At 31.3% G+C, this 57,671-nt stretch carries 61 protein-coding genes (2 of these 61 cut by a window edge); 18 read left to right on the forward strand and 43 right to left on the reverse strand.

All coding sequences use genetic code 11. The features are described from left to right. The 3 genes from TD29_RS14610 to TD29_RS14620 all read left to right on the forward strand — a co-directional run. Positions 1 to 1,623 carry the 3' portion of a transcriptional regulator gene (locus tag TD29_RS14610; protein ID WP_040281646.1) on the forward strand. It extends 141 nt beyond the left edge of the window, so the window shows 1,623 of its 1,764 coding nt (coding positions 142–1,764); its start codon lies beyond the left edge, outside the window; it ends in the stop codon at positions 1,621 to 1,623. 195 nt (positions 1,624 to 1,818) lie between these two features. Then, positions 1,819 to 2,349, forward strand: a complete 531-nt coding sequence (locus TD29_RS14615) for a hypothetical protein (protein ID WP_040281648.1) — start codon at positions 1,819 to 1,821, stop codon at positions 2,347 to 2,349. A gap of 125 nt (positions 2,350 to 2,474) precedes the next feature. Then, positions 2,475 to 3,122 (forward strand): hypothetical protein, encoded by a 648-nt coding sequence (locus tag TD29_RS14620; protein WP_152611532.1) that lies wholly within the window; start codon positions 2,475 to 2,477, stop codon positions 3,120 to 3,122. Positions 3,123 to 4,197: 1,075 nt separating this feature from the next. Here the strand turns inward: TD29_RS14620 and TD29_RS14625 are convergent. The 10 genes from TD29_RS14625 to TD29_RS14670 form a co-directional block, all read right to left on the reverse strand. Continuing rightward, complete coding sequence (locus TD29_RS14625) at positions 4,198 to 5,052, reverse strand: alpha/beta fold hydrolase (RefSeq protein ID WP_040281652.1); 855 nt, start codon at positions 5,050 to 5,052, stop codon at positions 4,198 to 4,200. A gap of 29 nt (positions 5,053 to 5,081) precedes the next feature. Continuing rightward, positions 5,082 to 5,807, reverse strand: a complete 726-nt coding sequence (locus TD29_RS14630) for an NAD(P)-dependent oxidoreductase (RefSeq protein ID WP_040281654.1) — start codon at positions 5,805 to 5,807, stop codon at positions 5,082 to 5,084. Positions 5,808 to 5,894: 87 nt separating this feature from the next. Then, complete coding sequence (locus TD29_RS18040; RefSeq protein ID WP_152611533.1) at positions 5,895 to 6,686, reverse strand: CPBP family intramembrane glutamic endopeptidase; 792 nt, start codon at positions 6,684 to 6,686, stop codon at positions 5,895 to 5,897. A gap of 19 nt (positions 6,687 to 6,705) precedes the next feature. After that, a complete protein-coding gene (locus tag TD29_RS14640) occupies positions 6,706 to 7,440 on the reverse strand; it encodes a CPBP family intramembrane glutamic endopeptidase (RefSeq protein WP_040281656.1) in 735 nt (244 codons plus the stop codon). A 117-nt stretch (positions 7,441 to 7,557) separates the two neighbouring features. Continuing rightward, entirely contained in the window at positions 7,558 to 8,115 is a 558-nt protein-coding gene (locus TD29_RS14645; RefSeq protein ID WP_052467135.1) for a GrpB family protein, read from the reverse strand. Positions 8,116 to 8,167: 52 nt separating this feature from the next. Further along, entirely contained in the window at positions 8,168 to 10,390 is a 2,223-nt protein-coding gene (locus TD29_RS14650; protein WP_084203498.1) for a CocE/NonD family hydrolase, read from the reverse strand. Positions 10,391 to 10,392: 2 nt separating this feature from the next. Continuing rightward, positions 10,393 to 11,013 (reverse strand): hypothetical protein, encoded by a 621-nt coding sequence (locus TD29_RS14655; protein ID WP_040281658.1) that lies wholly within the window; start codon positions 11,011 to 11,013, stop codon positions 10,393 to 10,395. Between the two features lie 119 nt (positions 11,014 to 11,132). Next, positions 11,133 to 11,855, reverse strand: coding sequence for a LytR/AlgR family response regulator transcription factor (locus tag TD29_RS14660; RefSeq protein ID WP_040281659.1), 723 nt, complete (start codon positions 11,853 to 11,855; stop codon positions 11,133 to 11,135). Beyond that, positions 11,842 to 12,933 (reverse strand): sensor histidine kinase, encoded by a 1,092-nt coding sequence (locus TD29_RS14665; protein WP_040281660.1) that lies wholly within the window; start codon positions 12,931 to 12,933, stop codon positions 11,842 to 11,844. Before TD29_RS14665 ends, TD29_RS14660 begins: the two co-directional genes overlap by 14 nt. A gap of 596 nt (positions 12,934 to 13,529) precedes the next feature. Beyond that, the gene (locus TD29_RS14670) at positions 13,530 to 14,090 is read right to left on the reverse strand and encodes a DUF6642 family protein (RefSeq protein ID WP_040282190.1); all 561 of its coding nucleotides are present in this window, start codon (positions 14,088 to 14,090) and stop codon (positions 13,530 to 13,532) included. A gap of 194 nt (positions 14,091 to 14,284) precedes the next feature. Here TD29_RS14670 and TD29_RS14675 point away from each other — a divergent pair, with 194 nt between their 5' ends. Next, positions 14,285 to 14,845 (forward strand): Crp/Fnr family transcriptional regulator, encoded by a 561-nt coding sequence (locus tag TD29_RS14675; RefSeq protein ID WP_040281661.1) that lies wholly within the window; start codon positions 14,285 to 14,287, stop codon positions 14,843 to 14,845. 57 nt (positions 14,846 to 14,902) lie between these two features. Here TD29_RS14675 and TD29_RS14680 read toward each other — a convergent pair whose 3' ends face one another. The 6 genes from TD29_RS14680 to TD29_RS14705 are packed head-to-tail and all read right to left on the reverse strand — an operon-like array spanning position 14,903 to position 18,619. Further along, the gene (locus tag TD29_RS14680) at positions 14,903 to 15,754 is read right to left on the reverse strand and encodes a DUF5777 family beta-barrel protein (RefSeq protein ID WP_040281662.1); all 852 of its coding nucleotides are present in this window, start codon (positions 15,752 to 15,754) and stop codon (positions 14,903 to 14,905) included. 4 nt (positions 15,755 to 15,758) lie between these two features. After that, positions 15,759 to 16,109, reverse strand: coding sequence for a hypothetical protein (locus TD29_RS14685; RefSeq protein WP_152611534.1), 351 nt, complete (start codon positions 16,107 to 16,109; stop codon positions 15,759 to 15,761). A gap of 16 nt (positions 16,110 to 16,125) precedes the next feature. Then, positions 16,126 to 16,671 (reverse strand): YceI family protein, encoded by a 546-nt coding sequence (locus tag TD29_RS14690; protein WP_040282192.1) that lies wholly within the window; start codon positions 16,669 to 16,671, stop codon positions 16,126 to 16,128. A 13-nt stretch (positions 16,672 to 16,684) separates the two neighbouring features. Continuing rightward, complete coding sequence (locus tag TD29_RS14695; RefSeq protein ID WP_152611535.1) at positions 16,685 to 17,044, reverse strand: hypothetical protein; 360 nt, start codon at positions 17,042 to 17,044, stop codon at positions 16,685 to 16,687. Between the two features lie 4 nt (positions 17,045 to 17,048). After that, entirely contained in the window at positions 17,049 to 18,215 is a 1,167-nt protein-coding gene (locus tag TD29_RS14700) for a hypothetical protein (protein WP_040281665.1), read from the reverse strand. Positions 18,216 to 18,232: 17 nt separating this feature from the next. After that, positions 18,233 to 18,619 (reverse strand): hypothetical protein, encoded by a 387-nt coding sequence (locus tag TD29_RS14705; protein ID WP_040281667.1) that lies wholly within the window; start codon positions 18,617 to 18,619, stop codon positions 18,233 to 18,235. Positions 18,620 to 18,779: 160 nt separating this feature from the next. On the opposite strand from TD29_RS14705, the gene TD29_RS14710 reads away from it, so the two are divergent. From TD29_RS14710 to TD29_RS14740, 7 genes are read left to right on the forward strand one after another with little or no spacing between them, the layout of a single operon-like run. Beyond that, complete coding sequence (locus tag TD29_RS14710) at positions 18,780 to 19,088, forward strand: DUF6787 family protein (RefSeq protein WP_040281668.1); 309 nt, start codon at positions 18,780 to 18,782, stop codon at positions 19,086 to 19,088. A 3-nt stretch (positions 19,089 to 19,091) separates the two neighbouring features. After that, on the forward strand, positions 19,092 to 19,355 hold the full coding sequence (locus TD29_RS14715; RefSeq protein WP_040281670.1) for a hypothetical protein: 264 nt from the start codon (positions 19,092 to 19,094) through the stop codon (positions 19,353 to 19,355). Further along, entirely contained in the window at positions 19,336 to 19,614 is a 279-nt protein-coding gene (locus TD29_RS14720; protein ID WP_040281672.1) for a hypothetical protein, read from the forward strand. Before TD29_RS14715 ends, TD29_RS14720 begins: the two co-directional genes overlap by 20 nt. A gap of 47 nt (positions 19,615 to 19,661) precedes the next feature. Continuing rightward, the gene (locus TD29_RS14725; protein WP_040281674.1) at positions 19,662 to 20,057 is read left to right on the forward strand and encodes a DUF2147 domain-containing protein; all 396 of its coding nucleotides are present in this window, start codon (positions 19,662 to 19,664) and stop codon (positions 20,055 to 20,057) included. Between the two features lie 2 nt (positions 20,058 to 20,059). Further along, positions 20,060 to 20,386 carry a DMT family transporter gene (locus TD29_RS14730; RefSeq protein ID WP_040281676.1) on the forward strand — a complete coding sequence of 109 codons (327 nt, stop codon included), beginning with the start codon at positions 20,060 to 20,062 and terminating at the stop codon, positions 20,384 to 20,386. A 12-nt stretch (positions 20,387 to 20,398) separates the two neighbouring features. Continuing rightward, positions 20,399 to 21,601, forward strand: coding sequence for an aromatic ring-hydroxylating oxygenase subunit alpha (locus tag TD29_RS14735; protein WP_206539800.1), 1,203 nt, complete (start codon positions 20,399 to 20,401; stop codon positions 21,599 to 21,601). Then, entirely contained in the window at positions 21,594 to 22,670 is a 1,077-nt protein-coding gene (locus TD29_RS14740; protein WP_040281678.1) for a ferredoxin--NADP reductase, read from the forward strand. The genes TD29_RS14735 and TD29_RS14740 overlap by 8 nt, the downstream gene beginning before the upstream one ends. 136 nt (positions 22,671 to 22,806) lie before the next feature. On the opposite strand, the gene TD29_RS14745 is transcribed toward TD29_RS14740, so the two are convergent. From TD29_RS14745 to TD29_RS14755, 3 genes are all read right to left on the reverse strand, one after another. After that, positions 22,807 to 23,439 (reverse strand): CPBP family intramembrane glutamic endopeptidase, encoded by a 633-nt coding sequence (locus TD29_RS14745; protein ID WP_040281680.1) that lies wholly within the window; start codon positions 23,437 to 23,439, stop codon positions 22,807 to 22,809. An 86-nt stretch (positions 23,440 to 23,525) separates the two neighbouring features. After that, positions 23,526 to 26,813: an ABC transporter permease/M1 family aminopeptidase gene (locus TD29_RS14750; RefSeq protein ID WP_040281682.1), complete on the reverse strand. Its 3,288-nt coding sequence runs from the start codon at positions 26,811 to 26,813 to the stop codon at positions 23,526 to 23,528. Positions 26,814 to 26,815: 2 nt separating this feature from the next. After that, on the reverse strand, positions 26,816 to 27,703 hold the full coding sequence (locus tag TD29_RS14755; protein WP_040281684.1) for an ABC transporter ATP-binding protein: 888 nt from the start codon (positions 27,701 to 27,703) through the stop codon (positions 26,816 to 26,818). A gap of 272 nt (positions 27,704 to 27,975) precedes the next feature. Here TD29_RS14755 and TD29_RS14760 point away from each other — a divergent pair, with 272 nt between their 5' ends. Further along, positions 27,976 to 28,710 carry a sensor histidine kinase gene (locus TD29_RS14760; protein ID WP_241485287.1) on the forward strand — a complete coding sequence of 245 codons (735 nt, stop codon included), beginning with the start codon at positions 27,976 to 27,978 and terminating at the stop codon, positions 28,708 to 28,710. After that, positions 28,707 to 29,411, forward strand: a complete 705-nt coding sequence (locus tag TD29_RS14765) for a LytR/AlgR family response regulator transcription factor (RefSeq protein WP_040281688.1) — start codon at positions 28,707 to 28,709, stop codon at positions 29,409 to 29,411. The genes TD29_RS14760 and TD29_RS14765 overlap by 4 nt, the downstream gene beginning before the upstream one ends. 76 nt (positions 29,412 to 29,487) lie before the next feature. Here the strand turns inward: TD29_RS14765 and TD29_RS14770 are convergent, their stop codons facing one another. The 17 genes from TD29_RS14770 to TD29_RS14850 form a co-directional block, all read right to left on the reverse strand. Further along, positions 29,488 to 30,600 carry a serine hydrolase domain-containing protein gene (locus TD29_RS14770; RefSeq protein WP_040281690.1) on the reverse strand — a complete coding sequence of 371 codons (1,113 nt, stop codon included), beginning with the start codon at positions 30,598 to 30,600 and terminating at the stop codon, positions 29,488 to 29,490. Beyond that, positions 30,597 to 31,697, reverse strand: coding sequence for a type 1 glutamine amidotransferase domain-containing protein (locus TD29_RS14775; protein ID WP_040281692.1), 1,101 nt, complete (start codon positions 31,695 to 31,697; stop codon positions 30,597 to 30,599). Before TD29_RS14775 ends, TD29_RS14770 begins: the two co-directional genes overlap by 4 nt. 56 nt (positions 31,698 to 31,753) lie before the next feature. After that, complete coding sequence (locus TD29_RS14780) at positions 31,754 to 32,614, reverse strand: SDR family oxidoreductase (protein ID WP_040281694.1); 861 nt, start codon at positions 32,612 to 32,614, stop codon at positions 31,754 to 31,756. Positions 32,615 to 32,624: 10 nt separating this feature from the next. Further along, positions 32,625 to 33,227 (reverse strand): hypothetical protein, encoded by a 603-nt coding sequence (locus TD29_RS14785; RefSeq protein ID WP_040281696.1) that lies wholly within the window; start codon positions 33,225 to 33,227, stop codon positions 32,625 to 32,627. Positions 33,228 to 33,248: 21 nt separating this feature from the next. Next, the gene (locus tag TD29_RS14790; RefSeq protein ID WP_052467137.1) at positions 33,249 to 34,382 is read right to left on the reverse strand and encodes a serine hydrolase domain-containing protein; all 1,134 of its coding nucleotides are present in this window, start codon (positions 34,380 to 34,382) and stop codon (positions 33,249 to 33,251) included. 191 nt (positions 34,383 to 34,573) lie between these two features. Further along, complete coding sequence (locus TD29_RS14795; protein ID WP_206539801.1) at positions 34,574 to 36,361, reverse strand: tetratricopeptide repeat protein; 1,788 nt, start codon at positions 36,359 to 36,361, stop codon at positions 34,574 to 34,576. 93 nt (positions 36,362 to 36,454) lie between these two features. Further along, the gene (locus tag TD29_RS14800; RefSeq protein WP_040281699.1) at positions 36,455 to 37,318 is read right to left on the reverse strand and encodes an alpha/beta fold hydrolase; all 864 of its coding nucleotides are present in this window, start codon (positions 37,316 to 37,318) and stop codon (positions 36,455 to 36,457) included. 136 nt (positions 37,319 to 37,454) lie between these two features. Further along, complete coding sequence (locus TD29_RS14805) at positions 37,455 to 38,057, reverse strand: hypothetical protein (protein WP_040281701.1); 603 nt, start codon at positions 38,055 to 38,057, stop codon at positions 37,455 to 37,457. A 238-nt stretch (positions 38,058 to 38,295) separates the two neighbouring features. Then, complete coding sequence (locus tag TD29_RS14810; RefSeq protein ID WP_040281703.1) at positions 38,296 to 38,748, reverse strand: hypothetical protein; 453 nt, start codon at positions 38,746 to 38,748, stop codon at positions 38,296 to 38,298. A 101-nt stretch (positions 38,749 to 38,849) separates the two neighbouring features. Continuing rightward, on the reverse strand, positions 38,850 to 39,506 hold the full coding sequence (locus TD29_RS14815; protein WP_040281705.1) for a hypothetical protein: 657 nt from the start codon (positions 39,504 to 39,506) through the stop codon (positions 38,850 to 38,852). Beyond that, positions 39,490 to 39,981: an RNA polymerase sigma factor gene (locus tag TD29_RS14820; protein WP_040281707.1), complete on the reverse strand. Its 492-nt coding sequence runs from the start codon at positions 39,979 to 39,981 to the stop codon at positions 39,490 to 39,492. Before TD29_RS14820 ends, TD29_RS14815 begins: the two co-directional genes overlap by 17 nt. A gap of 121 nt (positions 39,982 to 40,102) precedes the next feature. Beyond that, on the reverse strand, positions 40,103 to 40,660 hold the full coding sequence (locus TD29_RS14825) for a DinB family protein (RefSeq protein ID WP_040281709.1): 558 nt from the start codon (positions 40,658 to 40,660) through the stop codon (positions 40,103 to 40,105). A 130-nt stretch (positions 40,661 to 40,790) separates the two neighbouring features. Next, complete coding sequence (locus TD29_RS14830; protein ID WP_040281710.1) at positions 40,791 to 41,519, reverse strand: NAD(P)-dependent oxidoreductase; 729 nt, start codon at positions 41,517 to 41,519, stop codon at positions 40,791 to 40,793. A 51-nt stretch (positions 41,520 to 41,570) separates the two neighbouring features. Then, positions 41,571 to 42,425, reverse strand: coding sequence for a CPBP family intramembrane glutamic endopeptidase (locus TD29_RS14835; RefSeq protein WP_040281712.1), 855 nt, complete (start codon positions 42,423 to 42,425; stop codon positions 41,571 to 41,573). A 77-nt stretch (positions 42,426 to 42,502) separates the two neighbouring features. Further along, a complete protein-coding gene (locus TD29_RS14840) occupies positions 42,503 to 43,408 on the reverse strand; it encodes a TolB-like translocation protein (protein ID WP_052467138.1) in 906 nt (301 codons plus the stop codon). 34 nt (positions 43,409 to 43,442) lie between these two features. Beyond that, entirely contained in the window at positions 43,443 to 44,498 is a 1,056-nt protein-coding gene (locus TD29_RS14845; protein WP_040281714.1) for a serine hydrolase domain-containing protein, read from the reverse strand. Between the two features lie 242 nt (positions 44,499 to 44,740). Continuing rightward, positions 44,741 to 45,751 (reverse strand): LLM class flavin-dependent oxidoreductase, encoded by a 1,011-nt coding sequence (locus tag TD29_RS14850; RefSeq protein ID WP_040281716.1) that lies wholly within the window; start codon positions 45,749 to 45,751, stop codon positions 44,741 to 44,743. 207 nt (positions 45,752 to 45,958) lie between these two features. On the opposite strand from TD29_RS14850, the gene TD29_RS14855 reads away from it, so the two are divergent. Continuing rightward, positions 45,959 to 46,480 carry a 5' nucleotidase, NT5C type gene (locus TD29_RS14855; RefSeq protein ID WP_040281718.1) on the forward strand — a complete coding sequence of 174 codons (522 nt, stop codon included), beginning with the start codon at positions 45,959 to 45,961 and terminating at the stop codon, positions 46,478 to 46,480. A 107-nt stretch (positions 46,481 to 46,587) separates the two neighbouring features. Here the strand turns inward: TD29_RS14855 and TD29_RS14860 are convergent, their stop codons facing one another. After that, positions 46,588 to 47,094 (reverse strand): peroxiredoxin-like family protein, encoded by a 507-nt coding sequence (locus TD29_RS14860; protein WP_040281720.1) that lies wholly within the window; start codon positions 47,092 to 47,094, stop codon positions 46,588 to 46,590. 228 nt (positions 47,095 to 47,322) lie between these two features. Between TD29_RS14860 and TD29_RS14865 the strand changes: the two genes are divergently transcribed. The 4 genes from TD29_RS14865 to TD29_RS14880 all read left to right on the forward strand — a co-directional run bounded on the left by TD29_RS14865 (position 47,323) and on the right by TD29_RS14880 (position 51,990). Next, on the forward strand, positions 47,323 to 48,063 hold the full coding sequence (locus TD29_RS14865; protein WP_040281722.1) for an SDR family oxidoreductase: 741 nt from the start codon (positions 47,323 to 47,325) through the stop codon (positions 48,061 to 48,063). Between the two features lie 53 nt (positions 48,064 to 48,116). Next, positions 48,117 to 49,514 (forward strand): NAD-dependent succinate-semialdehyde dehydrogenase, encoded by a 1,398-nt coding sequence (locus TD29_RS14870; protein WP_040281724.1) that lies wholly within the window; start codon positions 48,117 to 48,119, stop codon positions 49,512 to 49,514. A gap of 143 nt (positions 49,515 to 49,657) precedes the next feature. Then, positions 49,658 to 50,560 (forward strand): EamA family transporter, encoded by a 903-nt coding sequence (locus TD29_RS14875; RefSeq protein WP_040282201.1) that lies wholly within the window; start codon positions 49,658 to 49,660, stop codon positions 50,558 to 50,560. A 461-nt stretch (positions 50,561 to 51,021) separates the two neighbouring features. Then, positions 51,022 to 51,990, forward strand: coding sequence for a sugar phosphate isomerase/epimerase family protein (locus TD29_RS14880; RefSeq protein ID WP_040281726.1), 969 nt, complete (start codon positions 51,022 to 51,024; stop codon positions 51,988 to 51,990). Between the two features lie 287 nt (positions 51,991 to 52,277). On the opposite strand, the gene TD29_RS14885 is transcribed toward TD29_RS14880, so the two are convergent. The 6 genes from TD29_RS14885 to TD29_RS14910 all read right to left on the reverse strand — a co-directional run. Continuing rightward, the gene (locus tag TD29_RS14885; protein ID WP_040281728.1) at positions 52,278 to 52,898 is read right to left on the reverse strand and encodes a DUF6515 family protein; all 621 of its coding nucleotides are present in this window, start codon (positions 52,896 to 52,898) and stop codon (positions 52,278 to 52,280) included. 179 nt (positions 52,899 to 53,077) lie between these two features. Continuing rightward, positions 53,078 to 53,809: a LytR/AlgR family response regulator transcription factor gene (locus TD29_RS14890; protein ID WP_040281730.1), complete on the reverse strand. Its 732-nt coding sequence runs from the start codon at positions 53,807 to 53,809 to the stop codon at positions 53,078 to 53,080. A gap of 3 nt (positions 53,810 to 53,812) precedes the next feature. Further along, a complete protein-coding gene (locus TD29_RS14895) occupies positions 53,813 to 54,850 on the reverse strand; it encodes a sensor histidine kinase (RefSeq protein ID WP_052467139.1) in 1,038 nt (345 codons plus the stop codon). 7 nt (positions 54,851 to 54,857) lie between these two features. Beyond that, positions 54,858 to 56,078, reverse strand: coding sequence for an ABC transporter permease (locus tag TD29_RS14900; protein WP_040281732.1), 1,221 nt, complete (start codon positions 56,076 to 56,078; stop codon positions 54,858 to 54,860). An 89-nt stretch (positions 56,079 to 56,167) separates the two neighbouring features. After that, a complete protein-coding gene (locus TD29_RS14905; RefSeq protein ID WP_040281734.1) occupies positions 56,168 to 56,911 on the reverse strand; it encodes an ABC transporter ATP-binding protein in 744 nt (247 codons plus the stop codon). A 6-nt stretch (positions 56,912 to 56,917) separates the two neighbouring features. Next, on the reverse strand, positions 56,918 to 57,671 hold the 3' portion of the coding sequence (locus tag TD29_RS14910; protein ID WP_040281736.1) for an efflux RND transporter periplasmic adaptor subunit. 458 nt of this gene lie beyond the right edge of the window; 754 of the gene's 1,212 nt are visible here — the last part of the coding sequence; the start codon falls outside the window, past its right edge; its stop codon occupies positions 56,918 to 56,920.

Raw genomic sequence — 57,671 nt, forward strand, 5'->3', positions numbered from 1 at the left:
TTTCCTGAGGATAATATTAGAACGTTTAGACGTGAATCCTTTTCTGATGCTCAATTGCAAACCTACGTATCGCTTCATTTTAAACGTTTAGATGCTTTACAATATATAGATGGTCATCATACCTTTGTATTAGACAGTTATTTGCATTCTGGTAATTGGTTTAAAGAAATTGGTTTTCCTAAAGAGTGTATCAAATCCTATTTTAAATTTTTTAACTATTACCAAAATAATGAAGCGTCTCTCACAGCTTTAGAGCGTGAAAAATATATAGAAATGCGTAGCTATGCTAGAAGTTTAATGGCTGATAGTTATGCCAAACTTGGTGTGTTGGATAGTGCTGCTATACAGCATAAAAAAAATATGAATTTCACTAAAAATTATGACTATATACATAAACCTTCATCTATTAATAATTATGGTCTCTTTTTATATTGGCATAAAAAGGAACTAGATTCTGCGTTGTATTATTTTAATTTAGCGCATACTATTACTAAAGCAAAATTTCCTTCACATACGCTTATAGGAAGTATACGGGATAATATTGCAGATGTTAATATAGATCAACACAATTATGAAAAAGCCTTACCCTTGTATGAGGCCAATTTCGACTTTTATAAAAATGCTATAAATGAACGTTCTTTAACTAAGGATATTCCTAGATTAATAAGTGCAGGTGCACAATTGGTGACTACAAATTCAGTTTTAAATAGAGTAGAGGAAGCACAACAAAACTTTAATGAACTAGAAGCAATTGTTATCAAACAAGAACGTAATAATACATTGTTGGCTAGTTCAAAATTAGAATATCTAAAATCTAAACAAGTACTTTTAGAGCAGCAACATAAATTAGCTGCAGCTTATGTTACAGCAAAACAAATAAAACAGTACTCAGATAGTTTACATCAAATTACTAAAGCTGCCGATAATAAATGGCAAGAAGAGCTTAATGATGTTACTATGGATCGTATTGCGCTTAATTTTAAATTGGATAGTATACAAAAGGAGAATAAAATTAAAAGTCAGAAAACAAAACTGTGGATTATTGGTTTATTGTCATCCATTTTTATCATCCTATTAATGGGACTTATTTTGAGTAGACGTCAGCATCTTATCAATGCCAATAACAAGCAATTATTAGCAGAGCAGAAATTAAAAATGACCTCTTTAGAAGTAGCTCAACTTAATTCAGATATTAAATCTAAAGAACGTGATCTTTCTGACTTTGCAATAAAATTAACTCAAGATCAAGATTGGGCTAAAGACATTGCCAATCAAATTGAAACTATTAAGCAAACAGCATCAAATAAACGTGACGAGCTTATTGCTGAGCTTGACCAAACGATTACTAATAAATTAAATGTAGATAGTGATACTAAAGATTTCTTTGAACATTTAGATCATTTAAATAATGCATTTTATAGTAAGCTCACTGATGCGTATCCTAATTTGAGTAAAAATGAGATACGGTTATGCTCACTTATTCGCTTAAAAATTGAAAGCCGAAACATTGCCACACTTCAAAATATTACGGTTGCATCGTTAAATACGAGTAGATATCGTCTACGAAAAAAACTAAACCTTACTGAAAACACAGATTTAGATCTCTTTATTCAGAATATATAAATACTTAATTACCAACTACTTAGCGTTTAAATATAGTACTTGTCTATCAATTGTCTATTGCCTGTTGATTGCTTGTCTATCTTAATATTACGATTAAACAACTCATTCACTGTACTTTAGAGGTGTTGAATGTTGCTACCCATTTTTAAGGTCCAACATGATTTAATTAAGTATAATCTATAAACACTATCTCTCATGAAAACTCGTATTCTTGGCTTATGTCTTTTAGGTCTTGCCAACCTGCTCTCTGCACAAAATGAAATTGCTATGGTTACTAATGATGTAACTCACAATACGTACAAACCTAAAACGGTAAACGTTAATAATGCACAGTATTTAAATGTTAGTTTTAATAATAATGATTTGCAAATGGCAGAACGCATTAAAAAGTTACAACAAATAGCTGCAAATTATGATATCACTAAAGATCCTATTTACAGTACTAATAAAACAGTTACTTATGATGTGTTGTTTGAATCTAATGCTAATTTTATAAAAGCAGTTTACGATTATAATGGTGATATTTTGAGCACTGAAGAGTATTATGAAGGTATTAGAGTCCCTTATGAATTAAGTAAACAAGTGGCTCAAGAATTTCCAGGATGGTCGTTTAATTTAAATCGTTGTAAAATCACCTATGCAAAATCGGGCGCAGCAATTTTAACGTATGATATGTTACTAAAAAAAGGGCATCAATCTAAATCTATTTCTCGTACATTTAGATAATTAAAAATTTTGATCAATCCCTATTAAAGGCAGTCTTCTTTCTAGAAACTGCTTTTTTTTATTTAAAAAGGAGGGAAGCCTACTACAAATGGATTTCATATATTTAGAGTATATATGATGTTATTATGATTAAAAAAACCGTGTTTTCATTACTATGCTGCTTGTTGTGTTACATTTCCGAAGGGCAAATATTTGTAAATGATGTAGAACGTGTGGCTATTGTGGTAATTGATTATTGTGTAGATTCTAGCGGAAATCGTTATAATTTGACCATTAACGATGAAAAAAGTACTTATAAAGATAAGGATTGGCAATACAATTGCATGACGCATTTTGAGGAAAGTAGATTGATGTATCCTGAAAAAATGGGAGATCAATGTTGGCAGGCAGTTTATTATTTTGTGAATCCGAAATATAAAACCTACGAATTACCAGCAGCCGAAAGAGCAAAATGTAAAGACTTACACAAAGGTGAATTTAAATACGAAAGTCCTGCATATAACCAAACGCGAATTATACGACGGAAACATAAACAGTTAGAATTGAATCCAGAAAAAGATCAACGACAAGTGTATGATATCAATTGGCTAGACGATCATGTGTATACGTTAAAGGCTTTAAAACTACCATTAGCTAAGGACGATAGTAAAATTGGACGAACTATAAAAGTTGAAATTATAGAACTGCTAAATGATTCGTCATATTTATATCGTGCTTCAGAAAGTGATGATGATCCTAATGTGGTGTATGGTGTGATTACAAAAGTAAAATAAACGGACTTTAGATATTTTCAATCTGAAACTTTCTAAATAGTACATTGCTTATAAATCGCGTATTTGAAAACTATAGTAGGATTATCCAGAATATACAATTTAGAGAAAAGGTTTATTTATTGACAAAAGGGAATATACAGTATGTTTTAAATATTTCTATTTTACATAATGTAAATTATAGTACAAATGTGTTTGTGTGAGAAAATAGCGAATAAAACTTTTGGGTTCTATTTTACATAGTTGCAGATATGACGCCTTTAGGTTCATATCGATAGATAAATCGACATTAGGAGATTCACGAAATCCATAAATCAAAATATAAATGTGTGAGTAATTATGTAACAGCTATTTTACGTGAAGTTATTTGTAAACATTCGTAGGCTATAATTCTATACTATGTAAAATACCCCAGAAACATTTGTCTACTAAAGAAACTACAGAACTTGGGGCAATTAAACTTATAAGCGGTTTGCTTCGCAGATTTTATAAAACATTCTGTACTATAATTTGACGTTATGTAAAATATCCGCTGCCAACGCTTATTGTTTTTACAAATCAAATTGCTTATTGCAATTTATTTATAACTCAATTTCCAGCCGCTTGCCAGCGCCAAAATAAAAGCTAACCTTTTCGCTATGTTTTAAAACTCGCGTATTCGACAAAATGTACGTCAAAAAAAATTTTAAGCGATTCTCGTCAACTTGCCACAAGAGCATAAATTTTAAGAAAAATAAAATTCCATGCACTTGTTATATTTAATCTACTAATTGAAGTTTTCTTTTAATGTTTCATTGTCTTTTGTCTTGAAACAAAAGAAACAAAAATTCAAGGCTGCATATAATTTTGGAAACAATTTACGTCTCACTCGCTATATTTTAGGAAACTTCTGAACTGATTAAAATTGTTCTGAAATACCATTTATAATTGAAAGTCTTAAGATTGTTTATTGCTAAATCCCTAAAATATACACGCTCACTTCACCTTATTGTTTTGCAAAATTTTATGAGGCCAAGTTTAACATCTAGATTTTATTTTACATAATACTATGAAATAAGAATTAATGGTTAATCTAAATTTACAAGCTATTTAATATCTTCTCTTCTATCTCATTGAACCCTTTATTACTAGGTACGTGTTTAGATTCGTTAAGTAAAACTACTTCCTTTAAAGTTGGAAAAATTCTTTTCGATCTTTTTATCATTTTCCCTCCAGGAAACATAAGATCTTTTTCTGCTGCAAAAATTGTAATTGGTGTATTTATATTTTGAGCATTCTTCTTTGATATTATTGGTAAAGGCGAAAAATCCATGTTGCAATGCTGAAAAGTAGTTGACATAAATGTTAATGCAAAATCATCATATTCGGTAAAAAGCACATTCATTACTTTTTTAATGTATTGCTGATTATTTGTTTTTATGAACTTTTTTAAAGGCAAAAACAATTTAAAAAAGCCTAAAAGAGGATTTCCGTTTACTATATAAACAGGCGCTATTAGAAAGACTTCTTTTATTTGTATTTGACTAAATTCTAGAGCTTTTAAGCTGATGAGTCCACCAAAAGAAAATCCGACTAAAGTCACGTTGGTAAGACCTAATTTAATAATAACCTCTAATAACCATTGTCCGTAGTCTAGGGTTTTCATTTGTAACCTCTTTTCATCGCTTTTATTTGGCTGTGCCAATACGTCTACTGCATAAACACAATAATTCTTTGTTAAGCCTGAAAATGATTCTAACATTAAAGGTGCACAACCTCCAGTGCCATGAATGAGGACTAAAGGTGGTAGTTCTGTATCTCCTGTTACTATAACATTGGTATTTCCAAATTGGGTTTCAGCTATTTCTTCAGTATAAGTAATATTAAGATTTTGAAGCTTTTGACTATAAAGTTTTAGAATTATTTCTTTCCCTTCTTTTGATTTAAAAAACATGAAAATATTCGTTTTTGATTGATGATTGATTAATGTGATACACTATAAATTACAGGCATTTGCCCTTTCCATTTATTCCATAATTTGCTATCAGTGATTAAGCTAGTCATAAAGTGACCTACATTAATACGGCTTACCTTACCAGCATTAAAAATAGCACTCCTTGTTGGAGAAGGATGTATCTCATAATCGGTGACTTCCTCTTCGTTAATTAAGCCATCTGGTCGCACTGCAATCCATTCAATAGCATTATTGTTTTGACCAATTTGTGTTCGTAAATAATCAGCAGCTTTTTCATTATCTACATGAGGTGGCAATAACAAACGAAGAAGACCAATGACGCATTTTTGAGCAAAAGAAATGGGTTCATTTAAATCGCGATTACGATTTCCTGTGGTATTCATTAAAACAAACTTTGTTGGACTTTGTAGGTTATTTGATGTTATGGCATTGCATAAACGTCTTGTGGCATCTGTGACTAGTTTTCTAGGTTGTCCGTAGATGCCTTTCCAAGTTAAATTATGCCCAAGGCAAGACGCAACTGCATTACAATCGCTTACAATTTCGCGCATTTCTGTATCACTTAAGTCTAATACACTTGCAGTGATAATTTGTAAGTTCTTATTGGTTTTCCAGGATTCTGGTAATTTATCTGGTGATCTAACAATGACTTTTACTTTATGTTTCCCTATTAGAAGTTGCTCTACTAATTTGCTTCCTGTGGCACCACTTGCACCTACTACTATAACTGTCATACTATTTTTTGATTGATTGATTGATTGATGTATCTTAAAGACGATGAGCCACTATAATTGTTTCACTTACTAATGCTTTTATTTATTCTATGTGAATGGCGTACCTATAACATGGAAAACCAAATCGAATACTATGTGAGCTATAATAGCTACCAAAAGACCTCTTTTCCAAAATATCCATCCAAAAGTTGAACCAGTTATTAAGTTTCCAACCATAGTGACACCAATTGAAAAAGGGCTTAACTCCACAAAATTCTTTGACAATGGAAGATGTATTAATCCAAAAAATAATGCAGAAATGATAATACCTGACCAAACTATTTTATTGGAAGGACTTTCTACTTTTCTTATAAATTGAATAATCGCAATTATTAATGACATTAAGCCTAACCTAAACATGATCTCCTCACTAATACCTGCAGAAAAGGCAACAAGCGCGTAAAAAGGTTTTTCTGGCCTAGACATTTTACCAACAACAGGATACAATTCTTTCTGTAATTCAAATAATCCTAATAGAATTAACGCTACAATTATAGACAAAACTATACTAGATAAAATCGTTTTCCAATCTATTAATTTTGCAACAGATTGTTTTGAAAAAAACCTAGCAATAACAGGTACTCCTAAATTTGTTTTAGATGCAACCCATAATCCAATAAACACCAAAATAGCACCTAGGATTAAACTACTAATTCCAATAGTTATAACGTCGTCGAAAATAGAATTACTTAATCGAACGTTGGGTATTCCAGCTTCTATATTTAATCTTTTTACCTCTCTGCTAAATGGGATATTTATTAATGATCCTATTACAAAAAGTATTAACACACTAAAGGCAGTTTGCCAACGATAATTTTTCTTTTCTTCTTTATTTTTCATGATTGATAAAGTAAATAAACTATTTAATTGCTTGTAGAATTCCAACCATTGCAGATAATATCACTAGCCAGTGGATTATTATGTTAATGTATAATTTTTTAGAAAAAAGAAAAATAACTCCGAATACTATACCCCAAACAAAATACCATCCAACCCAAATTCCATTTCCAGTAATTGAGTCTATTGCTCTCATTCCATGTTGAAAAATAAAAGGTATAGATGCTATTAGAACTGCTAGCCATTTGTTTACTTTATGACTCATTAAAGATTTTATTGCAAAACCTCGGTATACAATTTCTTCTACGATACCAGCAACCAATGCTAAAAAAACAAAAATCACTCTAGCTGTTGTTGTTTTGGGGCTAAATGAAGGGATTGAGTTTAATTTTTCAATGTTTATAGTTGATTTAGCTAGTGCCATTTCTATAAAAATGAGTAATCCAAATGCAATAATTAAATATCCCATAATAGAATAAATCATTTTCTTTTTAGATAACGCAATTCCAATATCACTCCATGACCAATTAGAATCTTTTAAAATTTTAGATATGATATATAATTGAAGTAAATACCAAGAAATGATAAGTACATAATTTAAATAATACGCATCTAAAAATGAGTTTAACGATTTAAGGTCAATACCTGATATAACAGGTTGACTTGAAAGTAATATTGAAATAAGTGTTGCAATAATTGGAAACCCAATTAATACTCCAAGTATTTTTGATAGTTGTATGGACGTTTTAGTTTTCATCTTTTTTGTATTTATACTATTATCGATTTTTAGTCAAAGTAATGGAATACATATATAAAGGGAAAGGAAAAGTACAGGGACGTAAGATTCGAGGTTTAAGCGTTTTATAATTAGATTCTATATCTTTTTCGTATTGCTTTTTCGTTGAAGGTTAGTTTTTTCCTTTTCTATAATTTCGTCAATAAATTCATTGACATTCAATTCTTTCAATTCAGCGTACAGCTTTTTATCTTGATTTGCTTTTTCTGCCAACTCGTATTTCATTTCCTGATATTTTAATCTAGCCCAATCATTTTTTCGTAAAAAATTCCGCATCAAAATGTGTCTTTTAAGAGGTTCACTGTTTTTAATGCAAACATACAGGTGATGCGTAATTGTGTCTAAAACCCAATGCGATGATTCTCTGTTTCTTTTAAAAACCTCTCGTTTTTCAATTCCTTGATTTCCGTTATGATAGTACCCGATATTAATTAGTCCAGATTTTATTTTTTCAAATTCAGATTCGTTTTTATAAATAATATCAATGTCAATTATTGGTTTTGAATCCAAATTTGGGACAGAAGTACTGCCAACATGCTCAATGTGATATTCAATTCCATTTAAACCCTTTTCAATTTCATGTTTTAGTTCTGTAAAATTTGTAATCCAATCGGTTGTATATTTTTTTATTAACATAAATTTTTGGTATATGACGCAAAATTGTTTGTCAAAGTTTTAAAATAGAAGTTTATTTTCTAGAATTCCAAATAGGCAATGAAATACTACTGTTACCAGTGAAATTTATTTGTAAAGGAATTACAGCATCTTTAATATTTTCTTCATTGACATCTTTTCCAGAACCATAATTTATTTGTGCGTTGTTGTTTTTATTTACATTTACAACAATTACAATATGACTTCCTTTTTCTATTTTTTTACTGATTAATTTAGAATTATTAAAAGAGATTTCTGTGAATTCATTTGGTGTTAATAAAACACGTTTTTCTCTATCTTTTGCAAAACTTGCTCTACCAATATAATAGCTTAAATGAAAATATTTGTTTTCTGGTGTTAGCTGGTATACAATTACAGAATAATCAACGTCTTTTTTATTAATTGAAAATTCAAGATTACCAAAAAATGATCCGTTAATAATAACATCGTCTTTTAATTCTTCAGATTTAAAAACCAATCCATCTTTTAAATTGATTTGTTCACGTTCTAGAGGCCAAGGATAATGTTCGGTATTATTCATGCTTTCTCTATCCTTAAAATCAACTTTCATTTCGATTTTAAAGTTATTTTTTTTCGATTTTAAAGTATAAACATCCTTTATTTTTTCAGCACTTAAATGAAAAGTCAAGGTGTCATTTGTCATGGCACTTAAACTCGATTTATGCATCCAAGTATCTGTATCCATTACTTGAAAGTTTACTTTATCTTTTAAAATACTTGGCTTTTCTTTTCCATTTAAAATGTAATCAAACCATTGATAAATAATGTCTTCTTCAATATTTATTAAAGCAGTTTTGTCTAATTTATAATTTCTTAAACTTTCCTCTGGTTTCGTTTGTGCAGTCCAATGATCATAAGGGCCAACTAATAAATAATGGTTTGAATTTTTCGCATATTTATGATGCTCATTAAAATAATGCATTGCTCCTCTTTGTGAGTCATCATAATAACCAGTAATTGTTAAAATTGGAATGTCAATTTTTGCAAATTCTTGTTTATATGGAATCATTTTTTTCCAAAAATCATCATAACTAGGATGTTGCATATATGTATTCCACAGTTTATTGACTTGACCATCTAAACTATCTAACTTATTAAACGCAATTCCAGTTTTGTACCACGTATTTTTTAAGGTATTCCAACGATTAAAATCATTTGAAGCTTTAAAGTCTAAAAACTTGTTGTTGGTTACATAAAAATTCCAAGAATATGAATAATTATGTAGCACATTATTTTCCATTGGATAATCAATTCCAGGTGCAATTGCTACCATTGGAACTATTGTTTTTAACGACGGATGCACTTTGTGTTTCATTGAAGCCCATTGTGTAAAGCCATTGTAACTACCTCCAATCATGGCTACTTTTTGATTTGACCAAGATTGCTTGCTAATCCAATCAATGACTTCATAGACATCTGTGTTTTCATATTCAAGAGGTTTTATGTCGCTTTTACTCCATCTTTTTCCTCTTGTATTGGCAATAACTCCAACATATCCTTTGGATGCAGCTAACATTGTTGAAGCCACATTTGTTCCTGTATAAATTGAAGAAACTAATATTGCAGATTTTTTAGTAGTTGAATTTCCTTTTCGTTTTACGACTACAACTGAAACTTCTGCACCATCTTTCATCGGAATTACGACACTATCATTTACAACATATCTACGTTTATGATCTTGCTTTATTTCTTCAAAATAAATAGCTCTAGTTGATGAAAATACAGTGCTTAAAAAATATTTTTTTACTAAATCCTTAGCTTTAGCTTGTGCTATTTTTTCTGATTTAATAGCATTATATGCGCTATTAAAATTACTCACATAATAATCTGTAGGATCTCTAATTATTAATGCTTTATCTAAATTAATAACTTGTATATCATCAGAATTCTTTACGTATTTTCTGTAAGATTTTTTAAAGGCACCTTTAAAGTTCTTAGAAAGTTTAGCTTCTACATAATGCATGTATATATCTAAATACTGTCTTTGATCTATTGGTGTTTCTTTAATTCTTTTTTTGAAAGTAACTAAAGCCTCTTTATAATTACCTCTAATTAACTGGAACTTAAATACATCTAATTCTGATAAATTTTGAGTATCACATAATACTGCTAATTGCTGCATTTGATTTGCAAGCGCTATTGAATCTGATAGTACCACCTTCTTAAATGCCACTTCTTGCGCAAAAGAAGTCATACTAATTGTGATTAAAAATAATATCAGGACTGATTTTTTCATTGTTACTTTTTATTTGGGTTAGCGTAACGTATTAACTCTTCATTATACAAAAAGCCGTCTTGTGTTTGCGTCATTTTAATAAAGTTTTTTATTTCTGGTGCGTATAACCAAACTTCATCTGTTTGTGCGTTGTATCCTCTTGAATTTGAAACGGTTCCTTTGTATTCAATGGTATAAGCCATAAATGTTCCTGCTCCTACTCTTTCTTCTTTAAAAGACAAAACTTCTGCATCTTGACTTTGTTTTCCTGTGGTACCATCTTGACTTGTCCAGTTTTTTTCATATTTCCATTTTTTCCCTACTTCTAATGGCCACTTATATTTTGGTGTTTTACTTGTTTCTGGTTTTACTATATCTGATACTGGAATAGTGTCTTTTCCAATGATCATACCTAAAGCACCATCTATATTAATTATTTTTCTTGTGTCTTTTCCATCTGAACGTACTTCTCCTTCAGTTGTTACACCTTTATATTTCCAAGTCCATTTTTCACCAACCGCATAATCGGTTAATGTTGGCTGTTTTGCTACTAAAGTGTTGTCTTCACAGCAATAAAATAACAGAGAAATGATAACTAGAAAAATGATTTTTACTATTTGAAATACTTCTTTTAAATAACTCATAATATGGCTTTTAAATTAATTATAACACAAAGTAAAGGTGTATTTTTCTATCAAAAAAGGAAAAGTACATGAGCGCAAATAAATGCAAATGAACGTTAGATAACGGAACGATTACTTCTTTATAAACTATTCCAGTTTTTAAACTTGACGGATTGCCTACTAGATACTTCTACTTTTTCTCCAGTAGTTAATATAATTTGCAATTTATTATTGAAGTATGGATGAATCTCTTTGATGTAGTTTATGTTAATCATTTGACTTCGATTAACCCGGAAAAAGACTTTAGGATCTAATTTTTCTGCTAATAAATTTAAAGAACGTTTAATCATCGCTTTATCAGAACCAAAATAAAGACGTGCATAGTTTTCTAAAGATTCAATAAAGTGAATATCTGTTAGCGGAATAAAATGACATTTTTCACCATCTTTAATGAAAATCTTTTGATGCATTTGTAAAGTAGTAGGCTCTAATTTTACTCTTTTAGATAATTCCAACTTTACCTTTTCTATAGTTTTAGAAAAACGTTCATCTCTCAATGGCTTAACTAAATAATCTAACGCATTCATCTCAAAAGCTTTTACAGCGTATTGATCATAAGCAGTAGTAAAAACAACATCTGGTACATTTGTTAATTCTTCCAATAAATCAAATCCAGATTTACCAGGCATGTGAATATCTAAGAACAAAATATCTGGTTTTAATTCTTCAATTAAAGATATAGCCTCATCTACATGACTTGCCTCGCCAATAATTTCAAACTCTTGATGTTTTTCTAATGCACGTTTTACTTCTTCTCTCGCTAAACGTTCATCATCAATGATTATGGTTTTATATCTTTTCATCTTCTATATGCATTGGAATTATTATTTCTGCAACTACACAGTCATTTTCTTTAGCTGTTAAACTAAAACTAGCGTTATTTTTATATTGAATTTCTAGACGCTTTTTTAAATTTTTTAAACCTAATCCACCATTTTTATGTTGATTAATTACTCCAGGATTCTCAACTGTAAGATAAATATTGTTATCCTTCTTTTTAATTTTCAAGAAAATAATGCCACCACCAATTTTTAAGTCGATTCCATGTTTAATTGCATTTTCAATTAACAACTGTATACTTAGTGTAGGAATCTTATAATTAATGAGGTCGTTATCAATATTCGTTTTTAATTGAAGTCGTTCCTCAAAACGCATCTTTTCTAATTCGATATAATCTTTTACCAAAGACAATTCTTCCTTTATAGGTATTAAATCTTTGTCTTTTTCATATAATGAGGAACGCAATAAATCTGATAATAAATCAATAGCTCTTCTTGCAACGTTAGGGTTTTCAATTACTAATGACTTTATCGAATTTAGCGAGTTGAATAAGAAATGCGGATTCAATTGAGCCGATAAATTATCTAATTGTGCTTGTTTAGCTATGATAGATAATTGAGCATTTTCTTTTGCTGTAACAACTTCTTTCTGATAATAATGATACAAATGATACGCCAATAACCAAATGGACATTAATCTTAGCCCAGTAAGTAATATAGGATCCCAATAAATAATTGATTCTAAAAAATCAACATTTTTAATTACAAAAAGTGTTCTAAAAATATACCACTTTAAGTTACTTATTAATACATATAAAACCGCTAATAAAAGTATAGTAGGCAGTAAACGGATTAGTAATTGCCTTATGGGCAAACTACTCCATTTAGCTTTTAAGGCAAATCGCCTGTACATATGTGTTAAAAATATTCCTATAGAAATATCTAATACATAATTTAACAACGTATAAAAAATGCCGTAATTATCTCTTGTATATACTGTATATGCCCAATAAATAGAAACAATGCTCCATCCTATTAACTGGCATTTCCAATAAAGAGAAATCGTAGTATTACTAGTATTTGTTTTTTTGTTGCTATTCATGGTTTAGACAAAGCAACGAAATACTTTTAAATAGTGAAAGGAAAAGTACAGGAACGTGAAATAATAGGTTTAAGTGTTATATATAAAATCTATTCCATTCCACAAACATTCCGCTTCTCTCCTACCGTCGCTACGCAAAAAGAGTGTTTACTCGCCCACTCTATTTTAATAAATAGGTGCACGTGAACCCTTCGGGTTCCATTAACATTGTAGAAGAAACTTTTAGAATAAATTTTTTAAATAAACTTTAGCAAGAACTTTCGCTTTTTACCAAATCGAGTTTACGAGATTCATGAACTCTTTAATTTTAAATAAGAACCTCGTTAATAAAGCTCAAGTTACATAACGGAAGGACTTTATGATACAAATACTTATTATGTTGTTTAAGTCTTTATTTCCATTTTGATAGCTATAATGTAGTATTATGTAAAATATCCTAGAAGGATTTGTCTGTTTTCTATAAAACAAATATTCCTGAAACAGATAAACTTCATTTCATTACCATTTCCGAAGAAAAAAGGTTAAGAAAAATATATAGAAAAGACAATATTGAACTAGGACAGTTCAATTAGCAAAAAAGTATTTTAGGCCATAGTTTAATAATACAGTCTAAAATCTAGTAGTTGACACAGTTTGTAGTGTTTTTGGTGCAACTCTTCTACGACTTCTAGCATATTATCATCGTCTTTAAACAGATTAAAAAATGCCATATCGAGATGAGCACTTGTTATCCCATTGTTGGCATAACCGTAGCCAGAAACGGCTCTTGCTCCAGTGATATCTAAAAAATATTGTGCCTCTTCGTCGTCTAAATCTAAGATTTTAATATTTGAAAAATGAAGAATTTTACCTGCTAAGCGTCCTTCAAACATTTCGGCAATTTCCTGTAGCGTGTAATTATAATTATTTAAAGAAATGGTATTGGATTCACCTGAAATAACGAGGTAAATAATTTCATAATCTATAAAATTATGATCGTCTAATAAGAGCGTGTCAAATCTAGCTTCTAAACCTTCAATGGTATCGCAGGTATTATAAATACTGGTAATTCCTGATTGTAAGGTTAATTGCTCTAATTTAGTTTGCGTTTCGGTAATGGTTTTGACGTCTTCATCTTCAACGGCTTCTAGACAGTAAATGAAATAATCGGTATCGATGTCTTCAACTTTGACAAGTTTGTGGTTTGCTTTCTGTAAATCCAAATTTGATAAATGTATTTTTTAATAAAATTAATCCATTGTGTATGATTAAGCTGTTAATGTAATACTAAAATAGTGCTGTTGCTTCGCTCCTATGTATTTTACTTAAATTCTATACGTGAATTTTAAACGCTCTTTCCTATTTTTGAACGATGGAACAATTTATAAACTATATAAAGCAATTTATTAACCTTTCTATTGAAGCAGAGCAAGATATTCTTGACATGGTTTTATTAGAAAACGTCCCTAAAGGACACCTTTTACTAAAAGAGGGTCAAACTTGTGATCGATTGTATTTTATTGCTGAAGGAACCGTTAGAACGTATCATTACCAAAAAGGAAAAGATATTACGTATTGGATTTATCCTGAAAATATGATAACGACGTCTTGGCATAGCTATATTTTAAGAAAACCATCATCAGAATATATTGAAACAACTGAGGATTCTGTATTGATGTCCTTATCCTATAACCAATGGCAAGAATTATACTTAAAACATGCCAAATTAGAACGTTTTGGTAGATTGGTTATAGAAGAGCAAATGGCTTTGCTTGATGATTTCTTTAAAGGGTATTACTTTTTATCGGCTAAAGAAAAATATGCGTTGTTAACGTCTGCTTTTCCAACCATTACACAGCGTGCAAATCTTGGACACATTGCTTCTATGCTTGGAATATCTCAAGAAACTTTGAGTAGAATAAGAGGAAAATAAATAAGGCTCACATCATAAATGTAAGCCTTATTTTAGTTGAATAATTAGGTTTTTCTTTTAGAATACTCTGACAATATTAAACCCAAAAAATACATCTTCAAACCACTTCCCTTCTGCATTACTAATAAAACCTGGTTCGTTAGTAGATTGTGCATTAGAGAATAATAACTGAAATACGTGACCTCCAGTTTCAATATCTAAACCAAAGGTTAATGGATTGTTGTAAATAGAATTTTCGTTTCTGCTGAAATTATAAACATAATCCACATTTACAGACATACGTTTACTCACTTTCATGCGTCCACCAGCACCTAAAGCTATTTGATTGTGTTTTTGAAATGGTTCTAACACTAAATTTTGTCTTACAAAGGTTGGTGCAATTTCAAATGAAAAAGTATTACTAAATCGTCTCGAAATTAAGAGTTGTGTGGCATAACTCATACGATCACCAAATTCTAATAATGGGTATTGTTCTTGTCGTAAATCTGTTCTAATATTTGCTGTAGCGTAAGCCACAACATGCACAGGAAATTCTTTAGACTGACCAATGAGTTTCGCTTTTATGTGCGATGAATACGTTTTTCTTATCGATTCTCTTGCTAATCCTAACTGAATACCATCATGCACACCATATACTAATTGTATTTTAGTATTGGCATTATCAAATCCAAAAAAAGTAGTTAAACCATCTTTTAACGTTCCAAATCTATGAGATACATACATATACAAATCACCTTTTGAAGCGACTTTAGTCGATTGTAAATTTCCTATTTTCATGGCTTTAAAAGCAGGTTGTTCATAAGGTTCTTCCTGTGTTTCTGCTTCTAACTCAAGTAATAAATCGTCTTGTGCAAAAAGGGTATTTAAACCACAACACATCACTGTAATTGCTAATAAATAATTTTTCATTAATTTAATTTTTAATAATGGTTTGGTCTATTTTAACTTCTTCTAATAAATCATCATAGCCAATCATTCGACCTTTAATGGTTACTTTCTGCGCTATCTCTAATGAAGGCAATAAGGCTACATCATCTAATTGGCAATACGTACTATGATTTAAGGTGATGCCTTTGTTATCTTTTGCGGTTATAGTTCCGTTTAGTTGCACTACCACATTTTGCCAGTGCTTAGCATTCGTTTTTATTTTTTTTAAAAACACCTCAGAAGTTCCCGAATATTTAAGCTCTAATTCGTCTATGGTTTTATGCGCTTTATAAGTATAGTTATACACACCATAACCAGCAAAAGCAAGGCTTATCAAGATTATTGTTATAATTTTAGTTTTTTTGGACAAGCTCATAGCATAATTTTATGGTTATATCTTTTGCAATTTTAGTTCTTACAATATTTGGAATAGCTATATCAAAATCATGTGGTGACACGCTAAATGAGGACACTAAAGTGATGTTGCCATCTCCATTTTTAATTTTAGCAACGGTTTCAATAGCCTTTGTTTTTCCTCTTATCGTTAAGATGCCTTTTAAGGTGAATTCTTTATCAGCATTAGACAGTAAATCCATTGAAAAGCCGTCTAACTGACCTTTAAAAGTAGCCTTTGGAAATTTATCGGAATCCATATAGTTTTCGTTAAAATGCTCTTCCATTAAAGCAATTTCAAAGTGAAATGCTTTGACAAAAAGTAATGTCGCTATAGCTCCAGTTTGTGTATTTAAAATAGCTGTAGTACTTTCATTAACAGCTTCTATAGGTTCAAAAGCTTCAACCGAAGCTTTAAATGCTGTTGTTCCTGTTTTGGTAAAATATTTTTGGGCAGAAGCAAAACTTGTAATAAGCAATGCGAGTAATAATATTAATGTCTTCATTTGTGTTATATTTTTAATTTTCAAGGAAACCATCGGTTACCCATTTGTCCATAATTTGTCTTAGTTCTGGTGACACTAATCCGTTGGGTGGCATTGGATTTGTGGTGTTATTCATACGTTGAATTAAGCTTCCCATTTCCGCAGAAAAACGTGTATTTTGATAATTAGTTAAGTCTAATCCGCTTTGTGGTGCCGATCCTCCATGGCAAGTCACACATCGATTAAACATAATTGTTTCGACGTCTGAACTGTATGTAACCATTCTCGTTATTGGTGGTAGTGTATCTACTGTGCCTTCATCTAGAATTGCAGTGGTGCAACTTTCTAATAAGCCAATAGCAAAAATGGTAATGACTAATATGTTCTTGTTCATGCTCTTAATTTTGTACATTAATGTTATCAATTGTTATTTCTGGTTCGCTTTCTGGTGCTATGGTGATTGTTCGTTGAATATGCGTCATATCGCCTTCGGAAATAATACCATCTTCATTAAGGTCGGCTGTTACATTTATATAATAGGTTCCTGGATGTAAATAGGTAAGGAACAAGCTGTCTTCATTTTGTGATAATTCGGAAAACAATAGACTTGAATTATAGGCTTCAAAATCTGCAACGAAATAACCATACTCATCTGTAAAAGCGTTTTTAGTTAGATTTACAAACAGTGTTTTATTTTCAATAGCAGTGTGTCTGGTAATATTAACTTGTAAGATTGATAGATATGGATGATCTGTTATAATAAAGGGATCTCCAGACTCTTGAGCTAAGCCTAAGAGATTAGTATTATCTGGTCCTTGCGCTAAAAAAGTAGCAGAAACTGGTTCATTATCACCTGGATTTACATAAAGATACTCTTCCATAAATCCTTCTGAAAAATCCCAAGCTGGTGTGTTTTGAGGGAAACCTACAGTTTCGGCAGCTGTTTGCGCTAATTCAAAATCATTTAATTTCCCTTTAAAGGTCATGTGTCTTGCTGGTGGCACCACAGTACCAAGTCGGCTTGTGTAGGCGTTCCAATACAAACTATCTTGTTTAAAACGCAGTTCCATATACATGGTTCCTGTGCCTCCAATAGCATCTACAAGTCTATAGTAATCTCCATTAACATCTGTACGCACACTATCTAACACAAAATAGCTAGAGCGATAAATACCGTTTAACAAACCACCATTACGTGCCATAATAGTGCGTTTATCTTTAAAATTGGTTACAAAAAAAGAGGTTAATAAATTACCTAATGTACCTCCTTCAAAAATACCATGAATTTGAGATGGTGAATTGGCTCTATAATCCCAAGCAAACCAATCAAAATCATCTGCAATAACACGGTTAGTTCCAACCCATTGACCTTGCATTCTTTCAAGTAAATAAAACCCATTAGTATTTTCATTTATGTCTACCGGATTTACTTCTGTTGGGCCAATTGGTAATGGAACTATCGCTCCATTTTCGCCTGCAATATTTCTAATACTATCGGTAGAACACCCAATGATAAGTAGTGATAGAATAACGCTAAAGCTTAAAAATTTAATTGTTTTTTTCATAGTTTATAATTCTGTTTTTATTGTTTAATCCAGATTTCTTTTATTGGTTTTTTCATGAGATAAGTCTTGACTTCTAAGGTGTCTTTACTAATCAAATCAAGGGTGACTAAATCACTTGATTTTTCTGTGTTTGTAGCGCCTGAAACGGCATCTATGTACACATCATCATGCTTTTTTATATTATTAAAAAAATAATGTTTAGCTTGACCATCTTTGTATGAATACACAGTGGTATCATCATTGTAATAAAGCACTAAACCTTTAACTTCATTATTATCTTCAAGAATTTGGCAAGTCCCTTTATAAAATTTGCTATCTACTTTCCATAAACCAAGTAGTGGATTGTCCTTTTCACCACAAGAAAAAACAGAAACAAATAGGGTTAACAGTATGGTTTTCTTCATCGCAAAAAATATTTACGGCAAATGTAGAAGCCATAAATAGTCTTTTTTTTGACCTATGTCAAAATCATTATTTAGCGCGATATTTTATGTTTTTTGATTTAAGTCAAATCTTAATTTTAAAACAGATTATAGATTTGCAGCATCTAAAAACGTAAAGCTTATGAAAAAATTAATGACACGATGGAATATTGAGAAACCTTGGCAATTGGTAGTTATCCTTTTTGTGTTTTCTATTACAGGATCAACATCTATAACCATAGGAAGACCATTTTTAAAATTAGTAGGTATAACTTTAGAGAACTTAAATCCTTTTCTTTATTACCCTCTATTTATCGTTTTAAGTTTTATCTTTTACCAACTATTTTTAGTGCTTTATGGCTGGTTATTTGGTCAATTTAACTTCTTTTGGACTATGGAGAAAAAAATGCTAAGTCGTTTTGGCCTAAGTTTCAATAATGTAAAATCTTAACACATGAAAAAAACTATGAAATGGCGAACTATTATTGCCCTTGTACTGATGTATATCGCCATGATAATGAATTGGACATGGGCTTGGGGAATACTATTTTTACTTTGGGTAATTCCAGATATTTTAAGAGGAACAACGTATTTTATTGAACCTATCGAAAAAAAAGAACATACACTACTCTATTGGATCATTATTGTAAGCTGGATCTTAATGGCAGTGTATTCTATCTCTACAGTATTTATAGATTATGAACAATTTTATTATTAAAATGAATAAATGGAAAACCATAATGGCATTATTTTTAATGGCTTTTGCTATTATTTTTGATTGGTCTTGGTTTTGGGCCATATTCATATGTCTTGGTTTAGTTCATGTGATACGTAGTGAAGAAATTCATTTTGTAGAATCTGTAACTAAAAAGGAAACACCAACATTATATTGGATAATGGTCGCTATATGGTCATTACTAGCCATGTATTCAATTTCTAATGATTTTAATCTACTTTTTGATATAAGTCAAAAATAGAATCCTAAACAAAACACATCTTTGTAGAGAATTAGAAACAAATGATTATGACCTATTTAAAACCAGTTTTGGCATTTCTTTTTTTTGCTCTAACCTTCACATCATGTGCACAAAAAGATAAAATTATTGGCATTTGGGATGTTGAAACAGATGATTACGATGCTGTTTATGAAATTGTTGAAAACGATAATACATTCTTCGGAAAAGTGCATTATTACAATGATGGTGCTACTGAATATAAAGGAGATAATAAAAAAGAAGACTACTTTTTAACAGGTTTAGAATATAAAAACGGAAACTATATAAATGGAAAAATGTACTTACCAGATGGTAGTTTTTATAATGTAATATTCACGTTAAATGATGATAATACTTTAGAAGCTTTAATGACTGTAGACAATCAGCCATATAAAGAAATTTGGAAACGAAACACAACATATTAATTATGAAATGGATATATTTATTAGCTTCAATTGCGTTTGAGGTTTTAGGAACAACCGCTATGAAAATGGCATCCCAAGGTGGTAAAAATGCTATGATTTGGAATGTTACAGTTTGGGTAGCTTACATCATATGCTTTGGCTTATTGCAATATGCTATGAAATATTTTGAACTAGGAACGGTCTATGCCATTTGGTCTGGTGTAGGTATTTCAATATTAGCAGTAATTGGTTATTTTGTTTTTGAAGATAGCTTCTCTGCCTTAAAAATAGGTTCAATAGCATTAATAATTGTTGGCATTATTGGTTTAAATATGAGTGGAGCTCATTAAAAAATAAAAATTATGAATAATCAAAAAAATATGATGCACACGCTTCCTGTTGAAGCATACACGTCTAAAAAATGGTTCGATTTAGAACAAGAACATATTTTTAGCAAAACTTGGCAATTTGCAGGTTTGATTGAAGATGTTGAAAATGCTGGAGATTATATTTCTGTGCAAGCAGGACTCAATAATATATTTGTTGTAAAAGGACGTGATAATCGTTTGCGTGCTTTTCATAATATGTGTCGTCATAGAGGTACCCAATTATTACGAGCTGTTGGTAAAGGACAAAAAGCAATTACCTGTCCTTACCATGATTGGACCTATGATTTAGAAGGAAAACTCGTGAGTATTCCGAAGAAAGAAGAAGAATTTCCAGATTTATGTAATAAGGAATTACACGAGTGTGGCTTAAATCTTCATGAAGCCTCTGTAGATATTTTTAAGGGTATGTTATTTGTGCATCCAGATAAAAATGCACCTAACATTATGACCTTTTTTGGAGAAGTAGAACCCTATCTTGGGCCTCATATTCCTGAAGAATTAATTGAATACCAAAAAAACAAAGACGAACCATTTTATGCTAAAGAAATTAATGCCAATTGGAAGATTGTGGTTGAAAATTACATTGACCAATATCATTTAGCACATTTACATGAAGGTACCTTAAATATGTACGATCATGCTAAAGCAGAATTTGGTTGGGCTGGACCACATTATCATTTTTACGAACCTTTGGTTCCAGAATATCTTGCAGATATAAAAAATGCATCACCTTTTCCATTAATAGATAAAATGCCTGAAAATAAAATGGGAGCTTATGTCCCTTGGCTGTTTCCTAATATTGGTATTACCGAAAGCGAAAGTGCTTGGAATACTTTTCACGCCATTCCATTAGCACCAGATAGAACTTTGGTAGTTATTCGATCTAAAACCATGAATGTTAGCGAGTGGGAATATACCAAACAATACACTAAATCTATGACAAGTAAAGTATGGAAAACCATTGGTAACAAAGGTAAATATGAAGGAGATGCTAGTGACCCAATGGCATCAGGAGATTTTATGGCAGAAGATGTATATGCGTGCGAACAGCAGCAAAAATCATTAAGCTCACCGTTTTTTAGTGTTGGCGCACAAGCGCAAAAAGGAGAGTTTGCTGTGAGTAAATTCCAAAGTGTTGTAAAAGAATGGATAGAAAAACATAGAAACGATGCGTAACTTTTACCAACTAAAAATATTGGGAATTAAAAAAGAAACAGAAGATTCAACGTCTGTGGCATTTGATGTTCCTTCGGAATTATATGAAACATTTAACTATAAACCAGGACAATATTTAACCTTAAAGTTTAGCATTAATGGAGAAGAGGTTCGTCGTTCTTATTCACTATGTAGCTCACCTGTTTTGGAAGAACCATTACGCATTGGTGTAAAACGAGTTAAAGATGGATTGGTGTCTAATCATATCAACGATAATTTAAAAGCTGGAGATACTGTAGATGTTATGCCACCAGATGGACGATTTTTTGCGGATGTAAAAAAAGACTCTTATAAAACGTATTATCTATTTTCCGCAGGAAGTGGGATTACACCAATACTATCAATTTTAAAAACGGTCTTATTAACCGAAGCACGTAGCTATGTTCATATGATTTATGGTAACAGAAGTCAGGATTCCATCATGTTCAACACAGAATTAAACGCACTTCAAGAACACTATAGTGATAGATTTATTTTAGAACACACCTTAAGTCGCCCTAAAAGTAATTGGAGTGATTTATGGAAAACTTCAAAAGAACAGTCTTATAGAAAAGGACGTGTAGATACTGATGCTGTTAAATGGTTTGTTAACGAATATCCACCATATGCTCAAAATGCTCAATATTACATTTGCGGTCCAGGAACGATGATTGAGAACACCAAAAAAGCATTAAAAAGTATTGATGTTCCTGAAGATAGAATTTTTATAGAAAGCTTTGGAGGAAGTGCTTCAGTTGATACAACAAAGGCTTATGAGAACGCAAAATTAACAGCACATCTTAACGGAGAAACTATTCAAATTGCTATACCACAAGGTAAAACTGTTTTAAGAACGCTTATTGATGCAGGAAAAAAACCGCCTTATTCTTGTGAAGGTGGTGTTTGCTCTACTTGTATGTGTAAACTAACATCTGGTAAAATTCATATGAATAACAATCTCGCACTGAGCGATAAAGAAGTTGAACAAGGTTATATTTTAAGTTGTCAAAGCATTCCATTAACAGAAAGTATTGAAATTGAGTATGAGTAATAATGAGTTTCATTCGATAGACATTTCACTTCTCTTCTAGTATTTTTTCATTAAAAACGAATTACATTTTTAAGAAATTTTCAGAAAGTAAAAGTAATTTGAGAGGTTTAAAGCTCTTTACCAAATCGACAGTAGCTTACAACGTCAACATTTGTTGCATATAATCAGTAATTACTATATCTAAATTGAGATATATTAGTGTAACTCCAATGGTGTCATAAATTCCATGAATCAATACAAGAAGAAGTAAATTATTTCTGTTTTTATTGAAAAGTAATGCTATTGCGAACGACCATAGACATACAGATACCACTCCTATAAGCCCTTGATATACATGAGATATCCCAAAGTATAGCGAGGTTATTAATGCTGAGATTAGCCATGCCTTATTACTATTACCTAGTAACTCAGCTAATCCTTTCATGTAGTAGCCACGAAAAACTAACTCTTCACCAAAGGCTGCAAACACCCACACTACCACTAGTAAAACGAGATAGGCCAGAATATTTCCTCGAATATCATTTATAGATGAAAGATTAAAGTCACCCAACCATTTTATAAGTAATGGGTCTATTAAAAAGGTAAATACAATAAACAGGATGCTAGCTAGAATTAAACTCTTTATAAGCGTTTTTCCTGTTATTTTCTTACCCATTGCAAACGTTGTCCAATTAAATTTACTTGCCATTAGAATTAGAAAAACAATGCCAAGCGGAAAGAAAAAGGTGAAGTTTCGGTCAATAAACCCAAATAGAGGAGCAAGAAGCATGATTAAAACCACTGCGTAGGGTTTGTTTAAAAAATCATAGCATCTAGTTTTTATTTTTGTTGTTTTCATTATAAAGAATTCAGTGTTTATTTTAATTCTATAGACTCAACTTTTTCAAATAAATTAGTAATTATATAGTGTTTTTCTATTGGTGTAACCGCTCTAAAATAATCTAAAAGGTCTTTAGATGTTGCATATCTATTTGAGTTCATTTTCAGTTTACCATCTTTAGTATTCCAATCTTCAAGAAAACGTTTTAAGGCTTTATTCACCTTCTCCTCTCCTATTGCTTTTTGAAATTTATACATAGTTATAGCACCTTTTGCATAATACACATGGCCTTGATTTTCTACTAAAGCTAGTGATGGTTCTTTAGTAGCTGCTCTATTTTTACCTTCTTTATAATCTTCCTTTTGAATCTCTAAAAACTGTAGTAATTTTTCTTCGGAAAAGGTCTGCTTTAAAACCATCATTGCAGCATATTGAGATAAGGTTTCTAATATAAAGTATTGCCCTTTTACATGCGCAGCTTCTACTTGCATCCCAAACCATTGATGCGCTATTTCATGTGCTGTAATATAAAATGCCATGTCTACATCTTTTTCATCATCTATATTTAGTATAAACCCTATAGATTCTGAAAACGGAATAGTTCCAGGAAACGATTGTGCAAATTGTTCATATCGTGGAAACTCCATAATACGTAATTGTTGGTATTGATAAGGACTAAAATTTTTGCTGTAATAATTCAATGAGGCCTTCATAGAAGCCATCATTCTATCTATATTATAGCTGTGTTCTTTATGATAATAAATTTCAAGATCTACAGGTTTTGAATCCTTATTAGCAACCCAAGCATCTTTTTTAATTTCATAAGTTGCAGAGACAATAGAATAAAAATTTATTATAGGTTGCTTCATTTTATAATGAAAATAGCTGCGATTATTTTCAGTCCATTGTTTTACCAAATTTCCAGGAACTAAGGCCGTTTGATCTTTTGATGTACCAATGATCATTTCAAAATGTATACCATCAGAATCACTTCCCGATCTTGCATTTACAACTTCGTTTACAGCTGTTCTATCTGCTCTACCAACACGAATAGGCAAGTTGTAATCTTCACGTTCAGCAGCATCATTGAGCTCATATTTTTTATTATAACCAATAGTTGGTAAATCTGTATTATTAAAAAATGTACCGTTTTTATTGATGTTTACATTTCCGTTACCCGATTCAAAACCTTTTGTAATAAAACGTTGCTTAAAGTACATTTTTACTGAATCTCCTGGTTTTAGAGCTTTATTTAAATTGAAAATGGAATAGTCAAACTTTTTATATTGCTTATTAATTGTAAATCCGCCATCAAAAGCAACACTATCTAAAGAGACATGCTCTTCTAGAAGTTTTTGAATGTGAACGGTTTTGATATCTGTACTAGTCGTATTTTTTAATATATAATACCCTTCTACTGTATAATCTCGTGTTGAAGGATACAGTTCTAATTTTAAGTTAACATCAACCAACTTAGGTTGTGGTATATACTCAAATTGTTTGAGTTCTTTTTCGTAAGAGACTCTAAATGCAGTAGCTTCAGAATTGGTCCAATACGTGTTCAAAACATTAGTATTATAAAATATAAAACCTCCAATAATTATAAATAATACGCCAACCGTAGTTATAAGTTTAAAAAGGGATTTACTGATGTTGTATTTACTAGTTTTTATTCGTTTTAATACGTTGGTTTCTGCACCTCTAACGATTACCACAGATGCAATGATCAACATTAGTAAACCGAAAAGAAACCAATACAATTTGACAATAAGGAAAGGCTTTAAAAAATGACCATAACCATTCATATCCGAATAGGTTCCTAAAGAACTTCCGCCAAAAAGGTATAATTCATGATCATAGCCAAATACGCCTAACAAAATAGTAGTAATAAAAAAAACAACCATCAACATAATACCTATGAACTTATGATTAACCAATGCTTGTATAAAAAATGCGATAAAAGTGTATAATGCTAAAAACGGAAAAATCTCTATAAAGAAACCTGAGAAATACACCTGGAATTCATACTTATGATAACCACTAAATGTTTGAAATATAACACCAGAAATTATCAAAGCAATCATTAATACTACATAAATTAAATTTAACCCTATATACTTGCCTAACAGATTTATAAAGCTCGACATTGGTGTGGCATCATAAATTAAATTTAATTTAGCGCCTCTTTCTTTCCAAATTAATTCACCTGAATAAAACACTAAAATAATAATGAAGAAGTACATGGAAGTTTCTTTCAATTCTTCAACAATAAAATAAGTTGTAGGATAACTATCTACACCGTAAACAGTACCTAAATTTACTGAGTTGATAAGAATGATAATCATACCGCAAATAATAATTCCCCAAAAAGATGATTGTTTGCAAATACTTACAAAATAAAACCATGAAAACTGTCTCAATTGCTCGCATTTTGATAATAAGCCGTACTGCTTTTGAGTTTCAGGTATGACTATATCACTCGCTTCATACGTTGTTTTACCATCTATGCTTTGGGTTTGCTTTTTCTTTGATTTTTGTTCTTTAACACTGCTAAAACTGAATTTTAGGTAACCATAAATTAGGGCTAAACCTCCAATAGTAATCCAAAACAGTTTGTTATATAGAAGCACGCTAAAAAAGGGTATGCTTTGAGTACTTTTTTCTAAAGCAGACCAGGATTCTGTAGCAAAGCTGGTTGTAGTTAATGAAAATGGATCTAAAATAGCTTGCCAATAATCATTGGTTATGGCTTTAGTAAGCATAAAAATCACAAACACAAAAATTCCTTGCGTATATACCACAACTAATTTTCTACTTAAAGCACCTGTCACAAAAAACACAGAAGCTCCAAAAAATAAAGTTGGTAAGGTTATCATTAAAAACGTTTTTACATATACGATGACATTAAACGTCAATAAGTCATCTGGATCATTCCAAGGCATAAATTCTCCGAGTATCATTCCGAAGATAACACCAGAAAACACAACTATTAGTATAGTAAATGCTCCTAAAAACCGTCCTAATAAGTAATCTTTTTTACTAATTGGCGTAGAATACATTAGTGATTCAATATTATACTCAAAATCTCTTAATACAGAAACACCCATAATCATTGAGGCTAAAATCATAAAGATTCCAGAAATTGCACCCATAGTTTTAGCTATGACTAATGGTGAGTTTTTTTTCATGAGTCCCATTTCAGAACCTTGAAAAATAAAATCTACACCTACAATAGAGAATAAAAAAAGAAATAGAAAAAACACATAAGTATCTGGACGTTTTATACGATACTGTAATTCGAACTTAAAAATATTGTACCACATAATTAGTTAGATTTAGCGTTTGTGTGATTAAAAATTTCAGAGAAATACACATCTTCTAATTCGGCATTAATAAGCGTAAAGCCATCTCCAGGATTCACATCATTTAAGATGTGAATAGTGGGTTTTCCTAGAAATAACTTTTCGCTTATGACTTGATAATTTTGCTTGTAAGTTTCTAATTCTGACTTTTCGATTGTTTTTTTATAAACTCTATCTTTTAGGTTTTCTAGTATTTGCAACGGATTACCTTGCAAGCACACTTGCCCTTTATTGATAATTGCCATATTGGTACATAATTCTTTCACATCATCAACAATATGTGTAGATAGAATAACTACGGTTTTCTCTCCTAATTCACTTAAAACATTGTAAAACCTATTACGCTCTAAAGGGTCTAACCCAGCAGTGGGTTCGTCTACAATGAGCAGTTTAGGGGTGTTTAGTAAAGCTTGAGCAATACCAAAACGTTGCTTCATTCCGCCAGAAAACCCTTTTAGATTTTGTTTTCTAACATCATACAAATTGGTTTTATGCAATAATGCCTTTACTAAGTCTTTTCGTTCCCCTTTATTAGTAATACCTTTTAAAACCGCAAAATGATTGAGTAACACCTCGGCAGAAATTTTAGGATATAAACCAAATTGTTGTGGTAAGTATCCTAGGACTTGCCGTAATTCTTTTTTTTGTGTGAGTACATCAATATTTCCAAGTTTAATTGAGCCTTGATCTGCCTCTTGTAAAGTAGCAATGGTTCTCATTAGAGTTGATTTACCTGCACCATTTGGCCCTAACAAACCAAACATACCTGTTGGAATTTCTACGGAAATATCTTGAAGGGCTTTAACGCCATTTGAATAGGTTTTTGATAAATTATCAATAATGAGTTTCATACTATTCGTTTTTTGATTGATGATTGATTTTAGCAAACATATATGTGTTTATAACCTTAAAAAAATGATAGGGCTACACATAGATGTAAATGGGACAAACACATTATATTGAGTAATAAAAGCATCATATCACAGCTTTTAGATAGTTTATCACTAATTAATTGCTGGTTGTCAACTAATTTGTACAGCGTATTTTATTTAATTAATATTGACTTATGAAGTTGAAATTAACTCGTAATAAACAGAAAACAATCAAGCGGATTTTTAAAATTATGCTTGTTGTAATAGGCGTTATCATTGTGGTTTTCAATGACACTTTTGGTAAGCAAGAAGGATTCGTAGAATTTATTGCATTCTATTTTATACTTGTCTTTATCACTATTGCGCATTGGCTATTTAAGCAAATCAAATCCATTATTAGATTAAAGAATGAAAAGGCCAAAACTGAATTGATGCATTTAAAAAGTCAGGTGAATCCACATTTCTTTTTTAATATGTTGAATAACCTTTATGGTTTGGTAGAAAAAGACTCTAAGAAGGCTCAAGAACTCATTTTAAAACTGTCTGACATGATGCGTTATAGCATTTATGAAGGTGATAAAGACACGGTTTTATTATCTGAAGAGATAACGTATCTGCAAAATTACATTGAGCTACATAAAATGCGCTATCATAAAGTTATTGATGTGCAATTTCATACTGATATTAATGACAATGATTATGAAATAATGCCATTACTCTTCATTATTCTTTTAGAGAACGCCTTTAAACATGGTGTAGAAAATTTGAGAGAACATGCTTTTGTTCATATAAAATTAGTAGCACGAAATAATGAAGTCAAATTTGAAATTGAAAATAATTTTGATGTTTCACATGACAATCATAACTCAGGAATAGGTTTAAAAAACCTAAAGCGACGATTAGAACTAGTGTATCCAAAAAAACATTATTTTGAAGTCTCTAAAGTAGATACTATTTATAAAGCTAAACTGAATATAACATTATGACTACCTATTTAATAGTAGATGACGAGCATATTGCACACGATATTATAAAAGGCTATTGTGATATGTTACCAAATTTAGAATTTAAAGCTAACTGTTATGATGCTATAGAAGCCATTGATTATTTGAGCAAACATAAAGTAGATCTTATTTTTTTAGACTTAAACATGCCTAAACTAAAAGGGTTTGAATTTTTAAAAACCCTCTCAATTCCTCCAAAAGTGATTGTAACCACAGCCTATAGCGAATTTGCGATTGAAGGTTATGAATTAAATGTTATAGATTATTTATTAAAGCCATTTAGCTTTGAACGCTTTTTAAGTGCAGTTAATAAAGTAACAGCTTTAAATGACCGCTCAAAAACAAAGGAAAACAACATAAATATAGCACCAATTAAGGACAAGTATATTTTTTTTAAACAAAACAATATTCATATTCAAGTAGAATTTGATTCCATTTTATTTATTGAGGCCTCAGGTAACTATACTAAAGTTGTTACTACAAAAGACACCATAACAATCCGCGAAAAAATTTCTGATTCCATAAAACTGCTTAGTACTAACGATTTTTTTCAAGTACATAAATCATTTGCAGTTGCAAAAAAGCATATCAACCGTATTGAAGGAAATAGAATTTATATTAAAGATTATATAGTGCCTATTGGTAAATTGTATAAAACTAATATCAATATGCTTTTAAAATAAACTTGAGTGGCTATTGGTTTTTTATTCCATGCATGATTCATAATATGCTTGCATCAATTTTAGAGGATTCAGGTCTTCAATATTGCGCGAATTTTAACAACTTGGCTATAAATTTATAAGAATCAAAATCTGGAGTTGCTTGACTTATAGAATAAGAAATGATAGATTTTGTTTTAGGACAATACCCAATAAAGGTATTGTAAAAGCCAAAATGACCATAGTAAACATCTTTATTTACTATAAATTCATAAACACCTAAACCATAGCGACTTTCATTTGGTTTTGTGAATTCTACTTTAATCATTTTAGATAATGATTCTTTAGTAATTATATCTCCATTAAAAAGTGCTTTTATAAATAGAGCTAAGTCATCATTAGTAGATACAAGCCCTCCTCCAGCCCAATCAAACGAGGTGTTCATCATAGAAAAATTAAAGTGTCCCACATACTGGTTTATTTGATTATTATTGGTTCTGGGATTTTCGTAATACTCGAAAAAAGTTTGCTTCATTTCTAAAGGATCTAATATTCTATTTCGTATCGACTGAGCTAATTTGGTATTATCAATCTTTTCGATGATTAAGCCTAATAACACATAATTAATATCAGAATAAAACCAACCTTCATTGGGTTTAAAATGTGGTTCAATGTTTAAATTGAATGTGTAATAAAGATCAATAATTGCTTTTGATGAATATTGTTTGTTTGAGTTATTAGTTAACATTTCAAAAAACGCCTCTTCTTTATCTGTAAAAATATCGGCTAATCCAGAACGATGTGATAATAACTGTTTTATTGTTATTTGATCTGCATATTTGATTCCATTAAAATTATGCAGGTTTTCGAAATCTAAATAGTCTAAATCCTTTATGTACTTCGAAATACCATCGTCTAGCCGAAGTTTTCCTTCTTCTTGTAGCTGAAGAATAATGGTTGATACAAACAGTTTAGTGCTACTTGCAATTTTAAAAGAACTATACTTTGTAACTGTGTCACCATTTTCTCTGTTTTGCCCAAATCCTTCATTGTAAACAAACCCATTAGACTCATTTTCTATATAAAGTAAAATACTATGAACAGGATGATCTGATAAATGGTTGATTTTAGCTGAAATGCTACGACTAATAGAATCTGTTTGACTTATTACAATATTCGATATAAAAAATAAACTTAGTACTATTGTCCTCATAATTTTTTGTTTTCTAGATCTTTAGCATGAGCCGCTAAACTAATCATATCATAACACTTACCTAAATCTCCTTTTAATACTGAAATAGCACTATGATTTATTATTATATGTCTAGAAATAGATTTTTGTTCTTCCTGAATCATCTGAGTTATTAATGTTTTAGCAGCTTTCTTTCCTTCTGTTTCATAAATATATAATACATGAACACCATGTTCCTCATCGGTTCGCTCTCTTTCTTTTGGTGCATAGCCTAATTGCTTCACCATAGTTTCTGCTAATGCCCAAACTGACCATGGATTTTGACCAGTTATTAAATTTCCATCATGACTTACCTTTTCTAAATACATGATGCCTTCATTAAATTTTGCACCTTCGGCTATCAATTTATCTTGTAATAAGAAAGGAAATATAGTTTCTGCTTTTGGTATTAATAATAACTCTTCATTATTAGTAAAGCTGCTTACTTGCTTATTTTTTAAAAATGGTTGTTCGTTTTCTAATTTCACATTTACTAATGCTGCTGGTCCATGACATACTGCACCAATAACTTTATGAGCAGAATTGAAGTTTTTTATAAGGGCTTTAATATATGTATTATCAGGAAAATCAAACATAGCTCCTTTACCTCCCACAAAATAAACAGCTTTATAATCTTCTGGCACTATATGTTTTAAAGCTATTGAATTGTTTGTTTTTGTCTTTGCAATAGAGTCATTTAAAAATGCATAATCAAATGGTCCCATATCATCATGGTCAATAACAACAGGTGGTTTTCCACCTAACGGACTTGCTATTTCTACATCAAAACCATTGGCTTGAAAAACATAATACGCTCTCGCCAACTCTGTAAGTTCATATCCTGTTGCTTTACCATTTACACTCATAGAGTCAGTGCTGGTTACGACAGCTAGTATTTTTCCGCGATAAGAAGGCACATCATTAATAATATATTCGATATCGTTTACATGACTATTACTAAGAGACATGTCATCTTTTGATAATAAACTTGAGATATACACACCTAGCAAAACTATAGCAATTATAAAAATTGCTATGGTTGATAATATCCATTTTATAATTCTATATTTTTTAAACATAATTGATTTTTTATTGGTGTTCAATAAACGACTAAGAGAAAAAATGTCATAAAGGGTTATACATTCACGTTAAAAAAATAATACAATCTTCTAGATCCAAAACGTGGCGCAATATGATCTTCGGCCATTAGTGTTAAAAAAAATTCAATGGGACCATATGTTTTGGATGATGTAAATGTTCGTAATGTCCAAATTGTAAACCGCCTTATCCAATCTGGTAAGTGCACTATTTTTATTGGCTTTTGTAAAGCATCTAAAGCCATCTCTCCTATTTCATTTAAGGTTAAAACATCAGGACCTCCAACTATAATTTCTTTATTATTTGTGTTAATGGCTTGTAAGCACACAATGGATAAATCTTCTCCATGGATAGGATTAAACTTTTGTTCACCATTCCCAAAAAGGTATATTTTGCCTCGTTTTGCCATGTCTAAAAAGTCTTTCATATCTGAGAAAAACCCATTTGGCCTTATGACTGTATAATCTAACCCAGAGGTTTTTAAGGTATCTACAAACTTTTCTTTTGCCTCAAAAATTTTAAGATGTCTGTACTTGTCTCCATTGATAGCAGAAACATAAATAAATTTCTTTACTCCTGATCTTTTTGCTTCGTTTAATAAGTTTAAATTCGCTTGATAATCGACATCCATATAGGTTAAACCATCTTTTTGCCTTGTAATACCAACAGTAGAAATAACTGTAGTAACTCCCTCACAAATACCTGTGAGCGTCTCTGGTTTTGTGACTTCAGCTTTTATTATTTTAACCGTTTTACTATGAAGCTTGTTTAATTTTTTAATAGATCTTGCAATAAGTTTAGTATTGTAGTTTTCTTGAACTAAAGCATGAGCTATAAAACCACCTAAATAGCCTGTTGCTCCTGCAAGTAAAACGGTTTGTGATTGCGTTATATGCATCTTATAAAAATTATAACCAACTAAAGCCTAGTCCTATATTAAAGGTTACGGCATCTCTATGTGCATCTCCTTCTAAAAAAGTACGACCAAGAACTAACTTAGACTGTATATTTAATGCAAAATTTTTCTTTTTGTAAATTTCATAACCTGTACTTCCCATGATAGCACATCCAAAATTCCAATCGTCATTTAGGTCGTCTTTAATATCATAAAGTGCTGGCGAATCTATTGCTAAACCAATTCCACCATGAAGCCACCAACGCTCTTTTACCCAATATTGTAATGATGGGATAAAACCACCAAAATGTCTATCGTTACCCTGAAATTCGTATATCATACCTGGTAATACTGCTGTTATTGCAAGTTTTTCATTTAACATGTAGCCAAACTTTAAATCAGGAAAAGTGAACGTTCCTTGAGCGTCATCAAAAGTTTGAATACCAGCACTATCTTCTATACTGATTATACCAGTACCTAAACTAAATTCGAAGATAAAGCCATCTCGTTGGATTTCTGATTCTAAATTTTCACTTTGTGCATATGTTATGCTAGATGTTAATGCAATGGCGATACAAGCCATTTTTAACATCATTTGTTTTTTAATTGATTGCATGATTTTTTTGTTTTTTGGTCGTTAAATTGATGATTTTAATTCGTGAGTTAAAAGTTGCTGAATAATAGTGCTTCGTTGTGTACCAGTATCGTCTTGATGATTACTTAATAGTACAATTATAGCATCATGTTCTGGCACAAAACCAATCATAGACCAATAGCCATTAATATCTCCTCCATGCCAATACATTGTTGTATTTTCTTCTTGTGTAGTAAACCAACCTAAACCGAAATCTAGAAATCCGCTTGGTACATTTTGAGCAAATATTTCGTTTTTTTCAGCGTCTGTGAACCAATTATCTTTTACTGCATGTGTCCATGTTTCCATATCTCTTGGTGAACTACTAACGTCGCCTACACCAAATGCAATAGACATAGGATACGTGCTATTTACATTTCCGTAGTTATAACCTTGAGCGTGAGCAGCAGTATTAATACTGTTACTACCTTTATGAGTATCTGTCATGCTTAACGGTATAAAAATGTTTTGCTCAATATAGTCGTGGTAAGACATTTGAGACAAATTTTGTATCAATAAAGCTGCAATAAGAAAATTTGAATTGCTGTATTCTTTGCTAGCACCTGGTGCAAAGTTGAGACCATTTTGAGCAATCATTTCAATAATTACGTCGTATATATCTTCTTCATCTAGGTTTGCACCTTGTTCGTGAGCATCTTCAACTACAAATTGGTAGTCTGGAATACCAGATTGATGGGATAATAAATGAGCAATTGTGATTTGATTTCCGTTTGGAAATTCGTCATCAAATTCATTTAAAGTTTGATTGAGATTATTTATTAAACCATCGCGCTTTAATTGCATAATAGCAGCAGCTGTTAATGTTTTAGTTACTGAACCTATGCGATAATTGAGATCATAACTTTGAGGCATATCAGTACTTACATTTGCTAGCCCAAAACCTTGACGTACTAAGTCATTTCCGTTTTTAGTTACAATGGCATAACCGTTAAAACCGACATTAGTTAATACGTCTTCAATATTTGAATGAGTATTGATTAATGCGTTGTCATCATCATTAGAACATGATAATAAAAGTGTTGTAATTGTAAATAAAACTAATAACATAGTTTGGTTTACAATTTTAGTTAGGCTTTTATAGTTGTTGTTTTTGTGTTTTTGATTTACCGAATTCATTAGTGAATGTTTTTTAATTGATTATTTGTATGAGTTTACAAATTTGAGGATTAAGATCTCTCCAATCGTCCGAAATTATAATTTCGAACGTTCGGAATTATTTCTTAAAATTGTTAGTGAGATGGTGTACAAATTAGCCTGCAAATGGGATAAATGCCTTAACAGAAAATTAGATAAAGAAAGTAATAAAATTAGTTACTATGTGATTTAACCCACTGACTTGGCGTAATGCCTTCTGCTTTTTTAAAATATGTATTAAATACACTTTTAGAGTTAAAACCAGAGTCATAGGCTAGCCCTAAAAGCGTTATGTGTTTGAACCTGGGATTGAGAGCAATGGTTTTAAAATGAAGAAGTCTAAACTGATTAATATAATCGTTGAAGTTTTTATTAAATTCCGCATTTAGCAACCAAGATAATTTATTAGGATGTAATGCTATGCTATTACCAAGATCTCTTAGAGAAAGATTAGGGTTTAAGTAGGGTTTAGTGTTTTTAATAAAATCTATTAATGCTATTTTATACTTGCTAATTTCGGTAGCATTTAAGGGTTTTGAGTTTTCCTTTTGTACTTTAATTGAAAGCTCTTTTTTATTAGGCTCATATCCTGATGAGATCACCTCGTTTTTGATTAGTTGAAATTGTGGGTGTTGTCGTAGAGGTTCTAAAAAAGGATCTAGTTGAAAATTGACTAACTGCCCTATCTTCAGTTTAATTTTATTTTCAAAAACATGAAGTGCTTTTTCTATTTTACCAGAATATACTAGTAAATAAAACTGCCAAGGATAAACATTTTTAAAACGCTCATTAATTTTAAAAACATTGGTATCAATATCAATAATTTGTTGTTCGTCATTGAAGAGACTAAATAGAATTTCACACACTTTAGGACTGATAAGTTGTGGCATTGTTGCTATATAATTTCTAAATTTTGAAGTGTCATTTAGTAATATAAAGCAAGCCAATTTAGTCTCGATTGCTAACGTGAAATTAGGATCAATTTTCAAGCATTCGTCTAAATAGATTAGGGCTTTAGTGTATTCTTTTTTTAAAAAATATACATTCCCTTTTGTAAAATGATGATTAGGTGACAATGGACTAATTTCTATAGCTTTATTGATATTTAACAGGGCTTTATCTAGTTGATTTGTTGCCATGTAAATTTCTGATATCCCTTCATAGGCTATAGCATAACTTGGGTTTAGAAGTAATGTTTTTTTTAGAAAAACTATTCCTTTAGAATAATTCCAATCATTCCAAAAGCTCAATGAAGATTTAGAAAAATAGGCTAAGTAAGACGTAGAATTTATGTCTAAACCAATATTTAAATAGCGCCTTGCCAATTGCTCTCCTTCCTTTTTGTCTATAAAACCCCAACTTGATAAAATGCCATAGGATCTACTTAATGCAAAATAGGCATCATAAAAATTTTGATCTATTTCTATACTTTGTTTATAGCAATTTATAGCTTTTATATAATCTTCTAACGCCCAATTAAGTTGATAAGCTCTACCTTTTAAATACAATTTATAAGCATTAATATTTTTAGTACCAATGATAGAGATGTGCTTAGAAATATCTAAATGGCCAAAATTTTCTCGTATTTGTTCTGCTATAATTAGACTTATTTCGTCTTGTAATTCAAATATATCATCTAGTTTTCTATCAAAATTTTGAGACCAAACTTGAAAACCATCATTTGTACGTATCAATTGAATAGTAATACGAATTCTATTATTAAATATTCTAATACTCCCCTCAAGAACTGTAGCTACACTTAATTGATTACCGATATGTCTAACATCAATATTTCTGTTTTTAAAAGCAAAAGAAGAGGTTCTTGCTATAACTTTTAAACCTTTTACTTTTGTTAATGCATTAATTATTTCTTCTGTAATACCATCACAAAAATAATCGTTATCAATATCATTACTCATATTGACAAAGGGTAAAACTGCTATAGATTTTTGGTTAATCAAGGTTTTGGTTGCTAAAAGAAATGTAAAAGTATAATAAAATTAGAAGACATCCTGTTAAGTCTCTATACAGTACATCTTTACACACACATTTTTTTACTCTTTATTAGTACTATTCAAAATAGCTTCTTCTATCGCTGAAAAGTCATTCACACTTGGTACATGCTTAGAACTCTTTAATAATACTACCTTTTTTAAAGATGGAAATATTTTTTTTGCTCTTTTTATTAGTTTTCTCCCAGGAAACATGATGTCTTTTTCGGCAGCAAAGATGGTAATTGGTGTATCTATATTTTGCGCTTTTCTTTGGGATATGACTGGCAATGGTGAAAAATCCATATTACAATGTTCAAAAGTGCTTGCTAAAAAGTTAGTGGCAAATTCATCGTATTCAGAAAACAATGCATGCATTACTTTTTTGATATGCATCTTATTATTTGTTTTAATGAATTTTTTTAAGGGTATAAACATTTTCCATAAGTTTAGAAATGGATTCCCATTTACGATATAAACTGGTGCGATAAGGAAGACTTCTTTTATTTGAATTTGACTAAACTCCAGCGCCTTAAGGCTAATGAGTCCGCCAAATGAAAACCCTACTAAAGTGACATTTGTTAAACCTAGCTTAATGATAACTTCTAATAACCACTGCCCATAATCTAAGGTTTTCATGTCTAAACGATGTTCGTCACTTTTATTAGGTTGCGCTAGAACGTCTATAGCAAAGACCTGATATTGTTTTGAGAGTTTTGGAAATGATTCTAATATTAATGGAGCGCAACCACCAGTGCCATGAATGAGGACTAAAGGTGGTTGGCTATCATTACCATTTATGATGACATTGGTATTACCAAATTTGGTTTTTACTTGTGCGTCTTGATATGGTATATTAAGTTGTTGAAGTTTTTGATCATAAAGCGCTAAGATTTGTGCTTTTCCCTCCTTTGATTTGTAAAACATAAAATGATCGTTTTTTGATTGATGATTGATGATTGATGATTGATGATTGATGATTGATGATTGATGATTGAATATGTATATAACGATTAAAGGTTATGATTTGTAACACAATAGTTATTATATTTTAGAATAAAGTTTATAACCAACTAAAGCCTAACCCTACATTAAAGATTACTGCATCTCTATGTGCATCTCCACCTAAAGACGTACGACCTAGAATTAATTTAGACTGAACATTAAGTGCGAAGTTTTTCTTTTTGTATATTTCGTAACCTGTACTTGTCATGACGGTACAACCAAAGTTCCAATTGTCATTTACATCGTCTTTAATATCGTATAATGCTGGTGAGTCTATTGCTAAACCTATTCCACCATGAATCCACCATCTATCTTTAACCCAATATTGTACAGAAGGAATAAAACCACCAAAATGCCTGTCGTTATCCTTAAATTCGTAGATATTTCCAGGTAAAGATACTGTAAGTGCCAGTTTTTTATTTAACATATAGCCCAACTTTAAATCTGGAAAAACGAAGGTCCCTTGGGATTTATCGAACGTTTGAACACCTGCACTATCTTCAATACTAATTAAGCCTCCACCTACTACGAATTCTATAATAAAACCCTCTCTTTGTGAGGTTGGTTCTAGATTTGTGTTTTGTGCATTCGTTGTACTTGAGCCAAAAGCAAAGGTGATACATGCTATTTTTAATAAAATTTGTTTTTTGATTGTTGTCATTTAATTGATTTTTTTGATTAATGATGATATTATTTTGAGTCCAAATATCTTATGAAAATTTGTTGATTATGAAGTAAAATATCTGAACTGTTTATTTACAATGATGAATTGTAGATTATTTACAAGGTTTTATATGATTTCATGTATTCATTTTAGGCAGATTTGTAAGTTATCGAAAACTAATCGGCAATTCGCTTAACATGAATAGCATGACTTTTTTAGTTTCTGTTCAATTGATTTACAGCATATTTCCGTTTGCTTGGGCTTGAGCATCTTTACGACGACCAACAAAAGCACCAATAAACAAGCCTGTACAAATTCCGAAGGAAATCCCTAACGACTTTTCGAAATACTGACCTAGTAAAACTCCAGCAACGACACCAAATAATATTCCTAAGCTTACACTTAACTTAGTGTAGTAGTCTTTGGTAGTTAAGGAGAGGTTTTCCTTTAAATGCTTTTCAAATTTAATGAGTGCTTTTTTATAAAACTTTTTTCTGTTCTCTGGATTTGAATTAATGTTTAAATTCTCAAGTTTTGTTGTTATGGCTTGCATTTCATCTTGTGAAAGTGCCCTATGCTTTAATGCTTTTAGAATATGAAGAAATTTCTCGTATATATTAATTTCAGACTTAGTAGTTGCTTTTGTTTTTAAACTTTCAAAAGTGTTATGTGCTTCTTGTAGTGTCATAATTTCTATTGTTTTCTTGGTTAGTGGCTGAAAACAAGAAATATTACATGCAATAGCTACTTATATTTTGAAAACCTGTAAAAGCTTATTGTAATTGGTTATTAGCTTCTTAAACTTTCGATATCTGCCATTAATTCTTCTAGTTTTTTAAACACTCTTCCATAAACGATATTTAAATCCCATTTATAAATATGGCCTCCAAAATAGGCTAGCAACCCTAAAATTAGAGTTACGATTACAATTCCTATTAATGGAACTCCAAATATTAAATAAGTGTTTGGAAAACCATGAAGAATTTCACTCACAAGTCTTTCTCCTAAAGGAACACCTTCTGCATCTTTAAACCAAAAGCCCAAAATCATTGATAAAAATATAATTGGGTATAAAAATCTCGACACTCTTATATTGATGGCTACTTGTTTGTGTATCCACTCATTAAATGCCTTTAAATATTGATAACTACTTTCTCCCTGATCAATTTTATCTAAATCATTTAATAAGGATTTATTAATAAAAACAAGTACCGAAAGCATCATAAAAAATAATATGCCAGTTATTGGTATACCAATAATAAATGAGACGATTAAAAAGATAAATGAGAATGCTACAATGGCCATCAAATTTATTTTAAACATGCGTTTAAATTTATCAATGATATGAATTGATTTTTGATTGTAAAGATTGTTTATTTTTGGAGCGACTAATGCGTCACTTTTAATAAACCCCTCTTTCCAAATAGTTTCAATTGATCTTTCCATCTAATATTGTTTTTAGTTTCGCTTTTATTCTTAGAACACGTACTCCTATGTTGTTAGGGTTCGTACCTATGATTTCCGCAATTTCCTTTTGTGATTTTTCTTCTAAATACAGCATAATGATAGCTCTATCTATTTCCGATAGCTTCCTTATAGCATCGTACAATAAATTTAGAGATTCATCTGAAAACGCATAATTATCCTCGGTTTCTTCCGCAGTTATAGAATCAGACACGAAATGTTGAACGTTATTTTTCTTCTTTTTAAGTAAGGTCAAACACACGTTTAATGAAATACGATATATCCAAGTACTCCATTGAGATTCTTCACGAAAATTGTCTTTACTCCTCCAAATTTGTAAGCATACTTCTTGATAGTAATCTTCAAAATCTTGTTGCGAGTTGGTATAAGCTCGACATAATTTGATGATTATTCCTGCAAACGGCAAAATAGATGATGTATAAAAATCGCTACTCAATAGTGTTGTTTTTATTGGTTAGTGGCTTGTTTTAAAATTTATTACATGTTCGTGAAATTATTATAACTATTTTGAAAAGTTTTAATATTGTGTCGTATTAAAATTTGCGAAACGTATAAAATTAATAACTATTAGCTGCTCTTAACACTTTTTCTGCCTGTTTTACATGTCTTTCATTATGGTAAATTAATACTCTAAAAGTGTCGCCTAATTTTAATTTTATTAATTTAGATATAGAAATCGCCGTTTTAGTTTTATCTAGATTTATAGTTTTAGAGGTATTCAATAGCTTGATGATTTGATGTTGTTGATCTATAAATTTTTGGAGCGTGCTAATGTCTAACTTAGAGTTTATGGGATTCATAGACTTAAAGGTTTTCATCTTATTTAAGTTTTCTTGATATGCAACCGATTTACTAAAGTAACGACCAAGCCAATTACTTTTAAACAGTTTTGAACTTTTATGTTTAGAGTTTTTAATTTTATTTGTGATTTCAGGAATATAGAAATCACCATAGTTGTTTAAATGTGCTATGCATTCTAAAACACTCCAACTTTCGGTATTTGATTTCCAATTTAACTTTTCTATAGGCTGATTGCTTAATTTATCTACAACACTTATGTTCTGTTGTGTGGTTTCTATTAGTTCTTGAATTAATTTTGCTGATGTTAACTCCATGATATTATAAAAATTTTGGTGTTTTATATTAATTAGTGTTTTAAACAGGAAATATTACACATTCATACGATAATCGTGAAATCGTGTCGTTATTTCTAGATGTAATCGATTTATGTCTTGTTATTTTTATTTAGCTAGAATACTTAGAATAAATCACTGGCATCTGTCCTTTCCACTTTTTCCATAAAACATCATCATTGATTAGACTAGCCATAAAATGCCCTACATTAATTCGACTCACTTTACCTGCATTAAATATAGCACTTCGTGTTGGTGATTGATGTATTTCATACCCTGAAACCTCTTCCTGATTAATTAGATCGTCTGGTCTAACTACAACCCATTCAATAGTATTATTATATTGTCCAATCTCAGTACGTAAATAATCTGCTGCTTTCTCATTATCTACATGAGGAGGTAGTAATAAACGTAAAAGTCCGATAACACATTTTTGAGCTAAAGAAATCGGTTCATTTAAATCACGATTACGATTGCCTGACGTATTCATTAAAACAAACTTTGTAGGTCGTTGTAAATTACGAGATGCTATGGCATTACATAAGCGACTTGTAGCATCTGTAACAAGTCGTCTTGGATTTCCATAAATACCTTTAAATGTTAGATTATGACCAAGGCAAGACGCTATTGCATTGCAATCGCATGTTATTTTACGCATGTCTTCATCTGATAATTCTAAAATACTTGCTGATATAATTTGAAGATTGTTATTAGTTTTCCAAGAATCTGGTAACTTATCAGGTAATCTTACAATGACTTTCACATTATGGTTTTGGGCTAAAAGTTGTGCAACTAATTTACGTCCTGTGGCACCACTGGCACCTACTACTAATACTGTCATTTTGATTGATTGATTGATTGATTGATTGATTGAAATGTATTAATGTTAATGCTATAGATTCTCTTTTTTTGCCTTTCGCCAAAATACAATCGCAAAAAGGCATGCTACAAAAGGAATCATTATTCCGTATTCATCTAGCCAAAAGCTACTACTATCATTTGTTGATGTCAATGGTGTGAAGATTTTTTGAATAAAAATATTATGCACTGAATGAAATAAAGCTGCTGGCCACAAACTATTCGATTTAAAAGTAAAATAGGTCATGATAATAGAAATGGATACAATCATTAATGTAAACGCTGCAATATGAAAGAACAGTTGATTACTACCATTATAAATAAGCCAAATTATTGGCCAATGCCAAATGGACCATATTAACCCACTAATTATAGAGGTGCTACCAAAAGACACTACTTTTCTTAGTTCGAAAACAAAAAAACCACGCCAACCAATCTCTTCACCTAAAGTTGAACCAATATTTTTAACGACTCCAACAACAGCTAAAAGCATCATCATTACTAATACAACGACCGATGTATTGTAACCTGTCATACCAAGTTCTTGAGTCCACTCAGTTATTGTATTCTGATTTCCAAAATTACCATAACCAAATACCCAAATCAATATATAAGAAATGGCCACATAGCATACAGGTAATATATAAGATAGTTTTAAATACTTAGAGGCTTTTAAACTCCATGACAAGCTTGAAATAGAACGTTTCATTAGCTTTAATGTGATAAATGATGCTATGGCAGGACACATCATTAAGGCTCCAATATAAATACTGGTTGGATTCAGCCTTAATATCGCATAATAACATATTGCACTAAGCACAGTAAGTACACCTAAGAATAAAGCAATTGTTCTCCAAGTTTGATGTTTTGATGTAATGTACACGGTCATGAGTAGTTGGTAATATTATAAATGACGAGTTAAAGTAAAACTTGTTACACTTCACTTATACACCTTGTTGGTAGTAGTTATTGTTTTAGTTTTTCTATAACCTTTGTACTTACCCAGAAAATATCTACATTTTCAAATTCGTCTGAACCAACATTTCTACTAAAGAAAAGGTATTTGCCATCTGGAGTTATACTTGCTGAAGCTTCCCACGCGTTAGTGTTTATTTTATCTCCTAAATTAATTCCATTACCCCAAGTACCATCTTTTTGTTTAAAACTGATATAAATGTCAGATTCACCAAAACCATCTACCCTTTCAGCATCAAACAATAAATACGATTCATCTGGTGCTATAAAGGGATGGCTTAAAAACGTTCCTGTGTTTATTGCTTTTGGTAAAGCTATTGGTTCTTCATGTTTTCCATCTATCAAACGTGAATAGCGAATTGGAAAAGTTGAATCATTCTCTTTATAGGTGTCAAAATAATACGTACCATTTGCAGATGATGAAAGACGCATAATATACATAGAATCATTACTTACAGTAGGAGGTTCAAGGGTTTGTAATTCAGACCATCCAGATTCCGTTCTTTTTAGATATTTGTCACCTAAATGCATGGTTTCACCGTCTGGCGAAACTACTGGTCGTCCTATCCATGGAGATGCTACTTCTGATTTCTCCCACATCCCATTAATTTCATTGTATTTGTATTCGTAAAAAGCCGATTTTTTATTTTCTTCTCCTCTTCTTATAAAATAAAATGCCCTCATATCTGGGGTAAATGCACCATCGTACTCATAAATTCCTGTAGATACAAGACCTGGAGCAAATGGTATGGGAATTAATCCTGGAGGTTTTTGTCCAAGATATGGATTTACTATGGCCAAAGAATCGCTTTCTTTCGTAATGGATTTCCTAGTTTCACAAGCATTCAATAATACTACCAATGCAAGGGTTACAATTTTTATTATATTATTTGTCATTGCTTAATTTGTTTTAATTGCTGCCAACACTGTTTTATATGTCCTTTGCTTTACGTAAGATCTTCACTACACGACTGTGTGTTATTTGTAACAAATTCCATTGATACCCTTCAAAATCGGTTGTATTCATAAACTGCACTACAACGGCATCAATATCTTCATGGTACTCTGCCAAACATTGATAGCCAGCAGCTAATCCTCCATGGTTAAACTCATACAAGGACGCATAAATTTTCATTTCGTCTTTATTAAGCAATGTACCATCGTTTAAGGCTCTTAAAAATGTACCAACATCTTCTGCTGTTGCAATCATGCCTTGTTCTTCGGTTTTAAAATCAACATCAAGACCTACATAGTAACCACTCATAACGTTATCAATATTTTTGACCTCTTTAAGCGAGCCATACGTATTATTGAGTTCAAGTGGTGTAAAAATTTCTTTCTTAAAATAGTCTTGACGAGTTTTTCCTGTAACGTTCTCAATGATTCGGGACAGCAACAAATAATTAGTATTTGAATAGCCATAATCTTGATCTGGTTGAAAATTTGCTGGTAAATCAAGCGCATAATCCAATACGTCTATATTTGTATTTGGTTGATTTTCCCAATACTTAGGATTGTCTGTAAAATTAGGAATACCACTTCGGTGTTTAACTAGCATTCTCACTGTGATGTTATTAGCATTCTCAATTCGTTGTTCAAGTTCGGGAAAATAATCAACAAGAGATTGATCTAAAGACAAACGTTGCTCATGAGCCAGTTTGGTAATAGCAACTGCTACGTATAACTTGCTAATACTAGCAATTTTGAATAATGCTTTGGGATTGGCTGGTGTTTTTTCTTCTTTATTATGATAACCAGCAGCATAATATGCTGGAGCCTTGCCAGCTTCATCAACATATACAATCACACCGTCAAAGCCGTGACTTAGTGATTGATTCACTTGCTCTTGTACCGTATTAGGTAAAGGTAAAATCCATGCTTTAACTAAAATCCAAGGCACAAACCATAACGAAATAAAAGTACCTGCTAATAAAACGATTCTAAAAATTTGTTTTGCTTTACCTGACTTTTTGTTAGTATGACCCATTATTCTGTTACTGCTAATATTAAACGATAACACAAATATATTACAGATGTTAGTCACAATACATTGTTAATTACCGAACTGTAACAAAACAAGGACGAATTGTTAAGTATGTTTAATTGTATGCTTAGTTAAGACAGGAAAAACTATAATTTAAATTTTAGATCAATTCACTATGTCTTACTTAATCTCAAAAACTTGAAATAGAATTAATTAGACACAAACAGCTTATTAATCACTTTAACTTATTCCGCATTCAATTCTTTCATAATTTCGGCAAATAATTGGTAAGATCTAATTCTATCTTTTATATCATATATATTAGTAACAACAATGAGTTCATCGGCTTTTGTTTGTTCCATAAATTCTTTAACCTGTGCTTTAACAGTCGCTTTGCTACCTATAAATGAATATTTAAGCATTTGATGCACTTGCGGATTTTGCATCACCTGTTTTAAATACTCAGTCATTTCGGTTGGTGGTTGCACAGCTTGTCGTTTTCCTGTAAATAAACCAAGAATTAACTGAATTAATGAGGTTGACAAACACTCTGCTTCTTCATCTGTATCTGCAACAATAACATTAATCCCAGTGATGACATAAGGTTTTTTTAAATCTTCAGAAGGTTGAAATGTGCTACGATAAATATCTAAGGCATTCCATAAATGAGTGGTCGCAAAATGACTTGCAAATGCATAAGGCAATCCTTTTTTTGCGGCTAAGTTGGCACTGTCTGTACTAGAACCTAACACATAAATTGGAACATCAACACCTTCTGCAACGGTAGCCCGAACTTTTGAGGTTTTATTTTCAACCGAAAAATAGGTTTGTATTTGTTCTAATTCACCTGGAAAAGCGTGCGCTGCTTTCATAAAATCAGATCTGATGGCTTCTGCTGTTTCTCTGTCGGTTCCTGGTGCTCTTCCCAATCCTAAATCTATTCTATTGGGATATAGCGAAGCCAATGTCCCAAACTGTTCTGCTATAATCAATGGTGAGTGGTTGGGTAACATAATGCCTCCTGAGCCTATTCTAATCGTTTCTGTACCTTGCGCTGCGTAACCAATTAAAATAGAGGTTGCACTACTCCCAATGTTTTCCGAGTTGTGATGTTCTGCTAACCAATAGCGTGTATATCCCGATTGCTCCGCGCTTTGAGCTAATTCTAAAACATTATTAAATGTGTGTTTTAAACTATGATCTTGAGATACCAAAGCCAAATCTAAAATAGAATATAAGGTGTTTTTTTTGTTCATACTGAAATTGTAATTATCCAACACTTGGGAGTTAAATATTAGTTTCACTTACAAAGTTACACATCGCTTAACATTTATAAAGTTTAAGATTTGTTAATTAAAACCAAAGATTATATTCTCTTAAAGCGTAGGAGTTAATAAACTATTAAATAACTCAACTTAGCTTGACTTTTGTTCTTAATATTCGGAATTTAGCAAAAAAAACAGATGACAATTTTTGTAGACATGGACGATGTGATTGCAGATACTTATGGCAAACACATTGAATTATATAATTTAGAACACAAACAAGATCTTAAGTTAAACACTATAACTTCTGGTGAAGTTTGGCAAAATGTGCCAGAAACGCATCAGGCAAGTATAGGAAAGCATGCTTACCAACTTGGTTTTTTTAGAAATCTAAATCCTATAAAAGACAGCATACAAGTTATGGAAGCTTTATATGCAAAACATGAGGTATATATTGCAACTGCAGCGACTCAATTTCCAAATTCCTTAAAAGAAAAAAGTGATTGGTTAGATGAGCATATGCCTTTCATCACTTGGCAACATCGTATTATGTGTGGTGATAAATTTATTTTAAATGGCGATGTACTTATTGATGATAGAACTTACAATTTAGAAAAATTTCAAGGCGATACATTATTATTCAATTCGCCTCATAATGTGAATGATTCAGGATATAAAAGAGTGGCAACTTGGTTAGAAATTGCTGAATTATATTTATAATCCAAGGTGTAGAGTCTTCCCATTTCCGAAGAAAAAAAAGAGGTTAACTATGATGTCAACCTCTTTTTTATTTAAACTTACTCCATAACAGTATAAAGTATTACTAATTATGCTTCGCCTCTTGCAGGATAACCTTCTTTTAAAATATAATCTACTCCTCCCAAGACGTCATTAAAACTCGGTCTACCAAATGGCATTGATTGTATGGCTTCCCAATATACGGTTTGCTCTGGTGTAACCAAGAATAGTCCTGGTTCAGTAAAATGTTCAGGTTCCTTTTTTATACCCTCGGAAATGAACAATCCCCAAGTTCTGGCAGCTTCAATTGAAAAATCATAACCCAACGGTATATCATCAATATCCCATTCATCAAAAGTTTCTTTTGCAATATTTTCTGTATCTGTACTGATAGCAATCACATTAATACCACGGTCTTTAAACTTATCTAATTTTTTTTGAAGTTCTTCCAACTGTTTTTTACAAACCGGACAGTGTTTTCCTCTATAAAAAAGAAGCATCGTAAAGTTTTCAGGTTTCTGCTCACTTAATTTCCAGGTGGTATCATTTACTAAGTTGATTTCTAATTCTGGCGTCTTTTCTCTTGGCTTTATCATCGTTTCTATTTTGTTTAATTATTATACGGTATTAAAACTACAGGTATCATTCAATTGGTATTGACGCATTTGCCATAAATATTAACGTGATGACCTAAGCACGAAAATATTATGAAATATTTATGATTGACAGTAGCACACAAGCACAGAATCCTAGCAAACGAGCTAAAAATTACACTATTGTTTTGTGACCTTTGATAACATAAATAACAACTTAAAACCAAACATATGAATTTAGAAGACAGAGTAATAGTTATTACAGGAGCATCAAGCGGAATTGGAGAAGCAACAGCAAAAAAAATCGCAGCAGATGGAGGAAAAGTTGTATTAATGGCAAGAAGTGAAGATAAATTAATAGCACTCAAAACGGTTATTGAAAATAATGGCGGACAAGCACTTGTTGCAACAGGTGATGTGACTAAGAAAAAAGATTTTGAAAATGTGGTGAGTAAAGCCGTTGATACCTTCGGAAAAGTAGATGGCCTGATTAATAACGCAGGTTTGATGCCACTATCGTTTGTAAATAAACTAAAAACGGAAGAATGGGATACTATGGTAGACGTTAATATTAAAGGTGTTTTAAATGGAGTCGCGTCTGTATTACCTCAGTTAATTGAAAATAAGGGTGGAGATATCATCAATATTTCATCAATGGCAGCAAATCGTTATTTCCCTGGAGGTGCAGTGTATTGCGCAACAAAATCTGCGGTAAAGATGTTTTCTGAAGGCTTGCGTCAAGAGTTAGCCCCAAAACATGGCATAAATGTAACCTCAATTGAGCCAGGAGCTGTAGCGACTAACCTAATGAGTACAATTACAGATGAAGATATTAAAGAGAAAGTATCGAAAATGCAAGAAATGACAACTCTAGAATCTGAAGATATTGCAAATGCAATTCATTATACACTTACACAACCACAACGTGTAAATATTAATGACATTTATATTGTGCCAACAGAGCAACAATAAGTTTTAGGCATTACATATAAACCATATCAATAAATAATTATAAATAAAATAACATGGAAACTACAACAGATAAAAAAACAATAACAACTACTAATCCTGCAACAGGAACATCCTTATCAACTTACGAATTGATGACAGATAATCAGATAGAAACTATTATAGACGATTCACACGAAGCGTTTTTAAGCTGGAAAAAAAAGTCATACGAAGAGCGTGGTACAATTATCAAAGCTATTGGCGAAGAACTTCAAAATTATAAAAAAGAATTAGCCCAACTCATGACAGATGAGATGGGAAAATTATTAAAACAGAGTCATCAAGAGATCGATTTGTGTTCTGGAATTTGTGAGTATTCAGCAACTAATGCTGCTGAATTTTTAAAAGATGAAGAACGTGAGCTATCTAATGGTGGAAGAGGAATTGTAACCTACTCTCCTATTGGTATTATCTACGGAATTCAACCGTGGAATTATCCGTCATACCAAGTGATACGTTATGCTATTGTAAATCTAATGGCAGGAAACAGTGTGTTATTAAAGCACGCTTCTAATGTTACAGGAACAGCATTATTATTAGAAACTATTTTTGAAACTGCAGGTTTACCAAAAGGCTTATTTAAAGTTTTAGTGATAGAACATGACCAATCTGATGCTGTGATAAAACATAAACATGTGAGAGGTGTAACTTTAACAGGAAGCTCTGGTGCTGGAAAAAATATTGGACAAAAAGCAACTGCCGAACTCAAAAAGACCGTTTTAGAACTTGGTAGTAATGATGCTTACATCATTTTAGATGATGCCGATTTAGATGTTGCTGTAAAAATGTGTGTAAAAGGACGAATTTATAACAATGGAGAAACTTGTATCGCTGCCAAACGATTTATTGTTGTAGATAGTATTTATGATGATTTTAAAGATGCATTTGTAAAGGCCATGAAAGATTTAAATGTTGGAGATCCAACAGATAAATCGTCTCAAATGGGTCCAATGGCAAGAAAAGATTTAAGAGAAACATTACACGAACAAGTAGAAAAAAGTGTTTCTAATGGTGCTAAAATTTTGTGTGGTGGAGAAATCCCTAGTGGTAAGGGCTATTATTATCCTGCTACTGTTTTAGAAAACGTGAACTCTGGACAACCAGCTTATGATGATGAGTTATTTGGCCCAGTTGCTGCATTAATTAAAGCAAAAGATGAAGAAGATGCCATGCGCATTGCCAATGATAGTAGATTTGGTCTTGGTGGTGGAATTTTTTCAACAGATATAGATCGTGCCACAAAATTAGCATCGCAACATTTTGATACAGGAATGGTATTTATAAACTCATTTGGATTAGCCGAACCTTCTATGCCTTTTGGAGGTGTAAAAGACTCTGGGTTTGGACGTGAACATGGCGGATTTGGAATCAAAGAATTCGTTAATGTAAAATCCATTCTAATTCCAAATGACTAACTTTTAAAGTTATTTCGTATTATAGCAAAAGCCATCTAATTAATGTTTAGATGGCTTTTGTTATGGTTTACATTTCCGAAGAAAAATTTAATCTTAAAAATGTTGATATAAACAGATTATTATCTAATATCTTCGCGCGCATTATGTGGATGTATCTTGGTCTCTTAGCTGCTTTATTTTTGGGTTTACACAATTTGTGTAAAAAACATGCTGTGCAAGGCAATGAAGTGTTTCCTGTGTTATTTGGGACTATATTTTCAGGCTTTTTATTACTATTACCACTTTATTTTGGCTCCCTTTTTTACAAGGATAGCATGCTGTCTATGCAACTTTATATTGCAGAAATCCCTTGGTCAACACATGGTTTTATTGCTATAAAATCTATAATTATGGCTTGTTCATGGATTTTAGCGTATCAAGCGTTAAAGCACTTACCAATTACTATTGTGACTCCAATTCGTTCTGCTGGACCTTTTTTTACTTTTATTGGAGCAATTTTGATTTATCAAGAACGGCCTAACCCTTTTCAATGGATTGGCTTTTTTTTAATCATATTTTCAGTAATTCTATATTCTCGCATAGGTAAAAAAGAAGGTATTATTTTTAAAAAGAATAAATGGATTTTTGCTATTATTGGAGCTACATTTTTAGGAGCTTCAAGCGGATTGTACGATAAATATTTAATACAGGAATTAGCTCTAGCACCACAAACTTTACAATTTTGGTTTTGCTTGTATACGGTATTAATTTTATTCTTGATATTGTCCATAACTTGGTTTCCTTTTAAAGCAAAGCGAAGCGCATTTAAATTTCGTTGGACAATTATAGCTGTTGGTATATTATTAGTAGCGGCAGATTATTTTTACTTTAAAGCATTACAAGATCCTGATGCTCTAATTATGTTGCTATCAGCAATTAAACGAAGTCAATTAATTATAGCTGTAATAATAGGTGGCTTAGTTTTTAAAGAACAGAATAAACGTAAAAAACTGGTCCCTTTAGCTGGTATTATGATTGGTGTATTTTTAATACTTTACTCTAGTTAGTTTATAATTTTACACATTTCATGATCATCTATTTAATGTGAAATGGCCATATATTTCATTCTTGTGTTTTTTAGGTAATCGCGCACTTAAACTAGCCCTAAACTGCTGTACGAATGGGTTTAGATTTTTTTAAATTATTATACCATAAAAAAAGGTATTCAAAAGAACACCCTTAATTACTAAACTAAATCAATCATCAATTTATATATAAAATATAAATATCACTGAGGCAAATTTCCGAAGAAAATCAAAATATGAACTATACACTTTTACCACATATATGTATTATTTTAACAGCTATAAAGCCAACACAAAAATTAACTGATAAATTATTATACTTTTTATTGAATATTAGCACTTTATGACCCAAATGATATTTAAATGCTAACCTTAATTATCAAAATTTCGTCAAATTAATTATCTTACATACCAAACTACTAATGTATTAAGCAATTAATAGTATGGGTAAACAGGTAAAGTTTTATTCTAGACGAGAATTTGCCAAACTATCAGCAATGGGTTTAGCTAGTGTACCATTGTCATCATTTCAAAATGAATTAAACATCAAGGGCATGATACCTTCGGAAAAGCTTAAGGTTCACCTATTTTCTAAACATTTACAGTTTTTAGATTATAAAGAGATGTCTGCAGCAGCAGCCGAAATGGGTTTTGATGGACTTGATTTAACAGTACGACGAAAAGGCCACGTATTACCAGAACTTGTGATTGACAACTTACCTAAAGCGGTAGATGCCATGAAAACTTATGGCCTTAACCCAAAAATGATGTCTACCAATGTTTGGGATGCTAATGACTCTACAAATCAAACGGTATTAGAAACTGCAAGTGCATTAGGTTTTACCCATTATCGTACAGATTGGTTAAAATATCCTGAAGACAAATCGATTAATGAAAGTCAAATAATATTTGGAAATCAAGCAAAAGCACTAGAACAGCTTAATGAAAAACTTGAACTCATTGGTGGATACCAAAATCATGCAGGACAGCATGTTGGAGCTCCAATTTGGGATCTCGTTACTATTTTAGAAGTCACAAAGGGTAAATATATGGGTTGCCAATATGATATTAGACATGCCGTAGTTGAAGGAGGAGAAAGTTGGCCATTAGCATTACGTCGTATAAAACCATTTATTAACTCCATTGTAATTAAAGATTTTAAATGGGGAATTGTAAATGGTAAATGGCAACTTATTAATGTACCTTTAGGAGAAGGTATGGTTGACTTTAACACCTATTTTTCATTACTTAAAAAATACAAGATTAATGTACCTGTATCTTTACACACCGAGTATGAATTAGGAGGTGCAGAAAAAGGACATTCTAAAATAACTATGGATAAAAAACAGGTGTTTAAATTTATGAAAGCCGATTTAGAGTTTATCAAAACAACATGGAATCAAGCAGAATAGCTATAAAATTAAAGCTCCAGGTGGCACTGGAGCTTTACATAAACTGTTCATATTAAATGTTTCTTTTTAGCGATTACACGAATCAATTACTTTATGTTTCATTTAATATTGTTTGACTCAATATAAGTACACAATGCCATTTTTAAAACATCAATATTACCAGAATATTATGCTAAATTAACAGTAGTGTATTGATCTTATTGAAGTCCTGCACAATAAAGAGGAAGAGAACCATTACAGCTTTCCTCCTCTTTCACTAATCAACAATCAATCAAATCATTTTAAAATTATTCTATGTCAATGATACCAACAACTTCATAAGCTCTTGTACCATCAATCTGCACTTTTTCATAAAGTATATTAGCAAATTCATAATAAGTTTGTCCATCTATAACTACTTTTTCATAATCATTGGGCAACTCATAAACGATGGTACCAACCTTTGGCTCTACAACTTCATATTGATTATTTATTTGAATATAAAATATACCTCCTGCATTATAATAATCATGGTTATTAAAGTGTACTCTATTATGTTTTACTGGTAACGTATTTATTCTAAATCCGACCTTTGGAGGAATCGCAACATAATGACCTCTAGATTGTGTATAATACGTGTTATTTGCGTAATAATAGTTTTGTCCTTTATGGCTAATAACTGTTCTATTTGGCACATTTCTAACTGAAATAACTTTCTTTTTAGGTGTTTTATATGTTACTTTAGAATGAGATATTCTATTGTTATTTCCAGTTGTCTTTACTGCAGCAGTACGTTTAGTAGTATACGTGGTTGTCGCTTTGACTTTATCTTTCTTAGTTGTATTTCTTCGAGTTTGACCTATAACTTGAGTTGAAAATGCAATCACAAAAAATGATGGTAATACAACTGTTTTTAAGAATGTTTTCATGATTTCTAATGCTTTTAATTAAACGTTATCTCACAATATTTAGAATATTTAAATATTGATACCATAAAGATATAAGTATCGTTAGGCTAAAAAAAAGCAAATAGAAGTTTGGCAATATGACGTCTACAAACTAAAAGATTTTATCGATAAGATTTTTAAAGTAGAACTACAAACTGTAACTAATGCAATGAATTATTATTGATGTATTCTAAAAATTTAGATTTATACTGTTCAGAAACTGTGATACGTTGCTTATTTATTATAATTTGGCTACGCTCAATCACATCAATGTTTTTTAGAGCTACAATAAATGAACGATGTACACGCATAAATTGAGAATTTGGTAATTCTTCTTCTAAAGATTTTAAACTCATTAAAGTTAGAATCGCTTTAGGGTTATCTTTTAACCAAATTTTTATATAATCTTTTAAACCTTCAAAATACAACACATCAGCTAATTTTATACGCAATTGCTTGTATTCAGATTTTACAAAAAGAAAATCTTTTTCTTCGGAAATGTTATGTTTCTTAGTTCCTCTTTTTAATTCAAACCAAGAATTTGCTTTATTTGCAGCGGTTAAAAACTCAGCATAATCAAAAGGTTTTAATAAATAATCTATGGCTTCCACTTTAAAACCCTCTAAGGCATAATGGTCAAAAGCTGTAGTAAAAATCACTCTTGTATTTTTTGGGAGCATTTTAGAAAATTCAATACCTGTTAAATCTGGCATTTGAATATCTAAAAACAAGAGATCTACAGGTTCGTTATTAATAATCTCCATAGCTTCAATAGCACTACTACATTTTTGCTTTAGTTCTAAAAAAGGTGTTTTTTCAACATAACTTTCTACTAAATTTAAAGCCATAGGCTCATCATCTACAATAGCACAGGTTATTTTATCATTACTCATAATTTATTTAGTTTCTATTTCTAATTGCGCTACAAAACGCGATTCCTTCACAAAGGTTTTAAAACTGTTTTTGTTTGGGTACAGTAACTCTAATCGTTTAATGATATTAGGAAGTCCTATTCCTGAACCACTTTTATCTTCGTTTTTCTTCGGAAAATTATGATTTTCGATAGTAAACACAACCGTTTGATTATCGCAAGTCATGTTAATATCGATAGTACTTGCTTTACTAGCTGAAACACCATGCTTGAAAGCGTTTTCAATTAATGAAATAAATAATAAAGGTGCAATTTTAATTCCCGTTTCTGCTGAAGGAAAACAATAATTAACAACTGTTTTGTCAGACACACGAAGCTTCATAAGCTCGATATATTTTTTCATAAAATCAATTTCCTTGGTTAAAGCAATTGCTTCTTCGCTTGTTTCATATAACATGTAACGCATCAATTTGCTTAAACTATGTATTGACGTTTTGGCTTGATCTGGTGAAATATCAACCATAGCATAAATATTATTCAAAGAATTGAAAAAGAAATGTGGTTGTAATTGATAATGCAAATGTTGCAATTCTGACTGTAATTTAAAATTAGCAGCTTCTTTACGTTCAGCTTCTGTTTTTACCCAACGTTTTGTTGTTTTTACTGCAATTGAAAACAATAAAGGCGCCATATAAGATACCATTTGAACATAAATAAACATCTTAAATGGTGGACCAGAACTACCTCTACTATTTGATCGTTTTTTAGCTATATCCTGAAAAAAAGCGCCTTCAACTGTTTCTTTAAAATAAATGAATAACGCTATGCAAATCAAATTAACACCTACAAACCAAATTGTTTTTTTTGTGAATAGAAATTTGTCTATTAACACAAAGTAATTGAGATAAAACAAAATGGCCGATAACATTAACGGAATCCAAAAATGAATAATAACTCTATTTATATCTTGCTCTTGACCGTAAGATAATAAGTATGGCATACTAAACAGCACAAACCAAACTAAAATATGAGATAGTAATGTTATATTTTTATTTTTAATCATGAGTGTTTTATTCGTAACGTAAAGCAGTTATTGGATCTAAAGCTGAAGCTTTTCTTGCAGGATACCATCCAAAAAATATTCCTGTCACTGCACAAACTGCAAACGAAATTACAATTGAATACAAGGCTACACTTGTAGGCCAATTTAAGAAATTTTCAATAAAAACGGTAGCTCCAAGCCCTAAAATGACGCCAAGCAATCCTCCTGTTACACTTATTAAAATGGCTTCAATTAAAAACTGCATTAATATATCTGTTCCCTTTGCACCAACAGCCATACGCAAACCAATTTCCTTAGTTCGTTCTTTTACAGAAACGTACATAATATTCATTATACCAATACCTCCAATTAAAAGGGATATACTGGCAACTGCTACTAATAGCACAGTTAACATTTCGCTAGTTGAACTAAACGTAGAAATTAATTCTTCCATAGAACGTACTGTAAAATCGTCGTCTTCAGATTCTATTAATTTATGTTGAGAACGCAACACATCAGTCACCTGTGTAACCGCTTCAGAAGCCTCATCTTCACTAATTGCCGAAGCCATAATTTGGTTTAAATAATCGATAGCTAAAATACGTTTTTGTACTGTGGTGTAAGGCGCAATTACTACATCATCTTGATCTTGGCCAAAGGTGTTCTCACCTTTCTCTTCTAAAACTCCAATAACTTTAAATGGAATATTATTAAATCGAATCATTTGTCCAACTGGTTCTTGCCCATCTGGAAATACATTCTCTACTACAGTTCCACCTATTAAAGCGACTTTAGCGGCAGATTTAACTTCAGCGTCAGTAAACATACTACCACTTTGTAAACCCACGGCTTTAATATTTAAATACTCAGGATTAACACCATAAATGGTAGAAGGCCAGTTATTGGCGCCATTAATTACTTGTCCGCCACCATTAACAACAGGCGTAATATAACTTAATAACGATGCTTGTTTTTTAATTTCATTATAATCCTCTAATATTAATGTTTGCACATTGCCACCACTACCTCTTGCTGGGCCACTATTGTCTGCTCCTGGTCTAATGGTAATCATATTAGAGCCCATTGATGAGATTGTTGTTCTAATACTTTCTTTAGAACCTTCACCAATAGCCAACATAGCAATTACTGAAGCCACACCAATAATGATGCCTAACATCGTTAACAACGTTCTTGTTTTATTAAGAACGATTGCCTTAAATGCGATTTTAAATAAATTTAATAGTCTCATCTCTTTATTTTTATTATTTTTTTAAAGTCAATTGGAATGTCGTAATTACGTAAAAGTTTATATTGAAATTTTGAAATGGCATTTCATCATTACTCATCTTGTTTAGGTAATTTCGCTAATTCGTTTGCTGCAGATTGTACATTATGGTTTAAATAATCTTGCATAATTTCTCCATCTTTTAATACTACAGTTCTGCTGCTAAAGGTTGCTATATCTGGCTCGTGTGTCACGAAGGTAATTGTAATTCCTTTTTTGTTAAGCTCTTGAAACAGTGACATTATTTCGTAAGATGTTCTGGTATCTAAGTTTCCAGTAGCTTCATCGGCAAGAATCATTACTGGATTATTAACTAACGACCTGGCAATAGCCACACGTTGCTGTTGTCCTCCTGAAAGTTGCGATGGTGTATGATGCAACCGCTCTCCCAAACCAACCATTTTTAAGGCTTTTATAGCACGTTCACGACGTTCTTCTGTAGACACTTTACTGTTATAAAGCAATGGCAATTCTACGTTTTCGATAGCCGAAGTTCTTGCTAATAGATTATACGATTGAAAAATGAATCCTATTTTTTCGTTTCTTATGGTTGCTAATTCATTTCGGTTTAAATCTTTAACACTTACGCCATCAATTTCGTAAGCACCAGATGTTGGTTGATCTAAACAACCTAAAATATTTAGCATGGTACTTTTACCAGAGCCACTAGAACCCATTATAGTAACGAATTCACCTTCTTTTATATCGAATGAAATACCTTTTAGCGCATGAACCGTTTCGGTTCCCATGGTAAACTCACGTTTTAAATCTTGTATTTTAATTATTTCTTTAGTCATGGTCTCTTATTTTTTTCCAGGTCGTTTTGGCATAAACGGACTTTCGTTAGATCCGGATTGCGAATTTCTTGAACCTGAAGCTTCAGATTTTGCAATACCATTTAAACTGTATACCAATTCATCGCCTTGATTAATTCCGCTTAAAACCTGAACATTTACACCATCACTAGCGCCTAACGTTACTGTTTTAGGTGTAATACTTTTATCTTTTCCTAACACCCAAAGTGTTGTTTCTTTTTCAGAAGGTAAACTGGTATTGCTTGACAAGTTGTGATGTGTATTGTATGTCGTTAATATTTCAGCTTCTGGATTAAAGTTTATGGCTTTTGCTTCCGCAGTTAACACATCATTTAATTCTAATGTAAAAATTGAAATCGTTGCTGTTAATCCTGGTTTTAGTTTTAAATCTTCATTTTCTGCTTTAACAACAACAGTATAGGTTACCACATTAGATGTTACAGTTGGGTCTAAACGCACTTGTGTTATAACACCGTTAAACGTTTCGTCTATGTAAGCATCCACTGTAAATTCTACACGCTGACCTTCTTTTACTTGTCCAATATCTGCCTCATCAACATCTGCCTCAACTTGCATTTCTTTTAAATCTTGAGCAATTGTAAATAACGTTGGTGTACTGTAACTTGCTGCAACAGTTTGTCCTTCATCAATATCTCTAGATAACACAACACCATCAATTGGCGAGTAAATATTAGCATAACCTAAATTAGTTCTAGCCGATTGTAAGTCTGATAAACGCTGT

It is taken from the genome of Psychroserpens damuponensis (genome assembly GCF_000826655.1).
Taxonomy (GTDB): Bacteria; Bacteroidota; Bacteroidia; order Flavobacteriales; family Flavobacteriaceae; genus Psychroserpens; species Psychroserpens damuponensis.

What these genes read in the sequence shown, in the direction of transcription:
- TD29_RS14710 (WP_040281668.1), top strand. Translation starts at nt 18,780, where the DNA reads ATGAAAAAATTAATGACACGATGGAATATTGAGAAACCTTGGCAATTG.
- TD29_RS14900 (WP_040281732.1), bottom strand. Translation starts at nt 56,078, where the DNA reads ATGAGACTATTAAATTTATTTAAAATCGCATTTAAGGCAATCGTTCTT.
- TD29_RS14830 (WP_040281710.1), bottom strand. Translation starts at nt 41,519, where the DNA reads ATGACAGTATTAGTAGTAGGTGCCAGTGGTGCCACAGGACGTAAATTA.
- TD29_RS14845 (WP_040281714.1), bottom strand. Translation starts at nt 44,498, where the DNA reads ATGGGTCATACTAACAAAAAGTCAGGTAAAGCAAAACAAATTTTTAGA.
- TD29_RS14770 (WP_040281690.1), bottom strand. Translation starts at nt 30,600, where the DNA reads ATGAGGACAATAGTACTAAGTTTATTTTTTATATCGAATATTGTAATA.
- TD29_RS14665 (WP_040281660.1), bottom strand. Translation starts at nt 12,933, where the DNA reads ATGAATAGCAACAAAAAAACAAATACTAGTAATACTACGATTTCTCTT.
- TD29_RS14815 (WP_040281705.1), bottom strand. Translation starts at nt 39,506, where the DNA reads ATGGAAAGATCAATTGAAACTATTTGGAAAGAGGGGTTTATTAAAAGT.
- TD29_RS14705 (WP_040281667.1), bottom strand. Translation starts at nt 18,619, where the DNA reads ATGAAGAAAACCATACTGTTAACCCTATTTGTTTCTGTTTTTTCTTGT.
- TD29_RS14865 (WP_040281722.1), top strand. Translation starts at nt 47,323, where the DNA reads ATGAATTTAGAAGACAGAGTAATAGTTATTACAGGAGCATCAAGCGGA.
- TD29_RS14625 (WP_040281652.1), bottom strand. Translation starts at nt 5,052, where the DNA reads ATGTTTTTTAAATCAAAAGAAGGGAAAGAAATAATTCTAAAACTTTAT.
- TD29_RS14720 (WP_040281672.1), top strand. Translation starts at nt 19,336, where the DNA reads ATGAACAATTTTATTATTAAAATGAATAAATGGAAAACCATAATGGCA.
- TD29_RS14650 (WP_084203498.1), bottom strand. Translation starts at nt 10,390, where the DNA reads ATGAAAAAATCAGTCCTGATATTATTTTTAATCACAATTAGTATGACT.
- TD29_RS14740 (WP_040281678.1), top strand. Translation starts at nt 21,594, where the DNA reads ATGCGTAACTTTTACCAACTAAAAATATTGGGAATTAAAAAAGAAACA.
- TD29_RS14680 (WP_040281662.1), bottom strand. Translation starts at nt 15,754, where the DNA reads ATGAAAAATTATTTATTAGCAATTACAGTGATGTGTTGTGGTTTAAAT.
- TD29_RS14905 (WP_040281734.1), bottom strand. Translation starts at nt 56,911, where the DNA reads ATGACTAAAGAAATAATTAAAATACAAGATTTAAAACGTGAGTTTACC.
- TD29_RS14745 (WP_040281680.1), bottom strand. Translation starts at nt 23,439, where the DNA reads ATGCTTCTTGCTCCTCTATTTGGGTTTATTGACCGAAACTTCACCTTT.
- TD29_RS14730 (WP_040281676.1), top strand. Translation starts at nt 20,060, where the DNA reads ATGAAATGGATATATTTATTAGCTTCAATTGCGTTTGAGGTTTTAGGA.
- TD29_RS14775 (WP_040281692.1), bottom strand. Translation starts at nt 31,697, where the DNA reads ATGTTTAAAAAATATAGAATTATAAAATGGATATTATCAACCATAGCA.
- TD29_RS14765 (WP_040281688.1), top strand. Translation starts at nt 28,707, where the DNA reads ATGACTACCTATTTAATAGTAGATGACGAGCATATTGCACACGATATT.
- TD29_RS14875 (WP_040282201.1), top strand. Translation starts at nt 49,658, where the DNA reads ATGTGGATGTATCTTGGTCTCTTAGCTGCTTTATTTTTGGGTTTACAC.
- TD29_RS14620 (WP_152611532.1), top strand. Translation starts at nt 2,475, where the DNA reads ATGATTAAAAAAACCGTGTTTTCATTACTATGCTGCTTGTTGTGTTAC.
- TD29_RS14780 (WP_040281694.1), bottom strand. Translation starts at nt 32,614, where the DNA reads ATGCATATAACGCAATCACAAACCGTTTTACTTGCAGGAGCAACAGGC.
- TD29_RS14630 (WP_040281654.1), bottom strand. Translation starts at nt 5,807, where the DNA reads ATGACAGTTATAGTAGTAGGTGCAAGTGGTGCCACAGGAAGCAAATTA.
- TD29_RS14725 (WP_040281674.1), top strand. Translation starts at nt 19,662, where the DNA reads ATGACCTATTTAAAACCAGTTTTGGCATTTCTTTTTTTTGCTCTAACC.
- TD29_RS14855 (WP_040281718.1), top strand. Translation starts at nt 45,959, where the DNA reads ATGACAATTTTTGTAGACATGGACGATGTGATTGCAGATACTTATGGC.
- TD29_RS14895 (WP_052467139.1), bottom strand. Translation starts at nt 54,850, where the DNA reads ATGATTAAAAATAAAAATATAACATTACTATCTCATATTTTAGTTTGG.
- TD29_RS14785 (WP_040281696.1), bottom strand. Translation starts at nt 33,227, where the DNA reads ATGCAATCAATTAAAAAACAAATGATGTTAAAAATGGCTTGTATCGCC.
- TD29_RS14800 (WP_040281699.1), bottom strand. Translation starts at nt 37,318, where the DNA reads ATGTTTTACAAATCAAAGGAGGGAAAAGCACAAATCTTAGCGCTTTAT.
- TD29_RS14880 (WP_040281726.1), top strand. Translation starts at nt 51,022, where the DNA reads ATGGGTAAACAGGTAAAGTTTTATTCTAGACGAGAATTTGCCAAACTA.
- TD29_RS14655 (WP_040281658.1), bottom strand. Translation starts at nt 11,013, where the DNA reads ATGAGTTATTTAAAAGAAGTATTTCAAATAGTAAAAATCATTTTTCTA.
- TD29_RS14690 (WP_040282192.1), bottom strand. Translation starts at nt 16,671, where the DNA reads ATGAAGACATTAATATTATTACTCGCATTGCTTATTACAAGTTTTGCT.
- TD29_RS14825 (WP_040281709.1), bottom strand. Translation starts at nt 40,660, where the DNA reads ATGGAGTTAACATCAGCAAAATTAATTCAAGAACTAATAGAAACCACA.
- TD29_RS14760 (WP_241485287.1), top strand. Translation starts at nt 27,976, where the DNA reads ATGCTTGTTGTAATAGGCGTTATCATTGTGGTTTTCAATGACACTTTT.
- TD29_RS14695 (WP_152611535.1), bottom strand. Translation starts at nt 17,044, where the DNA reads ATGAACAAGAACATATTAGTCATTACCATTTTTGCTATTGGCTTATTA.
- TD29_RS14715 (WP_040281670.1), top strand. Translation starts at nt 19,092, where the DNA reads ATGAAAAAAACTATGAAATGGCGAACTATTATTGCCCTTGTACTGATG.
- TD29_RS14660 (WP_040281659.1), bottom strand. Translation starts at nt 11,855, where the DNA reads ATGAAAAGATATAAAACCATAATCATTGATGATGAACGTTTAGCGAGA.
- TD29_RS14645 (WP_052467135.1), bottom strand. Translation starts at nt 8,115, where the DNA reads ATGTTAATAAAAAAATATACAACCGATTGGATTACAAATTTTACAGAA.
- TD29_RS14805 (WP_040281701.1), bottom strand. Translation starts at nt 38,057, where the DNA reads ATGACAACAATCAAAAAACAAATTTTATTAAAAATAGCATGTATCACC.
- TD29_RS14810 (WP_040281703.1), bottom strand. Translation starts at nt 38,748, where the DNA reads ATGACACTACAAGAAGCACATAACACTTTTGAAAGTTTAAAAACAAAA.
- TD29_RS14890 (WP_040281730.1), bottom strand. Translation starts at nt 53,809, where the DNA reads ATGAGTAATGATAAAATAACCTGTGCTATTGTAGATGATGAGCCTATG.
- TD29_RS14675 (WP_040281661.1), top strand. Translation starts at nt 14,285, where the DNA reads ATGGAACAATTTATAAACTATATAAAGCAATTTATTAACCTTTCTATT.
- TD29_RS14885 (WP_040281728.1), bottom strand. Translation starts at nt 52,898, where the DNA reads ATGAAAACATTCTTAAAAACAGTTGTATTACCATCATTTTTTGTGATT.
- TD29_RS14840 (WP_052467138.1), bottom strand. Translation starts at nt 43,408, where the DNA reads ATGACAAATAATATAATAAAAATTGTAACCCTTGCATTGGTAGTATTA.
- TD29_RS14615 (WP_040281648.1), top strand. Translation starts at nt 1,819, where the DNA reads ATGAAAACTCGTATTCTTGGCTTATGTCTTTTAGGTCTTGCCAACCTG.
- TD29_RS14790 (WP_052467137.1), bottom strand. Translation starts at nt 34,382, where the DNA reads ATGAATTCGGTAAATCAAAAACACAAAAACAACAACTATAAAAGCCTA.
- TD29_RS14735 (WP_206539800.1), top strand. Translation starts at nt 20,399, where the DNA reads ATGAATAATCAAAAAAATATGATGCACACGCTTCCTGTTGAAGCATAC.
- TD29_RS14750 (WP_040281682.1), bottom strand. Translation starts at nt 26,813, where the DNA reads ATGTGGTACAATATTTTTAAGTTCGAATTACAGTATCGTATAAAACGT.
- TD29_RS14835 (WP_040281712.1), bottom strand. Translation starts at nt 42,425, where the DNA reads ATGACCGTGTACATTACATCAAAACATCAAACTTGGAGAACAATTGCT.
- TD29_RS14860 (WP_040281720.1), bottom strand. Translation starts at nt 47,094, where the DNA reads ATGATAAAGCCAAGAGAAAAGACGCCAGAATTAGAAATCAACTTAGTA.
- TD29_RS14850 (WP_040281716.1), bottom strand. Translation starts at nt 45,751, where the DNA reads ATGAACAAAAAAAACACCTTATATTCTATTTTAGATTTGGCTTTGGTA.
- TD29_RS14640 (WP_040281656.1), bottom strand. Translation starts at nt 7,440, where the DNA reads ATGAAAACTAAAACGTCCATACAACTATCAAAAATACTTGGAGTATTA.
- TD29_RS14755 (WP_040281684.1), bottom strand. Translation starts at nt 27,703, where the DNA reads ATGAAACTCATTATTGATAATTTATCAAAAACCTATTCAAATGGCGTT.
- TD29_RS14700 (WP_040281665.1), bottom strand. Translation starts at nt 18,215, where the DNA reads ATGAAAAAAACAATTAAATTTTTAAGCTTTAGCGTTATTCTATCACTA.
- TD29_RS14870 (WP_040281724.1), top strand. Translation starts at nt 48,117, where the DNA reads ATGGAAACTACAACAGATAAAAAAACAATAACAACTACTAATCCTGCA.
- TD29_RS18040 (WP_152611533.1), bottom strand. Translation starts at nt 6,686, where the DNA reads ATGAAAAATAAAGAAGAAAAGAAAAATTATCGTTGGCAAACTGCCTTT.